The 51,048-nt window shown below is 61.6% G+C and carries 43 protein-coding genes; 20 read left to right on the forward strand and 23 right to left on the reverse strand.

All coding sequences use genetic code 11. The features are described from left to right. Positions 1-92: 92 nt before the first annotated feature. Together HMPREF3104_RS01195 and HMPREF3104_RS01200 are read right to left on the reverse strand one after the other, a co-directional pair. Positions 93-1,523, reverse strand: coding sequence for a hypothetical protein (locus HMPREF3104_RS01195; RefSeq protein ID WP_141738076.1), 1,431 nt, complete (start codon positions 1,521-1,523; stop codon positions 93-95). Positions 1,524-1,650: 127 nt separating this feature from the next. Next, on the reverse strand, positions 1,651-2,202 hold the full coding sequence (locus tag HMPREF3104_RS01200) for a sortase family protein (protein WP_246816294.1): 552 nt from the start codon (positions 2,200-2,202) through the stop codon (positions 1,651-1,653). A 153-nt stretch (positions 2,203-2,355) separates the two neighbouring features. Here HMPREF3104_RS01200 and HMPREF3104_RS01205 point away from each other — a divergent pair, with 153 nt between their 5' ends. From HMPREF3104_RS01205 to HMPREF3104_RS01215, 3 genes are read left to right on the forward strand one after another with little or no spacing between them, the layout of a single operon-like run. Then, positions 2,356-2,649: a rhodanese-like domain-containing protein gene (locus HMPREF3104_RS01205; protein WP_070493502.1), complete on the forward strand. Its 294-nt coding sequence runs from the start codon at positions 2,356-2,358 to the stop codon at positions 2,647-2,649. Between the two features lie 10 nt (positions 2,650-2,659). Next, complete coding sequence (locus HMPREF3104_RS01210; RefSeq protein WP_052206100.1) at positions 2,660-3,100, forward strand: MarR family winged helix-turn-helix transcriptional regulator; 441 nt, start codon at positions 2,660-2,662, stop codon at positions 3,098-3,100. A 55-nt stretch (positions 3,101-3,155) separates the two neighbouring features. Beyond that, positions 3,156-7,040, forward strand: coding sequence for a Pls/PosA family non-ribosomal peptide synthetase (locus HMPREF3104_RS01215; protein WP_070493510.1), 3,885 nt, complete (start codon positions 3,156-3,158; stop codon positions 7,038-7,040). Positions 7,041-7,132: 92 nt separating this feature from the next. Here HMPREF3104_RS01215 and HMPREF3104_RS01220 read toward each other — a convergent pair whose 3' ends face one another. From HMPREF3104_RS01220 to HMPREF3104_RS01240, 7 genes are all read right to left on the reverse strand, one after another. Next, positions 7,133-8,701 (reverse strand): HNH endonuclease signature motif containing protein, encoded by a 1,569-nt coding sequence (locus HMPREF3104_RS01220; protein ID WP_070493513.1) that lies wholly within the window; start codon positions 8,699-8,701, stop codon positions 7,133-7,135. A gap of 263 nt (positions 8,702-8,964) precedes the next feature. Beyond that, positions 8,965-9,864, reverse strand: a complete 900-nt coding sequence (gene ppk2 / locus HMPREF3104_RS01225) for a polyphosphate kinase 2 (protein ID WP_052206094.1) — start codon at positions 9,862-9,864, stop codon at positions 8,965-8,967. Between the two features lie 96 nt (positions 9,865-9,960). After that, positions 9,961-10,101 (reverse strand): hypothetical protein, encoded by a 141-nt coding sequence (locus tag HMPREF3104_RS12395; RefSeq protein ID WP_168156336.1) that lies wholly within the window; start codon positions 10,099-10,101, stop codon positions 9,961-9,963. A gap of 36 nt (positions 10,102-10,137) precedes the next feature. Continuing rightward, complete coding sequence (locus tag HMPREF3104_RS12400; protein ID WP_168156337.1) at positions 10,138-10,314, reverse strand: hypothetical protein; 177 nt, start codon at positions 10,312-10,314, stop codon at positions 10,138-10,140. Between the two features lie 717 nt (positions 10,315-11,031). Next, positions 11,032-12,669, reverse strand: a complete 1,638-nt coding sequence (gene groL, locus HMPREF3104_RS01230; RefSeq protein WP_070493516.1) for a chaperonin GroEL — start codon at positions 12,667-12,669, stop codon at positions 11,032-11,034. Between the two features lie 176 nt (positions 12,670-12,845). After that, a complete protein-coding gene (locus HMPREF3104_RS01235; protein WP_141738077.1) occupies positions 12,846-13,316 on the reverse strand; it encodes a hypothetical protein in 471 nt (156 codons plus the stop codon). Positions 13,317-13,372: 56 nt separating this feature from the next. Continuing rightward, entirely contained in the window at positions 13,373-14,752 is a 1,380-nt protein-coding gene (locus HMPREF3104_RS01240) for an AAA family ATPase (protein WP_083278842.1), read from the reverse strand. 434 nt (positions 14,753-15,186) lie between these two features. Between HMPREF3104_RS01240 and HMPREF3104_RS01245 the strand changes: the two genes are divergently transcribed. From HMPREF3104_RS01245 to HMPREF3104_RS01275, 7 genes are read left to right on the forward strand one after another with little or no spacing between them, the layout of a single operon-like run. Further along, positions 15,187-16,569, forward strand: coding sequence for a dipeptidase (locus tag HMPREF3104_RS01245; RefSeq protein WP_070493524.1), 1,383 nt, complete (start codon positions 15,187-15,189; stop codon positions 16,567-16,569). 25 nt (positions 16,570-16,594) lie between these two features. Beyond that, positions 16,595-19,522 (forward strand): Na+/H+ antiporter subunit A, encoded by a 2,928-nt coding sequence (locus tag HMPREF3104_RS01250; RefSeq protein ID WP_070493527.1) that lies wholly within the window; start codon positions 16,595-16,597, stop codon positions 19,520-19,522. Continuing rightward, positions 19,523-20,014, forward strand: coding sequence for a Na(+)/H(+) antiporter subunit C (locus tag HMPREF3104_RS01255; protein WP_070493530.1), 492 nt, complete (start codon positions 19,523-19,525; stop codon positions 20,012-20,014). A gap of 4 nt (positions 20,015-20,018) precedes the next feature. After that, positions 20,019-21,716, forward strand: coding sequence for a Na+/H+ antiporter subunit D (locus HMPREF3104_RS01260; protein WP_371441029.1), 1,698 nt, complete (start codon positions 20,019-20,021; stop codon positions 21,714-21,716). Further along, a complete protein-coding gene (locus tag HMPREF3104_RS01265) occupies positions 21,716-22,300 on the forward strand; it encodes a Na+/H+ antiporter subunit E (RefSeq protein ID WP_070493536.1) in 585 nt (194 codons plus the stop codon). The genes HMPREF3104_RS01260 and HMPREF3104_RS01265 overlap by 1 nt, the downstream gene beginning before the upstream one ends. A 1-nt stretch (position 22,301) precedes the next feature. Continuing rightward, a complete protein-coding gene (locus HMPREF3104_RS01270) occupies positions 22,302-22,580 on the forward strand; it encodes a monovalent cation/H+ antiporter complex subunit F (protein ID WP_052206081.1) in 279 nt (92 codons plus the stop codon). A 2-nt stretch (positions 22,581-22,582) separates the two neighbouring features. Further along, positions 22,583-23,002: a monovalent cation/H(+) antiporter subunit G gene (locus HMPREF3104_RS01275; protein ID WP_371441031.1), complete on the forward strand. Its 420-nt coding sequence runs from the start codon at positions 22,583-22,585 to the stop codon at positions 23,000-23,002. Here the strand turns inward: HMPREF3104_RS01275 and HMPREF3104_RS01280 are convergent. The 3 genes from HMPREF3104_RS01280 to HMPREF3104_RS01290 form a co-directional block, all read right to left on the reverse strand. Continuing rightward, positions 22,999-24,126, reverse strand: coding sequence for a glutamate--cysteine ligase (locus tag HMPREF3104_RS01280; RefSeq protein ID WP_070493539.1), 1,128 nt, complete (start codon positions 24,124-24,126; stop codon positions 22,999-23,001). The two genes, HMPREF3104_RS01275 and HMPREF3104_RS01280, sit on opposite strands and share 4 nt — an antisense overlap. Positions 24,127-24,807: 681 nt before the next feature. Then, entirely contained in the window at positions 24,808-25,965 is a 1,158-nt protein-coding gene (locus HMPREF3104_RS12225; protein ID WP_141738078.1) for a LytR C-terminal domain-containing protein, read from the reverse strand. A gap of 35 nt (positions 25,966-26,000) precedes the next feature. Continuing rightward, on the reverse strand, positions 26,001-26,231 hold the full coding sequence (locus HMPREF3104_RS01290) for a DUF3263 domain-containing protein (RefSeq protein WP_052206074.1): 231 nt from the start codon (positions 26,229-26,231) through the stop codon (positions 26,001-26,003). Here HMPREF3104_RS01290 and HMPREF3104_RS01295 point away from each other — a divergent pair. From HMPREF3104_RS01295 to HMPREF3104_RS01315, 5 genes are all read left to right on the forward strand, one after another. Continuing rightward, a complete protein-coding gene (locus HMPREF3104_RS01295) occupies positions 26,230-26,802 on the forward strand; it encodes a peptide deformylase (protein ID WP_070493545.1) in 573 nt (190 codons plus the stop codon). The two genes, HMPREF3104_RS01290 and HMPREF3104_RS01295, sit on opposite strands and share 2 nt — an antisense overlap. A 72-nt stretch (positions 26,803-26,874) precedes the next feature. Next, positions 26,875-27,897: an LPXTG cell wall anchor domain-containing protein gene (locus tag HMPREF3104_RS01300; RefSeq protein WP_070493548.1), complete on the forward strand. Its 1,023-nt coding sequence runs from the start codon at positions 26,875-26,877 to the stop codon at positions 27,895-27,897. Positions 27,898-27,915: 18 nt separating this feature from the next. Further along, positions 27,916-28,860 carry an N-acetylglutamate synthase, CG3035 family gene (locus HMPREF3104_RS01305; protein ID WP_070493551.1) on the forward strand — a complete coding sequence of 315 codons (945 nt, stop codon included), beginning with the start codon at positions 27,916-27,918 and terminating at the stop codon, positions 28,858-28,860. Between the two features lie 9 nt (positions 28,861-28,869). After that, on the forward strand, positions 28,870-29,661 hold the full coding sequence (locus HMPREF3104_RS01310; RefSeq protein WP_070493554.1) for an exodeoxyribonuclease III: 792 nt from the start codon (positions 28,870-28,872) through the stop codon (positions 29,659-29,661). Positions 29,662-29,665: 4 nt separating this feature from the next. Beyond that, positions 29,666-31,207: a phospholipase D-like domain-containing protein gene (locus HMPREF3104_RS01315; protein WP_070493557.1), complete on the forward strand. Its 1,542-nt coding sequence runs from the start codon at positions 29,666-29,668 to the stop codon at positions 31,205-31,207. A gap of 287 nt (positions 31,208-31,494) precedes the next feature. Here the strand turns inward: HMPREF3104_RS01315 and HMPREF3104_RS01320 are convergent, their stop codons facing one another. From HMPREF3104_RS01320 to HMPREF3104_RS01330, 3 genes are read right to left on the reverse strand one after another with little or no spacing between them, the layout of a single operon-like run. Beyond that, on the reverse strand, positions 31,495-32,229 hold the full coding sequence (locus HMPREF3104_RS01320; RefSeq protein WP_070493560.1) for a hypothetical protein: 735 nt from the start codon (positions 32,227-32,229) through the stop codon (positions 31,495-31,497). Further along, the gene (locus tag HMPREF3104_RS01325) at positions 32,222-33,154 is read right to left on the reverse strand and encodes an ABC transporter ATP-binding protein (RefSeq protein ID WP_070493563.1); all 933 of its coding nucleotides are present in this window, start codon (positions 33,152-33,154) and stop codon (positions 32,222-32,224) included. Before HMPREF3104_RS01325 ends, HMPREF3104_RS01320 begins: the two co-directional genes overlap by 8 nt. Beyond that, positions 33,147-33,623 carry an NUDIX domain-containing protein gene (locus HMPREF3104_RS01330; RefSeq protein ID WP_070493565.1) on the reverse strand — a complete coding sequence of 159 codons (477 nt, stop codon included), beginning with the start codon at positions 33,621-33,623 and terminating at the stop codon, positions 33,147-33,149. The genes HMPREF3104_RS01325 and HMPREF3104_RS01330 overlap by 8 nt, the downstream gene beginning before the upstream one ends. Here HMPREF3104_RS01330 and HMPREF3104_RS01335 point away from each other — a divergent pair. The 5 genes from HMPREF3104_RS01335 to HMPREF3104_RS12670 all read left to right on the forward strand — a co-directional run bounded on the left by HMPREF3104_RS01335 (position 33,622) and on the right by HMPREF3104_RS12670 (position 39,593). Next, positions 33,622-34,971, forward strand: a complete 1,350-nt coding sequence (locus HMPREF3104_RS01335; RefSeq protein WP_141738079.1) for a hypothetical protein — start codon at positions 33,622-33,624, stop codon at positions 34,969-34,971. The genes HMPREF3104_RS01330 and HMPREF3104_RS01335 overlap by 2 nt on opposite strands. Then, on the forward strand, positions 34,968-35,963 hold the full coding sequence (locus tag HMPREF3104_RS01340) for a glutamate ABC transporter substrate-binding protein (protein ID WP_070493571.1): 996 nt from the start codon (positions 34,968-34,970) through the stop codon (positions 35,961-35,963). Before HMPREF3104_RS01335 ends, HMPREF3104_RS01340 begins: the two co-directional genes overlap by 4 nt. Continuing rightward, the gene (locus tag HMPREF3104_RS01345; protein ID WP_083278845.1) at positions 35,960-38,302 is read left to right on the forward strand and encodes a serine/threonine protein kinase; all 2,343 of its coding nucleotides are present in this window, start codon (positions 35,960-35,962) and stop codon (positions 38,300-38,302) included. Before HMPREF3104_RS01340 ends, HMPREF3104_RS01345 begins: the two co-directional genes overlap by 4 nt. Positions 38,303-38,680: 378 nt before the next feature. Further along, a complete protein-coding gene (locus HMPREF3104_RS12665) occupies positions 38,681-39,061 on the forward strand; it encodes a DUF3800 domain-containing protein (RefSeq protein WP_070493573.1) in 381 nt (126 codons plus the stop codon). A 91-nt stretch (positions 39,062-39,152) separates the two neighbouring features. Next, positions 39,153-39,593 carry a DUF3800 domain-containing protein gene (locus HMPREF3104_RS12670; protein ID WP_246816296.1) on the forward strand — a complete coding sequence of 147 codons (441 nt, stop codon included), beginning with the start codon at positions 39,153-39,155 and terminating at the stop codon, positions 39,591-39,593. A 244-nt stretch (positions 39,594-39,837) separates the two neighbouring features. On the opposite strand, the gene HMPREF3104_RS01360 is transcribed toward HMPREF3104_RS12670, so the two are convergent. From HMPREF3104_RS01360 to HMPREF3104_RS01400, 8 genes are all read right to left on the reverse strand, one after another. Further along, positions 39,838-40,746, reverse strand: coding sequence for a hypothetical protein (locus tag HMPREF3104_RS01360; protein WP_070493579.1), 909 nt, complete (start codon positions 40,744-40,746; stop codon positions 39,838-39,840). A gap of 282 nt (positions 40,747-41,028) precedes the next feature. Continuing rightward, the gene (locus HMPREF3104_RS01365) at positions 41,029-42,234 is read right to left on the reverse strand and encodes an acetate kinase (protein WP_070493582.1); all 1,206 of its coding nucleotides are present in this window, start codon (positions 42,232-42,234) and stop codon (positions 41,029-41,031) included. Further along, positions 42,235-43,584 (reverse strand): phosphate acetyltransferase, encoded by a 1,350-nt coding sequence (gene pta, locus HMPREF3104_RS01370; RefSeq protein WP_070493584.1) that lies wholly within the window; start codon positions 43,582-43,584, stop codon positions 42,235-42,237. A gap of 233 nt (positions 43,585-43,817) precedes the next feature. Then, positions 43,818-44,222, reverse strand: coding sequence for a type II toxin-antitoxin system VapC family toxin (locus HMPREF3104_RS01375; RefSeq protein ID WP_070493587.1), 405 nt, complete (start codon positions 44,220-44,222; stop codon positions 43,818-43,820). A gap of 12 nt (positions 44,223-44,234) precedes the next feature. Then, positions 44,235-44,531, reverse strand: coding sequence for an antitoxin (locus HMPREF3104_RS01380; protein WP_070493589.1), 297 nt, complete (start codon positions 44,529-44,531; stop codon positions 44,235-44,237). A gap of 418 nt (positions 44,532-44,949) precedes the next feature. Then, positions 44,950-46,290, reverse strand: coding sequence for an AAA family ATPase (locus tag HMPREF3104_RS01390; RefSeq protein ID WP_070493595.1), 1,341 nt, complete (start codon positions 46,288-46,290; stop codon positions 44,950-44,952). A 142-nt stretch (positions 46,291-46,432) separates the two neighbouring features. Then, positions 46,433-48,799, reverse strand: a complete 2,367-nt coding sequence (locus tag HMPREF3104_RS01395; protein ID WP_070493598.1) for a hypothetical protein — start codon at positions 48,797-48,799, stop codon at positions 46,433-46,435. Positions 48,800-48,808: 9 nt separating this feature from the next. Further along, positions 48,809-51,048, reverse strand: a 2,240-nt coding sequence (locus HMPREF3104_RS01400; protein ID WP_141738080.1) for a YPDG domain-containing protein, incomplete at its 5' end; no start/stop codon positions are given.

A 51,048-nucleotide genomic window follows, 5' to 3' on the forward strand; every position in this document is an offset into this window, starting at 1 on the left:
ACCCGGCTACCAAGCGAAATTTCCGCTGGTAGCTGCAGGTAGGTAGCTGCAAACGTGTTTGGGCGCCGTCGAGAAGCGAGGCGCTGGGCCGGCTACACCAGCTGGCGGCGGCCGAACGCGAACACGGCCGCACCCAAAACAGAAGCCAGCAGCAGGGCGATCATGCCCTTGCCAAACGCGTTGGAACCAGTTGCGGCGTTGATGCCGCGGGTCTCGGACTGCGCCTCAACGGTGGTCACGGCCTTGCCCTGAGCCTCTGCCTCGGCGGCGGCGCGTGCCTGGGCTTCAACCTCGCCACGGTTGGAGGACAGCATGTGGGCGGAGGCGTCGATCTCCTGTGTGGTCGGGGTCACGCCGATGCGGCCAAGGTCGGTAACAAAGGTCTTGCCGTCCTGGTTCAGGTACCAAGCCACGCCGCCGATGATCAGCATCGCCGGCAGCACGATGGCGGCGGCGGTGCCCAGGTCGGAAGCGGAGGAACCGCTAGCCGCGAGGCCTGCGCCTGGGGTGGAGGAACCGGCTTCCACGGCGAACTTGCCGCGGAGGTCCTGCGGCAGGGAGCGCTGCAGCTTGTTCGCAAACTCGATGACCGACATCCAGGATGCGTTGCCAGCCTCAAACTCGGCGTTGACCAGTTCGGGGTTGTTCACAACGTACTTGAAGTCCTTGGAGTAGAACCACTTCTGGCCGTCCAGCTCGCCGGCAAGGTTGCCTGCAACCCAAGCCGGCAGGGACTCAAGGGCGAAGTTGAAGGCCGGGGAGGTGGAGCTGCCGGTGGAAGCCTGCGCGGAACCCTCAGCACCCTCGCCAACCTCGGACAGCGTCGTGGTGGTCATGGTCAGGGAGCGCTGCACGAGGTTTTCGGGCAGGCGCTTGCCGGTGTCCTGGGCCAGCGACCAGATGGTGCGGAACTCGCCCTGGGTTGGGGTGTTGACCTGGGTTTCGTCGCTGACAACGTTGAAGCCGTCGGCGGCGTAGAACCACTTCTTGCCGTCGAATTCGGCAGCGAAGGTGCCCGGCGCGAAGTCCGGCAGGGCTTCGGCAGACTCGGCGTCCATGACTACTGCCTGGTGCTTGAGGCGTGCGGCGCCGACCTGGCTTTCCGGTACGGTGCGGCCGGTTGCGGCGGCGAAGTCCAGCAGGGACATCTCTACCTTGGCGTTGCCGGTGGGGTTGCCCTTGGCGGCTTCGGCGTCGGTGGTCACGGTCAGGCCGTCGGCCATGTAGTACCAGGTCTTGCCGCTGAACTGGCCAGCCTCGGCGCCTACGGCCCATGCGGGCAGGGAGGTGTTGGTTTCGGTTGCGGTGGAGGACAGGCCGTTGGCAATCGGGTCGAGCACGGGGCTGGTCAGCGTATCGACGAGCGCGTTAACACTCGATCCCGACACCTCAGCACTAACAGATCCGTTGGCAGATCCGTTGGCAGCCCCATCGGAGGACTGCGCGGATGCGGTCGGGGTGATAGCGATGGCCATTGCGCCTGCAACGGCGAGGGCGGTCAGTGAGGTGGCGTGACGCTGCATGGTGTGCTCCAAAGGGGTTCAGGGAAGGCTGAAGTCTCAAGCGAGACTTGAAGGTTTACACCACTCTAGTCACACACATTCACATTTGTCACACCCAACACGCGAAAAATCTCAACACGCCAAAAACTCACCCCACCACATCCTCCTGCCCCACCACGCCCACGAACTGCCACCCCACCACCGCATTCGACACCGCTTCCTTGAAGGGGTTGGCGGGTTGGATGCAGGTGATGGTGAGCAAGCGCCCCGGCACCGCGGCCTCGCCCCAGATTGCGGCGTCGCCGGCGAGGGCGTCCTTGGAGGGCTCGTGAAGGTCGGTGGCCTGGTACTTCAGCCACCACTTGCCGGATGCTTCGGTGCGCAAATACATGGCGTCCCCCACCGCCACGGTGTGCGCCTCGGCGGATGGGTTGTACAGCTTGTCAAACACGGCCGGCACCCCGGCGGCGGCATGGCCTGCGATCACAACGATGTCGCCCGCGTCGCTGCCAGGCAGTTCGTAGGGCTTGGAAGGATCGGTAAATACGCAGGCTTTGGACAGGCTGGCGGGGTCGACGGTGCCGTCGATAAGCCTGCAAGGCCCCTTCTCAAAGCTGGCATTGAGCCCGACCGAGGGGATGGATAAGGCGGTGGGGTCGGACCCCGCGACGTGCGCGGGCGGCAGCTCCGGAGCTACCACCTCGGGCTCCTCCTTAGGCCCGCCGCACGCGCGCACGGGCAGAATCACGATGAGCAGGAGAATCGCCAGCGCCACCGCGCGCCGCACATGAAACACCCACTGCGGCGGACGCGCCTTCCGGTTAGCCATAGAAACACTATAGGGTTGTGGCTTATGAAAACTGTGCAGGTTACTGAGGTTCCGCAGGGCATTCAGCTTATCGACGTCCGCGAGCCCGAAGAATACGCCACCGTCCACGCCTCCGGCGCCGTAAACATCCCGCTCAGCGAGCTTGTCGCACGCACCGAGGAGATCGACCCGGACCGTGACATTTACGTCATCTGCCACGCCGGTGGCCGCTCCCTGCAGGCCGCCGAGTATTTGGAGAACGCACTCGGGTGGGACAACGTGATCAACGTGGCTGGCGGCACTAGCGCTTGGGTCGAAGCGGGACTGCCAACGGTTTAGACTTGCAATTATGGCCCAGTCCCCAGAATTGCCCAGCACGCTGACCAAGTCGCCGTCGTTTCAAATCGAGCGGGTGCGCCGCCACACCAAGGACCTGGTGGAGAAGGCGCTCAACGGGCACGGCACCAGCATGCGCGAATACTGGGTACTTAGCTGCGTGCTGGAGAGGCCGCTTTCGCAGCGCGAGCTGTCCGAGCTGCTGGTCATTGACGCTTCCGACATGGTGCGTCTTATCGACTGCCTGGAGAAACAAGAGTGGGTCAAACGCGACCGGGACCCGAAAGACCGGCGCCGCCAGATTGTCACCGCCACCAAAAAGGGCACGAAGATGCACCACACCTTGGCCAAGGATGTGGCGGCGGCGGAAGATCAGGCGCTTGAGGTGTCCTCCACCAAGCAGCTGAAGAGCATTAAGAAGCTATCGCGCGCGATTTTGGACGAAGAAAGTTAGGGTGTACTTCCGTACTCCCCCACTTTTCTGACCCTGCTTTTGTAAGTAACCCGAGATGTCCTCTGAGCATTTGCTGCGCGCCCACTTGGCGCCCGAACCCCGCACCCTTGTAGATATCGTCCGCGCCACCGCTGCCGCCTACCCGGAGGCCGCCGCGATTGATGACGGCGAGGTGCTCACCTACTCCGAACTCCTCGAAGAAGTAGAGGCCAAGGCTGCAGAGCTGCACGCTTTGGGTATCGGCCGCGGCAGCCGCGTCGGCATCCGCATGACCTCCGGGTCCAAGGACCTCTACGTTGCCATCCTGGCCACCCTCTTCGCCGGTGCGGCGTACGTGCCGGTGGATGCGGACGACCCCGAGGAGCGCGCCGCACTCGTCTTCGGCGAGGCCAAAGTGGACGCGGTGCTTGGGGACGCAGTGTTTGGGGACGCGGGGATCACTGGGGGCGTTGGGGGTGGGGGCGTTGGGGAAAGCGTCGATAAGCAAGAGCCCCTGTTGGACAGTGATGCCTGGATCATTTTCACCTCCGGGTCCACCGGGACTCCGAAGGGTGTGGCAGTGACGCACCGGTCGGCGGCGGCGTTTGTGGACGCGGAGGCGCGGCTGTTTTGCCAGGACGAGCCGCTGGGGCCCGAGGACCGGGTGCTGGCCGGGCTGTCGGTGGCGTTCGACGCCTCGTGCGAGGAAATGTGGCTGGCCTGGCGAAATGGTGCGTGTTTGGTGCCGGCGCCGCGCTCGCTGGTGCGCTCGGGGCAAGACTTGGGGCCGTGGCTGATCCGCCGCGACATCACGGTCGTTTCCACCGTGCCCACCCTGGCCGGGCTGTGGCCCGCGGAGGCGCTGGACCACGTGCGGCTTCTCATTGTGGGCGGTGAGGCGTGCTCCCAGGAGCTGGCCGATCGCCTTTCGAACGGCCGCGAGATGTGGAATACCTACGGCCCGACCGAGGCGACCGTGGTTGCCTCCGCCGCGCGCCTGGAGCCGGGCAAGCCGGTGACCATCGGTTGGGCGCTGGATGGGTGGGACTTGGCCATCTCAAGCGATGGCCAAGGAGACCAAGGGGAGCTGATCATCGGTGGCGTGGGGCTCGCGCGCTACCTGGACCCGGCGAAGGACGCGGAGAAGTACGCTTCGTGGGACTCCGGGGATGTGCATTGGCCTCGGGCGTATCGGACCGGCGACCACGTGCGGGTGACCGACGAGGGCCTGGCGTTCATCGGGCGCGCCGACGACCAGGTCAAGATCGGCGGGCGCCGCATCGAGTTGGGCGAGGTCGAGGCAAACGTTGCGGCCTTGGAGGGCGTGTACAACTCCGCGGTGGCGGTGCAGACGCTCGGCTCCGGCGACAAGGTGCTGGTGGGCTACGTCTCCCCTGAAGATGGGGTCTCGCTGGACGTGGCGTCGATGCGCGCCGCGCTTGCCGAGGTGATGCCGGCGGCGCTCGTGCCGCGGATGCATGTGATGGATGAGCTGCCGATTCGCACCTCCGGCAAGGTGGACAAAAACGCGCTGCCGTGGCCGCTGCCCGCCACTGTGGCTGTTGAAGGGTTGAGCCCGACGGAGCAGTGGATCGCCGGCCTGTGGGTTGAGGTCCTTGGGGTGGACGTGCCCGGCGCGGATGCGGATTTCTTCGCGCTCGGCGGCACCTCGCTGGCGGCCGCGGCGCTGGTCACCAGGCTGCGGGAGCGGGTGCCCACGTTCGCGGTGCGTGACCTGTATGACCACCCGAGGCTAGGCGCCCTTGCTCTGCTTATCGACGACCACGCTCCCCTCACCCACGCCACCCGCGAACGCACCGTGCCCCCGGTTGGTGCTGGGGTGCGTCTGCGGCAGGCGGCGCTGCTCTTGCCGGTGGTAACGCTTCGGGCGGCAACGCCCTTGGTGTGGTTCCTGTTGGCGTTTAGTCTGCTCTCCCCTGTTGCTGCCTTCCCGGTGATGCTGGTGGCGTGGCTGCTGTTTTGCACCCCGGTGGGGCGCGTTCCCTTGGGCGCGTGGGGCGCGCGCCTGATCCGGGGGCGGGTTGCGCCGGGCGTGTACCCGCGCGGCGGCTCGGTGCATTTGCGGATGTGGGCTGCGGAGAAGTGGCTGGCCGCCTCGGGCGCTTTGAACATTTCGGGCACCCCGTTTGTGAAGCTGATGGCGCGGATGATGGGCAACAAGATTGGCCGCGATGTGGACTTCCAGACCATCCCGCCGGTATCTGGCCTTTTGACTGTGGAGTCGGGTGCTTCGGTGGAGCCGGGCGTTGATCTGTCCGGCGCGTGGCTGGACGGGGCGTCGTTTAATGTTGGTTCGGTGTTTGTGGGTTCGGATGCCCGCATCGGGGCCCGCTCCACCCTCATGGGCGGCACCGAGGTCCGCGCAGGCGCCCATGTGGAGGCGGGTTCCACCGTCACGGGTGTGAAACCGGTGAAGAAGGGCGCGCGCTGGGCGGGCTCGCCGGCCCGCAAGGTGGGCAAGTCCGGCAAGACGGCGGCGGTGTTCCCAGATACGCGCCCGCCGCGGCGCCGGCACTGGGTTGTGCTCTACGCGCTGACGGCAATGATGATGGCAGGCCTGCCGTTTGTGGCGGCCGCGGCCGGCGTCTGGGTTGGTGTGTTCCTGTTGTTCGCGGGTGTGAATTTCCCGCTTCCGCCGCTGGTCGGCGGTCTGGTGTACTTCTTCGTCGGGTTGGCGTTGACCTGGCTGTCCGTGCGGTTGGCGCAGCTCGCGGTCCGGCCCGGTACCCACCCGGTGCGCTCCGTCTCGGGCTGGGGCCTGTGGACCGTGGTCCGCCTGCTTGACGACGCCCGCTACCGCTACTTCCCCCTCTACGCCAGCCTCCTCACACCCGTGTGGTTCCGCTCCCTGGGCGCGCGAGTGGGGAAGGGAGCCGAAATCTCCACTGCGGTGATGGTGCCCAAGCTTAGCGACGTCCGCGATTCCTCCTTCCTCGCCGACGACACCCTGCTCGGCGCCTACGAACTTTCCGGCGGCTGGGTCCACTGCGCCCCGGCATCCGTGGGCCGGCGCTCCTTCTTGGGCAACTCGGGCATCGTCGCGCCGGGCAGGAAGCTGGCGAAGAAGTCGCTGGTGGCGGTGTTGTCCTCGGCGCCGAGGAAGTCGAAGGCGGAGTCTAACTGGTGGGGGTCGCCGCCGGAGAGGATGCGTCGAGTAGCAGTGGCTGCCGAGGGCGGCGATGCCGCAACCTTCGAGCCCACCTTCGGTATGAAGGCGCGCCGCGGGTTCGTGGAAACCCTGCGGCTTCTGGCGCCGGCGGTGCACGGCATGCTGTACGCCCTGTTCGCGCTGGGGGTGGCGAGCATGTTGGACCTGCTTGGGTCGTGGGGCCTCGGCGGTGGTGGGTCGCTGGGCGGTAGTGGGGTGCTGGGCGGTGCCGTGCTGGTAGTGGTGGCCCTGCTGCTCGGCGGCGTGTTGTGGATGGCGGTCGGCGCGGTGGCGCTACTGGTCACGGTCCTGTTCAAGTGGATACTGGTGCGGCGCCATAAGGCGGGCGAGCACCCCCTGTACTCCTGGTTCGTCTGGCTCAATGAGCTGCAGGACCAGTTCGTGGAGATGATCGCCGCGCCGTGGTTCTTCAACTGGGCCGGCGGCTCGGGTGCCATGAACGTTGCTTTGCGACTGCTCGGGGTGAACGTGGGCCGCGGCGCCTGGATCGAGTCCTACTGGTTCCCCGAAACCGACCTGTGCACGGTTGGTTCCGGCGCGACCGTGGGGCCCGGCACCGTGGTGCAAACCCACCTGTTCCAGGACCGCGTCATGTCGCTGGATGCCGTCACGATTGGCAGCGGCGCCACGTTGGGGTTGAACTCCGTCATCCTGCCGGGCGCCACCATTGAGGCGGGCGCCACCATCGGGCCGGGTTCTTTGGTGATGCGTGGCGACACCATCCCCACCAACACCCAATGGCAAGGCAACCCAGTGGAACCCGTGCGCTAGCTTTTTGGCCAGGCTTGATTTGCTTGAGCATGGCGAGCCAGGCTGGGTTGCTGGGTTACTGGGTTGCTAGGTTGCTTGAGCTGCCCGCGGTATTAGAACGGCGGGCCGTCCTGGCCTAAGTCTGGGCTTAAGTCCGGGCCCAGGTCCGAGACCAAATCCGGGCCCAGGTCCGGGAACAATACCGGGTCGGGCGGCACCCCAACTGGAGGTCCTCCTGCTGGCACCCTTGGTTTTCGGTGCCGCAGCTTGTACCCCGCCGATTCGGTGTGGCCTGTGGTTTGGTTGACCCGCAGGGGTGATCCGTCGCAGTATTGCACCCCGACGTCCCCGGTTTCGGGGCATCGTTCCACGTGACGACGGCCGTCTCTGCCGTCTCTATGATCATTATTTTGCCGGTGGTGGGTGCGGCACAGGCCGATGAGGTTGCTTAAGTCAGTGTCACCACCCTGGCAGTGCGCCACAATGTGGTGGATTTCAAGCTCACCGACGGGGCGGGTGCAGCCTTCCCAGGCGCACACCCCTTGGATGGCGAGCATGGCGATGCGCTGGTGGACGTCGGCAAGCCGGGTCCTTCCTAACGACACCGGCACGCCCGTCACCCTGTCCAACTGCAGGATGAAGTCATCCGCGCCGCCCACGCCGAGACGCACCAGCTCAAGGCAGTTCAGGTCGATGCCAGAGTTGGTTTGGAACGTGGTGGTGTGGTCAGCGTCCGCGAGGTCATCCATGGTCATGGACAGGATCAACGACGCCGCGCCCTTGCGGTCCTTGTTCTTGAACTTTTCCCAGTTCTGAAGGATGTTCACAAACTCGTCGTGCAGCCGGTGCCACGGCATCCGCGGGTCAGTTACACCTGCGGCGTTGAGCTCCTTCTCATTGGGAAGGTTCCTGTTCGTCGGCAACCCTGCCTGCAGCTGTGCTTTGAATAGTGCGGCGAAGGCGGCCGTGGTGTCGATGGCAATCGTGTGGACTCCGGTCGAACGGTTCTCACTGAACCGCACACCGCGCTGGTCCCACGCCGCGTTCGGATCGGACGTCTTGTGCTTCCGGTTAGCCCGGCTCACCAAATTGTCCACGTACTTGCGCAGGTCCTCCGGCGGGCGGATCGCCGCCTCAGCCATGGCCTTCTCCAGGATGCCGGCACGTTCACATTGGGCGGCCTCGATGAGGTTTTTCAGCGAGCGGTCAATGATCTTCGCCTTCTCATCGCTGACCTGGCGGGCACTGGAGCGCGCCCGGGCTTTCTTGCCAGCATCCCCCTCGGAAGCACCCTCCGAATCGTCATCCCCTGTGCCTGCCGAGAAGTCGAAGCCCTCGGGCTCCTCCCCATCATCATCATCCCCCGGCGGGGGCTCCGGCGGCGCAAACAAATCTTTGCCGCGGCGCAAGCGCGAGAACGCCTCCGCGCCCGACAGCCCCAACACCTGCTTCAGGTACTCCGAGGCATACGGGGAACCAACCATGCGGCCAGCTCCATCACGCTCGCATATATAGGCGAAAAGGGCGTCCAAGAACGCCTTGCCTTCAAACGCTTTCTCAACGCGCTCCAGGGCCGCGTGAACCTCATCAAAGTGGACAAGGTCAGGGTCCTCAAGATACGCCACAAGACCATGTAGACCAGCTTCAATTGAATCAGCATAAGTCTGCAGTAGGTGCGTCATGAGAACCCCCTTTCATCTTCATCAGAATACTACCAATCATAAACCACACCCACCCTCCGGTCAAGCCTTTTCCAAAACTTTTTGCTACCAAAAATAACCCCAAAACAGCCCCAAAAACAACGGCAAAACAACCCCAAACACACCCCCCAAAAACCCCCAAAAACAACCCCCAAAACAGCAAAACAAAACCGCCCTCCCCCAGCACAGAGGCTGGAGGGGAGGGCGGTTGGGGCTACACGTGGACGTCGTGAAGCAAAAGGCCCCTAGTCACCAATCTGGTCGCGGCCGCGCTTCACAATCAGCGGGTCCGGCTGGCCAACGAGCTCATGGTCCTTGTTGGTGTATTCAAACTTGGACAGGATGTAGCGCATCGCGTTGATGCGGGCGCGCTTCTTGTCGTTGGACTTGATGGTGATCCACGGCGACTCATCCGTATCCGTGTAGCGGAAGGTCTCCTCCTTGGCGCGCGTGTAATCGTCCCAACGATCCAGCGACGCCAAATCCATCGGCGACAGCTTCCACTGACGCACCGGGTCCACCTGGCGGATAGCAAAGCGGGTGCGCTGCTCACGCTGCGTCACGGAGAACCAGAACTTGGTCAGGGAAATGCCGGAACCGAGGATCATATTCTCCAGCATCGGCACCTCACGCAGGAACTCCGCGTGCTGCGACTCAGTACAGAAGCCCATGACGCGCTCCACGCCGGAACGGTTGTACCAAGAACGGTCAAAGAACACGATCTCACCTGCCGCAGGGAAGTGCTCAATGTAGCGCTGGAAGTACCAGGAGGTGCTTTCGCGTGGCGACGGCTTCTCCAACGCCACCGTCCTCGCCCCACGCGGATTCAGGTGCTCGTTAAAACGCTTGATCGTGCCACCCTTACCGGCGGCGTCACGGCCCTCGAAAATGATGATGTGGCGCTGACCCGTGTCCTTGGTCCAGTTCTGCCACTTCAGCAGCTCAATCTGGAGGGCACGCTTCAGGTCCTCGTACTCATCGCGGCTCATACGCTCGTCATACGGGTACTGTTCACGCCACGTATCAATCGGGGTTCCGTCCGGTTTCAGCAGCACCGGATCATCTTCATCCGAGTCGTCTACGACCCATCCTTCGGTCGCAGCAAGGTCGATCATCGGCAGTTCGTCGTCTTTATGGTCAGCCATACCTACCATTCTATTCCCCTTTGACACATACCGCTTGAACACGAAAAACGGGCCTCACCGCGAGTGCGGTAAAGCCCGTTAAAGCTTGGCTAGGTCTTAAGCGACCAGACCGATCAGGTTAGCAGCGTCGCCAGCCAGGTTGCCGAGGGACTTCAGCATGTTAACCAGAGCGCCGGTGATGGTAGCGCCGCCGGAGAGTGCAGTCCAGTTAGAGATTGCAAGTGCAAAGTTTTCCATGATATTCGCCTTTTCTATTGAAGGATCGGGGGTTTCTTACTTGGACTTCTTCGGCAGCTGGAACGCGTTCTTGGTGTTCTCAGCACCCTGCTTGCTGAAAGCGCCGAAGTAGCCGAAGAACTTCGGCAGCTCCTGGAAGATGCCAGCGGTGCTCTTGCCGAAGGTAGCGAAATCCTTCAGGGCCTTCTGCAGAGACTTAAGATCGAAAGGCATGGTATTCCCCTTTTCGAGTAGGTAGGTGCCAGTGTTTGTCTGGCAAATCTTGACATGTACTGACACCCAGTGGGCGTCACACGAAGTATCTTGCCACAAGGTTCGCGACCGTCAAGAGGTTTCGTTGAAAAAATCTGAACGGCATACAGCTCACTGCCAGACAGGCCAGTTTTACCCTCTATTAACCGCACCGAAAAAATGTCGCCTGCCTGCACAAACAGGGGCCTTTAAGTGAACTCTAACTTAAGAATTTTAGTAAGCGCGTAACTATTTTCAGATGTCTATCGATGTATAGAAACCCGAATAATTTTCAGCACCTGAATGGTTTACACCAATTAGGGGGTAGTCGCGCGACCGCTGCATCGCCGTTACGCGACCGTTACGTGACCGTTACGTGACTGCGAAGCGCTCGCATCGCCCACCCCGGGCGCACACAAAGGGCACGCCGATCTTCCCCCTCCACAGAGTTTGCAGCTACCCACTTGTAGCTAGTAACCGCTTTTTCGCTTGGTAGCCGGGCCTTACCAGCTGCAAACAGCGCAACAGGCGCGCCACACGCGTGCTGGGCGTGCCGCAGGCGGCCGGCGCCGCGGCGGGCGGTTGGGCCTGTGGAGGGGCGCCGCTGGAGGGGGCGTTGGGGCGTCGGTAAGCAACCGAGCCCCTCGCAAAGCAAAAAGCCCGCACAAGGCGGGCTTCAAGCGTTAAACAGGCGGGCGTTTACATCATGCCCATGGACTCCGGGTCCATGCCTGCACCTGCACCGGCCGGCTCCGGCTTGTCAGCCACAACCGCCTCGGTGGTCAGGAACAGCGCGGCGATGGACGCAGCGTTCTGCAGCGCAGAGCGAGTCACCTTCGCCGGGTCGGCGATGCCGTTGGCGAGCATGTTGACGTACTCGCCAGTCGCAGCGTTCAGGCCTTCGCCTTCCGGCAGGTTTGCAACCTTGTCTGCAACAACGCCCGGCTCCAGACCAGCGTTGAGTGCGATCTGCTTCAGCGGAGCGGACAGCGCCTCGCGGACGATCTTCACGCCGGTGGCCTCGTCGCCCTCCAGGCCGAGGTCACCCTCAAGCTCCTTGGCTGCCTGCAGCAGGGCCACGCCACCGCCGGCAACAATGCCCTCTTCAACGGCGGCCTTGGCGTTGCGCACAGCGTCCTCAATACGCAGCTTCTGCTCCTTGAGCTCAACCTCAGTAGCAGCGCCAACCTTGATCACCGCAACACCGCCGGCCAGCTTGGCCAGGCGCTCCTGCAGCTTCTCACGGTCGTAATCGGAGTCGGAGTTCTCGATCTCGGCGCGGATCTGCTTCACGCGGCCCTCGATCTGGTCCTGGTCGCCAGCGCCCTGGACGATGGTGGTCTCGTCCTTGGTCACCACAACCTTGCGTGCCTGGCCGAGCAGCTCAATACCAGCGGTCTCCAGGGACAGGCCGACCTCCTCGGAGATGACCTGGCCGCCGGTCAGGATTGCCAGGTCCTGCAGCATTGCCTTACGGCGGTCGCCGAAGCCCGGGGCCTTAACAGCAACAGACTTGAAGGTGCCGCGGATCTTGTTCACAACCAGGGTGGACAGGGCTTCGCCCTCAACGTCCTCAGCAATGATCAGCAGCGGTTTGCCGGACTGCATGACCTGCTCCAGCACCGGCACAAGCTCCTTAACGTTGGAGATCTTGCCGGACACCAGCAGGATGTACGGGTCCTCCAGCACGGCCTCGCCACGCTCCATGTCGGTGGCAAAGTATGCGGAGATGTAGCCCTTATCAAAGCGCATACCCTCAGTAACTTCGAGGTCAACGCCAAACGTGTTGGACTCCTCAACGGTAATGACGGACTCCTTGTTCACGGAGCCGTTGCCAACGGCGTACATTGCCTCGGCAATCTTCTTGCCAATCTCCGGATCAGAAGCAGAAATGCCAGCGGTGGAGGCGATCTCCTCCTGGGTCTCTACTTCCTTTGCGGAAGCGAGCAGGGATGCGCAAACCTTCTCGGACGCAGCCTGGATGCCGCGCTTGATGCCCATCGGGTTGGAGCCAGCAGCAACGTTGCGCAGACCCTCACGCACCAGTGCCTGTGCCAGCACGGTTGCGGTGGTGGTGCCGTCACCAGCCACGTCATCGGTCTTCTTGGCTACTTCCTTGACCAGCTCAGCGCCGATCTTCTCGTACGGATCCTCGAGGTCGATCTCGCGTGCGATGGTCACACCGTCATTAGTAATGGTCGGCGCGCCCCAGGACTTCTCCAGGACAACGTTGCGACCCTTCGGGCCAAGGGTGACCTTGACGGCGTCAGCCAGGGTGTTCAGGCCGTTTTCGAGGCTGCGGCGTGCTTCCTCGTCGAATGCAATCATCTTTGCCATGTGGGTTTGATGCCTCAGTTCATCATTCGTCGTTTCAAGCAGGCGCCCGCGACGGCATGGCTGTCTTTCCAGCCCATCTGCTCAAACTTTTTGTTAGCACTTTGTTAGCACTTGCCATGCGCGAGTGCTAGATCCCATTTTTAGCACTCTGACATAGCGAGTGCAAGGTAGCCGGATCAGGGCGACAACCGCGGATACGGAACGATCTCCCCACTTTTCCTATGCCTATATAAAGCAGTATCGAGGGTCTTATTGCGTCTCGACGTCTCCTTGCGCCCACCTTGCTGCACAAAGACAACGTAACGCCAGTCAAAATCCCCAAACCCAATGTCCTCACCATGGAAAGACTCCGCCAGCCCCGCCAAATAGCTGGTCACAGCCCTTGCCCCCTTGAGCTGCTGGACCACATCCTTATGGATGAATTTTCGCGATTTCAGTTCGACGACGGTGATGCGTCGATAGTAAAAGTCCAGCAGAACGTAGTCGGCGCGAGCCCCATAGCGGACTGCGCCTGAAGCCTCCTGCCTGACAAGGCCCTGGTTATCCAACGCGTCTGCTTTGAAGGCAATAACGCCGCCGGGCACGTTGCCCAGCGTCACCTCATAGCCCTCCTCTTCCAGGGTGAGGTGCCCGTTGGAATCTGGCACAGCCACAATCTTGGGCTCAAGTATCTGAAGCACCAACCCCCCAATTCCCCGCATAACTACTCAGTCCATCCAACCATGTCTACAAGACGATTCTGATCATCAATCACGTCATCAAACGAGGTTGCCTCGATACCCTCATCGCTAACGGGAACATCGTGGACGCCGGTAGCGGAGGTGCTGTACACCTTCACCTTCTGCGGATCCAGCGCCATGGAGCGGGTAATCCCCTGTTCACGCAGGACTTCCTCCACATCTTCCGGCGCCGGCACCGCCACAGAGGACAACGACACAAGCGCGCTAAGTTCCCGGACAATGTAATCCGAATGGGTAGTAATCAACACCTTGACGCCCTGGTTATGCACAAGCGCGAGTAGGCGCGCAAGCTTTCGCTGGTTGGCGGGGTGCAGGTTCAGCTCCGGCTCATCGATGATGAGGAAATCCCCCGGTTTAGCCCGGTACAGAATGTAGAAATTGAGATCCACCAACGACCGGATGGCGCTTGAGCTTGCAATCAACGGCAACGACACCTGGCCGGTATCAAAGGTCAGCTGCTGCCCTGTCGCCTTGTATCTACCGCCTGCCATACCTTCGATCAATGTTTGGATCGCTGGGTTCGCCTTCACAATCGGGCTGGGTTCCCGCCGCATCCCGGCTATCCGACGAATGAAATCAATATTTGCATCGACCGCAACCGGGTGTGCGAAGTCTCGGCTACGAACCATCGCTTCCCGCTCCACTGGGTTCTCAGATTGTACAAAAGCGTCCAGAAGGTTGGCCGCGGTGGAATCCAGCTCCCGCTGGAAGATCACCGCGCCTGTCCGTTCCGCACTGGAAATGAACACGCCCGGAACAGCAGCCCGCAACATCGCCTCGGTAGCGGCGACACGCACCCAAAACTGGACCCGCTCCGGCGCGACGTCAGCGTACCCGTCAAGTGCCTCAAAGATTAAGGACTGCGTATCAGCGTCAAAACGGACATCAAGAAACGCATCAGACCTACCAACTCGAGCGGCGCGCGTATATCCCTGCAGCACGCTGTAGTCCAGATTGAACACCTGAGCGTGAATCTCTGCCTGGGAAAACAGCGCCGAGTCAGCCGCGAAGAGTGAACCAATTCTGCCCGAAACGCCCGTAGAAATACGAGACATCAATTCCTGCAGAGCCGGTTCTAACGGCGCCAGTTCCAGTCGAGCCACACCTTCAGAGTCAAGCTGCTGACTGATCTGCTCAGCGTTTTCAACATCAATGCGATCTTGGCCCGGAAACTGCGCCACACGGCGCCGATGGCACGCCCTGTTTAGAACCCCGAAGATGGAGTGAGCGAGGTAAGTCTTGCCCGTGTTGTTCCCGCCGGTGATGACCGTCATTCCAGCGAGACGAATCTCGGCCGACGACACCGGGCCGATCGATTCGAGGCGAAACAATAGGTCTGCCACTTCAACTCCAAACGCGCGTTACACGCGAACCCCACCGCTCGCGCTCTTGTTTTCCTTAAGCCCCTATTAAACCCGAACCCTTAGAAAAGAGGTCGGAAATGGGGCAAGCGCTGACAAATCGTGCAGCGGGCCCTTAGTGATCTGACCGCGACCTGGGGAAACGTAAACCGCGTCGTCAGATTTGTCAGGATCCACGGTTGCCCTCTGACAAATCGTGCAGCGGCCCCTTGCCGGTTCGGCAAACACCCAGGTGGCCGATTTTGCGTCGTCAACTTTGTCAGGCAGGCGGCCGGGCGGCGGCCGGGCGGCACCCAAACCCCAGCCCAAAACCCCACTACCCAAAACCAGCCCAAAACCGCCACCCCAACCGGCTGACGACAACAATATAAGCAACCGATAGGTAAAACAGATTTCAAACAGGTACTTTCGTAACCATGTCAAAAACGCCTATTCCAGCCCCGAACCGTGAGCGGATTTTCGCCGACCTTTCCGCTTTAGTCTCCTTCAACTCCCCGCACTCCACCCCTGAGCTGGCCGATGAGCATGAGGCCGCCTGCGCTTGGACCGTTCAGGCGCTTGAGCAGCTGGGCCTGGAGGTCACCCGCCATCCGACGGTGGATGACGCGGACACGATCATTGGGTATAAGGCGCCGGTGGGTGACGCCCCGACGGTACTGTTGTACTCCCACTATGACGTGGTTCCGGCCAACAACCCGGAAGCGTGGACCAGCGATCCCTTCACGCTGACTGAGCGCAACGGCCGTTGGTATGGCCGCGGCGCGGCCGATTGCAAGGGCAACCTGGCCATGCACCTTGAGGCGCTGCGCATGCTGGAGGCCGCCGGCGGCACGGACCTCGGCCTCAAGGTTGTCGTCGAGGGCTCGGAGGAGCTCGGCGGCTTGGATGGCCTGGTCAAGTTGATTGAGCAGGAGCCTTCGCTTTTCGACGCTGACGTGATCCTCATCGCCGATTCCGGCAATGTGGCTGTTGGGGTGCCGACGGTGACGACGTCGCTACGCGGCGGCGCCCAGGTGCACGTGAGTGTGGAGACGTTAGGCGGCGCGATCCACTCCGGCTCCTTCGGCGGCGCTGCCCCGGACGCGGCGCACGCGCTGGTGCGCATTGTGGACTCCCTGTTTGATGAGCATGGCCGCACGACTATCGACGGCGTAGAGGCAACCGCCAAGTGGGAGGGCGACGAGTACTCGCGCGAGGACTTCCGCTCGGACGCGGGTGTGCTCGACGGCGTGCAGCTGCTTGGCAGCGCGGAGGACCAGCCGGCGGACATGGTGTGGTCGCGCCCGGCGGTGACCATGATCGGCTTTACCTCTACCCCGGTTGCGGAGGCAGTCAACGCGGTCAACCCGCGCGCGGAAGCGCAGCTGAACCTGCGCGTCCCGGCTGGCATGGACGCGGCTGAGGTGGCAGAGAAGCTCAAGCAGCACATCATCAACCACACCCCGTGGGGTGCAAAGGTTGAGGTGACTGTCTCGGGCGTGAGCAAGCCGTTCTCGGCAGACCCGGAGGGCGAGGCGCTCGCACTGCTCGGCCAGTGTCTGAAGGACGCCTACGGCAGCGAAAACCTCGCCGTTGTTGGTGCTGGTGGCTCGATCCCGCTGACCATCACGCTGCAGGAAACCTTCCCCAACGCCGAGGTCATCGTGTACGGCGTGGAAGAGCCGCTGTGCGGCATCCACGGCGTGGACGAATCCGTAGACCCCACCGAAATTGAACACATTGCCATTGCGGAGGCCACGTTCCTCACCCGTTACGGCCGCCCAGAAAGCAGCCCAGAAAGCAGCCCCGAAGGCAACTAAGAACTAGTAAGTAGGTTTACGCCGCGTGCTCACACTGCTCATCGCCCTCTTCGCCGCCACAGCGGCCGCACCACTTCTGCTGCGGGCGCTGGGCAGGTGGGCATTCGCACTGATCGCACTCGTCCCGGCTGCGGGGTTTGTGTGGATGGTGTCCCTCTTCCACGGTGGCGTGTTCGCCTCCGGCGGAGAAATTGTCGCCAGCTACGAGTGGATGCCTTCCACCCACATGAACCTCGAGTTCAGACTGGACGCCCTCGCGGGGTTGTTCAGCCTGATCATCCTGGGCGTTGGCGCATTAGTGCTGTTTTATTGTTGGGGCTATTTCGACTCCAACCCGATTCGGTTGGCGGCGTTTGCGTCGCAACTGACCATGTTCGCCACCGTCATGTACGGTCTGGTTATCGCGGACAACTTCCTGCTCATGTACGTGTTCTGGGAGTTGACGTCGGTCCTTTCATATTTGTTGGTTTCGTATTATGGCGAGAGGGCGTCGTCACGCAGGGCGGCCCTGCAAGCGCTGATGGTGACCACCTTTGGTGGGCTGGCAATGCTGGTGGGCATCAACCTGCTCGGACACCAGACCGGTATTTGGCAGCTTTCCGGGATTTCGCAGATTGCGGATATTGAAAACACCACCGGCATTTCGGCTGCGATTGTCCTGATCATGCTGGGTGCGCTGACCAAATCCGCCCAGGCGCCGTGGCACTTCTGGCTGCCCGGCGCGATGGCCGCCCCCACCCCGGTGTCTGCCTATCTGCACTCCGCGGCGATGGTGAAAGCCGGCATTTACCTGGTGGCACGGTTGGCACCGGACATGTCGGCGGTGACCACGTGGCACCTTGTGGTGATTACCACCGGCTGCTTCACCATGCTGCTGGGCGGCTGGATGGCGCTGAAACAGCGCGACCTGAAGCTGGTGCTGGCGTACGGCACGGTTTCCCAGCTGGGCTTTATCACCGCGGTCATCGGCATTGGTTCCCGCGAGGCAACCATGGCGGGTCTCGCGCTGACCTTTGCGCATTCCCTGTTTAAGGCGGCGCTGTTTATGGTGGTCGGCGCCATTGATCACGCAACCGGCACGAGGGACCTGAAGAAGCTTTCCGGCCTGGGTCGCAGCCACCCGCTGCTGGCGGCAATCGCTATCGTCTCCGGTGCGTCCATGGCAGGCATTCCGCCACTGTTCGGCTTTGTGGCCAAGGAGGCCGCGCTGGAGACCGTGCTGCATGAGCAGCTGCTGGTTGGCATGCCGGGCAGGATCATGCTGGTGGTGCTGGTGGTTGGCTCGGTGCTGACCATGGCCTACACCCTGTACTTCCTGTGGGGCGCATTTGCCACCAAGCGTGAGCACGACCGCACACCGTCTGAGGCCGTGCTGCAGATGCATTCGATTGGCCCCAACATGTGGCTCTCGCCGCTGGTGTTGACCATGTTCACCATCTTCTTCGGCATGGTGCCGCGCCGTTTGTCCAGCTTGATCAACGAGTACCTGGACGTGCGCTTCCCCGGCGTGGAATCTGAGCAGCTTGCGCTGTGGCACGGCATCAACGTGCCGCTGATCCTGACTGCGGTGATCATCGCGGCGGGTTCCATCATGTTCTGGCAGCGTGACTTGCTGAAGAAGGCACAGTCCGAGCGCCCTGCGCTTGGGGATGCGGACGCACTGTGGGACAACATCCTGGCCACGCTTCGCCGCTGGTCGCTGCGCCTGACGGCGTCCACGCAGCGCGGTTCCTTGACCATCAACCTGGCCGTGATCTTCGCCGTGGTGATGGTTGTGCCGCTGGCCGCGATGATCCTTGGCCCAAGCAACAGCATTCAGATGATTGTGTGGGACAACGTGTGGCAGGCCATCGTGGTGGTGCTCATGGTGGGCGCCGCCGTGTTTGCCACCGTCCAGCGCAACCGCCTGTCCGCCGTGATCATGGTCAGCCTCACCGGCTACTGCCTGGCGCTGATCTTCGCGCTGCACGGCGCGCCGGATCTGGCGCTGACGCAGACGCTGGTGGAAACCATTGTCATGGTGCTGTTCATGCTGGTGCTTCGCAAGATGCCCACGGATGTGGAGCAGCGCCACGACGACAACCGTCTGCGCGCCTGGCTATCCATCGGCACGGGTGTTTCCGTTGTTGTGGTTGCCATGACGGCGATCTCGGCGCGCGTGGCGGAGCCTATCTCCGCACACATGCCGGATCTGGCCTACGAGATCGGGCACGGCCGCAACGTAGTCAACGTGCTGCTGGTGGACCTGCGTGCCGCCGATACCTTCGGCGAAATCATCGTGCTGGTGATCGCCGCAACCGGCATCGCCAGCCTGATCTTTGGCACCGGCAAGTTCGGCCGCCCGTCGCACCGCCCAACGCTGTCCACCACCCGCCCGCGGTGGCTGTCCTCCGGCGTGCCAAGTGAGACTGAGCTCAACCGCCAAATCATGGTGGACGTGGTCACGCGGCTGCTGTTCCCGTCCATGATGCTTTTGTCGCTGTACTTCTTCTTCTCCGGCCACAACGCCCCCGGCGGCGGTTTCGCCGGCGGCCTAGTCGCGGCCCTTGCGTTTACGCTGCGCTACCTCGCCGGCGGCTACAAGGAGATCGAAGATGCTTTGCCTATCGACGCTGCACGCATCCTCGGCACCGGCATCCTCGTCTCTGCAATCGCGTTCGCGGTGCCAATGTTCTTCGGCTACCCGCCGCTGATGAGCTCCTTTGCGGAGATCGAGTTGCCGCTGATCGGCCTGGTCGCCGTGCCGTCGGCGCTGGTGTTCGACGCCGGCGTGTACCTCATCGTGATCGGCCTGATCATGCACGTGCTGCCGTCCATGGGCGCGCACCTTGACCGTGAGGACGAGGCCCGCAAGGACCGCGCCCGCGACCGCGCCCGCGAGCTGCAGGAGAAAAACAAACGGCGTCGCAGAAGGCTGTCAAGACTCACCAGCACCGGAAAGGAGAACAAGTAGATGGAAGCCAACCTGTTCCTACTCATCGGCTCCGGTGTGCTCATCGCCTGCGGCGTGTACATGATGCTGGATCGCGCGTTGACCCGCATGATCCTGGGCGTGCTGCTGCTTGGCAACGGCGCAAACCTGCTCATCCTGCAAGCCGGCGGCGAAGCCGGCTCCCCGCCAATTTTGGGGCGCACCTCTGAAACTGCCGACGGTATGGCGGACCCCCTAGCGCAGGCGATGATCCTGACCGCGATTGTGATCTCCATGGCGCTGGCCGGGTTCATGCTCTCGCTGATGTATCGCCAGTACCGCTACCGCACGGATGACGTGATTGAGCGTGACGAGGAAGACCACGCAATTGCCACCCGCCCAACCACGCCTTCGGCAGCCCCGGACCATGACTTGTCCGAGGACCCGGAGACCGGGCGCTTGTCCGCCAGCGGCGACACCTTTGGGCCACGCAACTTTGAAAGCCCCGTGAAGGAGATGGACGGTGACAGGTAGTTTGATGGCGTTCGCGGAGGCGTCGTTAAGCATGATGCCCTATCTCACGGCCATGCCGATCCTGCTGCCAGCCGTGGCTGCGGCGCTGATTTTCGTGGTGCGGCCACTGCAGCTGCAGCGCACCATTGCCCTTGGCACCCTGTTTGCGCTGGCAGTTATCGCCGCAACCATGATCATTACTGTGGACGTCCACGGCATCCACACCGTACAAATGGGCGGCTGGGACGCACCGATTGGCATCACGCTGGTTGCGGATCGCTTGAGCACCGTGATGCTGTTCGTCTCCTCCATCGTGCTGTTTGCGGTGATGTGGTACGGCATTTCGCAGGGTCTTCGCGACGGCGACGAGGACGACCCAGTCGCCGTCTTCCTGCCGGTGTACATGCTGTTGTCCATGGGCGTGAACCTGTCATTTCTGGCGGGCGACCTGTTCAACCTGTACGTGGGCTTTGAGGTGTTCCTGGTTGCCTCGTACGTGCTGTTGACGCTGGGCGCGTCGCCAGGGCGCGTGCGTGCCGGCATTGGTTACGTGATGGTGTCCGTGGCCTCTTCGATGGTGTTTCTGTTCGCGCTGGCGCTGATTTATGCGTCTGTGGGCACGGTGAACATGGCGCAGGTGGGCATCCGGATGGAGGAAATCCCCACCGGCACCCGCGCCGCGATTTTTGCCACACTGCTGGTGGCGTTTGGCATTAAGGCGGCGGTGTTCCCGCTGGACGCGTGGCTGCCGGACTCCTACCCCACGGCGGCATCCCTGGTAACCGCGGTGTTCGCGGGCCTGCTGACCAAAGTGGGCGTGTACGCGATTATTCGTATGCGCTCGGTGGTGTTTACAGACGGCTCCTTGGACACCCTGCTGATGTGGGTGGCGCTTTTGACCATGATCGTGGGCATCATGGGTGCGTTGGCGCAAAACGACATCAAACGTTTGCTGTCATTTACCCTGGTCAGCCACATCGGCTACATGATCTTCGGCATTGCCTTGACGTCTGTGCAGGGCCTGTCCGGCGCGATCTTCTACGCCATCCACCACATTCTGGTGCAGACGTCTTTGTTCCTGGTGGTTGGCCTGATTGAGCGCCAGGCGGGTTCCGCGCAGCTGCGCCGCCTCGGCTCTTTGATCTACACCTCGCCCTTGGTGGCTATCTTGTACTTCATCCCGGCGCTGAACCTGGGCGGCATCCCGCCACTGTCCGGTTACCTGGGCAAAGTCATGCTCATCCAGGCAGGCGCCCAACAAGGCACCTGGCTTGCGTGGGTACTCATCGCTGGCGCTGTGGTCACCTCCCTGCTCACCTTGTACGCCATGATCCTGGTGTGGTCCAAGGCGTTCCTGCGCGACCGCACCGACGCCCCCGAAGGCGAAGTGGCCCTTGCGCGCCCGTCCAACCTGGCGGATCGCTACAGCACCACCACCATGGCAGAGCGCGAGGACCCGGGTCGTGTGCCCGTGGGCATGATGGCGTCAACCGCGTTGTTGGTGGCAGCTTCTTTGTCCATCACGGTGCTGGCCGGCCCAATCTCTGAGGTGACGGACCGCGCCGCCCAGTCCGCACAGGACCAGTCCATCTACCGCGACGCTGTCCTCCACCCGGACCCGGACAACCCAACGCGGCGCCCCGAACTATTCCTGGTTCCTACGCTTGATGATTCAACGTCGGACTCCCAAACCAACCGCCCCACCACCGGAGGTGAGCGCTAATGGCTTCCCCGCTGCAACGTTTACACAACCGGCTGCGCTGGCCGTTTGTTATCTGGCTGACGTTCATGTGGATCCTCCTCATGGGCGACTTAACATGGGGCAACCTCATCGCCGGCGTGTTGTTAGGCCTAGCCGTTGTGCTGGTGCTGCCGCTGCCGCCAGTGCCGCGCCAACACACCACTATCCGTTGGGATCGCCTCATCATGTTCGTGTTGAGGTGGCTGTGGGACTTGATCGTGGCGTCTGCACGCGTGGCCTGGCTCGCGCTGCGCCCTGAACCCACCCCGAAGGGCGCAATCGTGCAGGTCCCCATGCGCGTGTCCTCTGAACTGGTGCTGTACTTAGCCACGTGCGCGTACAACCTCCAGCCCGGCGGCACCGTCACCGACATCAACGTGGCCAAACGCCTCTGGACCGTGCACCTTCTGGACGCCAGCACGCCCCAGGCCCTCGAACGCGAAATCCAAAACGTAGCCACCCTGGAACGGCAGATGATCGACATCTTCGAAAACCCACCACGCAGCCTCAAACGCTCCAGCGCTGGGGCACGCGCGGCACGCGCAGCACGAAAGGCGGAGCGCTGACATGGACCCCACGCTGTACAACATCTTCCTAGCGATTGCGGCCGTGCTGCTAGCCACGGGATTTTTCATCGTGTTCTGGCGCATCGTCGTCGGACCGAACTCCATGGACCGCATGCTGGCCAATGACGGCATCACCGCGTCCCTGCAATGCGTGCTGGCGCTCTACATCTGCTGGACGCTCGACACCACCGTGGTCAACGTCATGATCGTGATCGCGCTGCTCGGATTCATCGCGTCCCTATCCGTGGCGCGTTTCCGCAAGAGGGACGGTGCGCACTAATGATCAACTGGTCTTTGATTGCAGACATCGTCTCTTTGGTGTTCATCCTGCCCGGTGCGTTCATGGTGTTCTCCGCCGCAGTCGGTGTGGTGCGCTTCCGCTCCACACTTGCGCGCGTGCACGCCATTACGAAACCGCAGACCACCGGCCTGCTGCTCATGATGGTGGGCACAATCATCCGCCTGGTCGGCTCGGAGGACTTCGGGATCCACGAGCGTGGCGACGTCGGCATGATGATCCTGCTTGTCCTCTTCGCCCTCATGACCAACCCGGTTACCGGCCAGCGCCTCGGCCGCATCTCCAGGCTTGAAGGCCTCTATGGCACAGAGAAAGACCTGACGGTGAACAACGCGCCGGCGGCCTACCACCCGGGACGCGTGGAGACGCACACGCCGAAGAAGGCGGACAAGCCTCAGGGTTAGCTCCAGCGGATGAGCTCTTCGCACGTGGCGTCTACAACCTGACGCCAATCGCCCGTGGCCTGGTAAAGCTTGCGCTGACGCTCGTAGCCCGCCCCGCGGTCAATGATCTCGTGGACCAGCTCAAGCTCCTCGACGCACCCAAGCTCCTTGGCAATCGGGGTGAGCTCCTCCATCAGCGCAGCCAGGTCATCTTTCACCCACGCTTCATCGGTGGCGCGGCTGGTAATGATCTCCGCGTCCAACCCATACCTGGCACCGCGCCATTTGTTCTCGGCCACATGCCACGGCTGCAGCGTCGGCAAGGCCTCGCCAGCCTCCAGCATCCGGTCGTAGTGCACCACCAGGCAGTGCGTTAGCGCCACGACGGCTGCGAGTTCACGCAGGTTACTCGTGGCGTCCGAAATACGAACCTCGATGGTGCCCCACTTGGCGGCGGGTCGGACGTCGAAATGCATCGAGCCCGTGTGACTAATCACGCCGGAAATCTTCTGATCCTGCATGAACCCAACCCAGTCCGCCCACGTGCGGAACTGGTACGGCATGCCAGCCGTGGGCAGCTGCTGGTAGAGCATCGTGCGGTTCGAGGCATAGCCCGTATCCAACCCCTCCCACGCCGGACTCGATGCGCTGATGGCCAGCAGGTGCGGGTACTTCGTCATCACCGCGTTAATGATCGGCCACACCTTGTCCTCATGGCTAATGCCCACGTGGCAGTGCACGCCCCACAGCAGCATCTGCTTGCCCCAATACTGGGTGCGATTAATGATCTCCGCGTAGGTTTCCTTCGCGCTGAGCTGCTGCTCACGGAAGTCTGTAAACGGATGGCCGCCGCCGGCCCACAGCTTCAGGCCTTGACGTTCGGCTTCGTCCCGCACCACTTTCAAGTCTTTGCGCAGTGCTTGTATTGCCTCACCCGTATTCGCACACACCGGGGTGACCAGCTCAACGGTGTTCTGCAGAAACTCACGCTCCAGGTGCGTCTCCGGGTGCGCCGCGTGCACCGCGTCAATCACATCGGCCGCCCTTGGCACCAGGTCGCGGGTCTGCGGGTCAATGACGCAGATCTCCCACTCCACGCCGAGAGTGTTGGCCTCCGAGCGGGCAAAATCGCGGTAAGGATCCATGTGCAGCAAGTCTATGCGCTAGGTGCCGAAATCCCGCCATTACATTCGGCGCTTGGTGGCTGTGGCTTGGTGGCTGTGGCTTGGTGTTGATAGTGCTTCTGGCCATCGTCAGACTTTTTGTGAATAGGTGCTTGGTCAGAGCGTCGAGTTTTAGAATCTTGATGCCCTGACCGAGCATCTAGTCACTAAAACGGTTTCGGTTTATGGGCTTCGGTGATGTTGGTGGACTCATCCCGGCCGGCGCCGACATTCTCCGGCCGCTGCCGCTGCAGCAATCTCCGGATTACTACATTCCGGCCTCTAAACGCCCAGGTGGAGGCACGTACTTCCGGAATTGCTTCATCCCCGCGGTGGGCGTGTCTGACAAATCGTGCAGCGGGCCCTGCTCTCGATCTGCAAACACCCAGGTGGCGGATTTTGCGTCGTCAACTTTGTCAGCGTGGCAGCCAGGTGGCAGCCAGGTGGCGGCCAGGCCGGCCCTTGATGGCGCCCCAAATCCTGAATTTGTTTCCCAAAATCGGGGAAATAATTCAGTAATCCCAGGTGGCCAAGAGCACCAACCCAAACTAATTCAGAGCGGTGCCCCCGGCCCGCTCGCCACCCCTTCGGCAAGAAGCAGCCTAAAGAGAAAACGCCCCGACCCCGCAAGGGGCCGAGGCAAATACGCAGAAGCGTTAGCGTTTATTGATTCTCTGCGAGCACCACAACGATTGCGTCGCGAGCATTCGTGTTCGGCGGCAACTGTACATTATCGGTCTTTGCTACGGCGACGCCGCCAAGCCGGCGGGCAATCTCCTCAGCAACCTGGCGTGCGCCCTCGGTGCTCTCCGGGTAGAAGACCTGTACACCTTCGAAGGTGCCGTATTGGCCTTCCGGCATGTTTGCGTTCTTCGTCGGATCGTTGAGTTCGGCCGTGTTCGCCACCTGGAAGTTGCCGTCCAGTTTGGCCATCGTATCGGCTGCCCAACCGTTGACGTTGGAGTTGTTGTACACGAAGACCTGGGCGTTCTGGGCTGTGATGGCGGGGCCGCCATCGTTGGGAGCCGGTGCCGATGCCGGAGCGTTCGGGTCCTCCGGGTTCGCCGGGTCAGCCGGTGCATTCGGGTCTGCTGGAGCGTTCGGGTCGGCAGGGTTTGCCGGGTCGTTTGGCTGGCCCTCAGCGTGCGGATCGGCAGGGTTCGCGTTCGTCGGGACGGTCTCCGGGGTCGGCGGCAGTGCCGAGTTGGTGCCGTCCTGCGGAGCGGTTGCCGAGGTCTCGGTGGAAGCGGCGCCTGTGCCGGTATCGCCGCTCTTCTGCGTAAGCGCGTAAATACCCCAGAGCAGCAACAACGCGGCAACAGCGATCAAGATCATGGCTAGGCCGCGCTTCGGGATACCCGCGCCACCAGCACCCGCGGCAGCGCGACGGCGGCCACCAGCTGCGCGACGAGCACCAGCCGCACGACCAGCACCAACGGCGCCCGCGCCAGCTGCTGCACCGGCGGCACCGGCGGCGCCGGCGGCGAGGTTGTCGTCATCCTCGATGTAATCGTCGTCGTAGGCGTCGATGTAATCGTCGTCGTAATCCTCGCGGCGGTGTGCACCGGCATACTCCTCGGCACCAGCCGAAGCAGCGCCAGCCGAAGCAGCACCAGCACCAGCACCAGCCGAAGCAGCGCCGGCTGCTTCTACCGGCTCGTCGCCGGGGTAGTCGGTGTACTCCGTGTCGGCAACGTACTCCGTGTCGGCGACATACTCGGTGTTGTCACCAAAATCGGCACCAAAGTCATCAACAAAGTCGTCAACAAATTCGTCGCGGTTGTCGTCGCTAGGGCGGTTTCCCGGGTTGTTCGTAGTCACGCGCGCCACACTACCCTCGAGTGGAGGTTGAGGGTTTAAGGCGCGCCGTCGCGAAGCCTCTGCAATCTGCGCACCAACTGGGGCCGGGCGGCGAGCGCATCGGGTGAGTCCAGCAAACCGTTGAGACGCTGGAAGTATCGCACCGGGCTGATGCCAAGTTCGCGGCGGATGGCTTCCTCTTTTGCGCCGAGTGAGCGTGGGGCGCGCGCTTCGAAGTCCAGCAGGGCAAGGTCATCGTCGGCGAGCATGCCTAATATATACCGCATGACTATTCGACCAATCGTGATCTACGGCGACCCCGTCCTGCACACCCCCACGAAGGAAGTGACGCAGCCGGTGGAGGAGCTGCAGGAGCTCATTGCTGACATGCACGAGACTATGGACGCCGCGAATGGCGTCGGCCTGGCCGCCAACCAGATCGGTGTGCCGCTGCGTTTGTTTGTGTACCACTGCCCGGATGGGGATGTGATGCGTCGTGGCACGGTGATCAACCCGGTGCTGGAGACTAGCGAGATCCCGAAGACCATGCCGAGCGATACCGGCGAGGACGACGAAGGCTGCCTCTCCGTGCCTGGCGAGGGCTGGCCAACCGGCCGCGCCGACTGGGCCAAGGTCACCGGCCTGGATGAGAACGGCAATGAGGTAGAGGTGGAGGGCACCGGCTTTTTCGCCCGCTGCCTGCAGCACGAGGTTGGCCACCTGGACGGCTACGTGTACACGGACGTGCTGACCGGCCGTTACAAGAAGGAAGCGAAGCGCGCGATTCGTGATAACGGCTGGACCGAGGCCGGCAACACCTGGCTGCCGGGCACGGATCAGGACCCGTTTGGCCACTAGCACTTCTTGCTTGTGGGTGTAAGGGGTTATGCTTAGGCGTTGACTGTCCGTTTTCAATTGAAGGACCCGCTTATGCGCACCGCTTCCGCCTTGATTGCTGCTGCCGCTGCCCTTGCGCTTTCGGCACCCGCCGCGAGCGCTACCTTGACGTCCGCGCCTGCCCCCGTCGTGGTTACTGAGGGCCCGGAGGCGCCCGAGCTGACTCGCGAGGAGCTGATCGAGGCCGCCATCAAGGCCAGCGAGGCGTACGCGAAGAAGCAGACCCCGAAGACCGAGGCCGCGCTGCGCGAGGCGCTTGAGGCGTGGCTGGCCGATGTCACGGAGCGCATGGATGAGCTCGACGCCGAGCGCGACGAGGCCGGCGAGCTCCCCGAGGAGCTGGCCGATGCCGAGGCTGAGCTGCTGGAAGAGCGCGTGTTGTTGCGGAAGCTGTACAAGGAGCTCTCGCTTGACGACGCTTCAACGCACCCCCTCCCCACCATCCTCACCGAAGCAAACGTGGCGGATGAAGAGGCGGAGGTAACTACCGCGGAGGCCACGGCGGCGGTGCTCGGCGAGGGCGCTGAGGACGCTGACGCTGATGCTGGCGCTGAGGATGCGGGCGCTGAGGCTGCTGAGGTCGCGGCGGAAGAAGCGGCGGAGCCTGTGGCAACTGAGCGTGCAACCGCGAAGACTGCAACCGCGAAGACTGCGCGCGCGACCGCGGAGCCGACGCTGCGCCAGCGCGTGGTGACCTTGGCGGACGACACCACTACGTCCACCACCACCAGCGAGACCACGACGGACACTACGACGACGAATACGTCGACGACCAGCACCACGACCACGGGCACGTCCACCACCTCTTCCGCAACCACGTCCGGTACGGCAACCGTGTTGGAGAACAGGACGACTGAGGCGACCACGACGCGCTCCAGCACGAGCACCAGCTCCAGCACGAGCTCGACCACCCGCACCTCCACGCCGACGAGTACCACGAGCACGACTCGCAACGACGATCTGGCTGAGACCGGCACCCCGATGCTGGGCCTGATCGCGCTGGGTGCGCTGCTGGTTGTGGGTGGCGTGTTCCTGACGCGTCGCGGCAACGAGTAAGTACAGAGCACGAAACTAGTGTCGCGCGTTTTTCGTTCGGACCCGGTGGCGGTTGGGGACCGAGTTGTGGTGCGCCAGCGTCGCGGCGACCTGGATAGTGACGTCATCGGATTCGTCCACAGCACCGACCCTTTGGTGATTCGCCGGGGTGAGGAGCTGGTGGGGATTACGCACCTGCACATCATCAAGAAGCTCTCCCCACGCACGGTGCGCAATTCGGACATCCGCGCGGTGGAAACCGCTACCGCCAAGGCGTTTCCGGGCCAAGAGCAGGAGCTCATCCAAGGCTGGCTGGCGCGCGCCGGTGCCGAGATCGCGGAACGCTCCAACTCCGCCACCCCCATCGGCCACGCCGCGGGATTCCAGGCGGTGCCGTTAGAGGAGATCGCCAAGTTCTACCAGGAGCGCGACATGCCGGTGCAGCTGCTGATCCCGGAGCGCATTGGCAAACCCGCGCTGCGGCTGATTGAGCAACACCCGGACGCATGGCAGTTGGGTGAAGAGATCGTGGTCATGACCCGCGAGCTCGACGACATTGCATACGACATGGACCCGCGCGTACACATAACCACGCAGCCGGATGAAGACTGGCTGGCGCTCTACCACTACCGCGGCCAGGAGCTTCCCGCCGAGGCAGTGCTTGACCTCGCCCAAAACATTGACGGTGAGATCGGCTTTGCCAGCCTCGTAGAAAACGGCGAAACCATCGCAGTCACGCGCGCCACGATTACTGCCTCGGAAGACGAGCGGCGTTGGCTGGGGTTTTCGGCGGTTGAGGTGGGTGAACGGTGGCGTCGACAAGCAAAAGGCACTGTGCTGGGCCAAAGTGTGCTCGCGTGGGCTAAAAGCCGGGCTGACGCCGCATACCTGCAGGTTAGGGCGTCGAACGTGGCGGGGATCGCATTGTACACCAAACTGGGGTTTGTGGAACACCACCGCCACCGCTACGCACGGCTGGGCTAGTCTTACTGCATGCGAATTGCCACGTGGAACGTCAACTCAGTGCGAACCCGCGCTGAGCGCATCGGCGCATTCCTCACACGCGGTGACATCGACGTGTTGTGCATGCAGGAAACCAAATGCGCGGACGACAAATTCCCCTACTCAGTTTTCAACGTCTTGGGCTACGACGTCGCCCATGTTGGTTACAACCAGTGGAATGGGGTGGCGATTGCGTCGCGAGTCGGCCTGGAAGACGTACGCCACGAATTCGAGCGGCAGCCGGCGTTTGCCAAAACCGGGGAGCCGGTGCGCGAAGCCCGCGCCGTTGGTGCCGTGTGCGGCGGCGTGGATGTGTGGAGCCTGTACGTGCCCAACGGCCGCGAGATCGGGGACCCGCATTACGACTACAAGCTGGAGTTCCTCTGGCGCCTGGCAGACGCGGTGCAACCTTCCGCGCACCAGGTGCTGTGCGGCGATTTCAACATTGCGCCGCGTGATGAAAACGTGTGGGACGTGTCGTTTTTTGAGGGCCGCACGCACGTGACGGAGCCGGAGCGCGCCGCGTTCCAAATGCTGCTTGAGGCCGGGTTGACGCAGGTCAAGCACGAGGAGCCGTACAGCTTCTGGGACTACAAATCTGCCCGCTTCCAGCGCAACCAAGGCATGTTGATCGACTTCCTGCTGGCAACCGCGCCGTTGGCGGACGGGTTCGAGCGCGCCTGGGTTGACGTTGAGGAACGCTCCGGCAAGGGCGCGTCCGACCACGCGCCGGTGATCGCCCAGTTTGATACGCACACGCTGGATATAGACGCGGTTCGCTGATCTTATGGACGTTTCGTGGTGGCAGGCGGCGCTGTTCGTCCTAGATTTTGCGATCAAGCTGGTCATGATCGGTATCGTGCCGGGCGGGCGCAAACCGTCCAGCGCCAACGCGTGGCTGCTGCTCATCCTGTTTGTGCCGGTGGTCGGCCTGCCATTGTTCCTGCTCATGGGCTCGCGGATTGCGTCCCGGCGCCGCCACCGCATCCAGGTGGAAGCCAAAGAGGCCGTGAACAACATCCACACGGACATTCCGGATGAGCCCGGGTCTTTAAGCGGCGAGGCCTCCTCCATCGTGCGCCTCAACCGCACACTCACCGGCTACCCGGCGCTGGAAGCGTCCATCCCCGCGCTCTGGACGGACTACGACATGACCATGCAGCGCATGGCCGAACTCATCGACAGCGCACAACACGACGTAAACATCGAAATCTACGCCGTGGCCTGGGACGACACCACCGGCATAGTCTTCGAAGCCATCGAGCGCGCCGTCGCCCGCGGCGTCCACGTCCGCCTGCTATTCGACCACATCGGCTCCCAAAAACACCCCGGCTTCCGCAAGTTGAAGAAGCGCCTGACCGAAATCGGCGTGGACTGGCACATGATGCTCCCCCTCGCCCCACTGCGCGGCCGCTGGCGCCGCCCGGATCTTCGCAACCACAGGAAGCTTTTGCTTATCGACGCCAACGTCGCCCTCCTCGGCTCCTTCAACCTCATCGACCGCACCTATTTGTTACGTAGACATAGGCGCGCGGGCAGGCAGTGGATCGACGCATTCATTGAGCTGCGCGGACCCATCGTTGCGTCCCTGGAGTCCATGTTCGCCGTGGACTGGTTCACCGAATCCGGCGAAGTCCTCGAACTGCGCTCCCCGCGCGAGATTGGTTCGGGTGGTTCGGGCGCTGGTGTTGCTGGTGGCGCTGGTGGCGCTTCGGGCGCTGGCGCTGGTTCGGGCGTTGGCGTTGCTGACGCTTCGGGCGCTGGCGCGAACGTCGTCCAGCTGGTGCCCTCCGGCCCCGGCTACCTGACCGAGCCGAACCTGCGCATGTTCAACACGATGATCCACCACGCGCGCGAACACCTGATCCTGTGTTCCCCCTATTTCGTGCCCGAAGACTCCATGCTGGAAGCCATCACCTCCGCCTGCTACCGAGGTGTGCGCGTGGACCTCCTCGTCGGCGCCAAGGCCGACCAGTTCATGGTCCAACACGCCCAATCTTCCTACTACGAGCAGCTTTTAAACGCCGGCGTCCACATCTGGGAATTCCCCGCCCCGTATATCCTGCACTCCAAGTTCGTGCTGGCAGATCCCGGTACCGAAAACGCCGTCGGCGTCATCGGCTCGTCCAACATGGACATCCGCTCGTTCTCTTTGAATTACGAATCTTCCCTGTTCATCGCCTCCGGCCCCCTCCTGCTGGCGCTTCATCACTTAGCGTTGAACTACATCGCTGTCTCCCACGAACTCCTGCCCCAGGTTTGGGAGCAGCGCCCCTGGTACCGACGCTACATCGACAACGTGATGAAGCTGACCTCCGCGCTGCAGTAGGTGCGGCTTCAGCGCTTCGGCCCCGCCGCTTCGGCCGGCCCGCCGCCGGTACTGCGCTGCCGACTGAGTCTCTGACAAATCTGACATTTCGACACTCCTTGAAATTTTAACCGCCCAGGTCAGGGCGTTATCGCCAAAATCGCGTCGTCACATTTGTCAGTGGGCAGTGTGGGGTCCTGACAAATCTGACATTTCGGCACTCCTTGAAATTTTAACCGCCCAGGTCAGGGCGTTTTCACCAAAATCGCGTCGTCACATTTGTCAGAACCAACGGCCAAAACCAACCCCTAGGCGTCGCGCGCCGCGGTCAGCGCCACGCCAACGCCCCACACAGCAACCGCCCACACGGCGAACACGCCGAAGCCGTGCCAGACGGAGTCCCAGTAGGGGGTGGGCTGGTTGGTCATGAACGCGATGATGTTGCCAAACGGCATGAATTTGACCAGGTCCGCGCCAATGTTAGGGATCATGCCAACGATGGACTCCAGCACCAACAGCAGCGCCATGCCAATGACTACGGCGCCGGCGGTGTTGCGCACGATCCAGCCGATGCCCTGCACAAACAGGCTGACCAGCGCCATCCCCAGCGGCACGGCCCACATGGCGCGTTGCGTGGCGGGGTTGGTGGGCCAGTTGGCGGAGACGGGTGCGGTGAGGTCCGCAAGCGTCAGGGCCGCCGCCAAAGCCACGGCGCACACCACGGCCGCCAGCACAGCACCCAGCAGCGCTTTCGCCGCGGCGACTTGCCAGCGCTTGGGCGCGATGCGGAAGTTGGTGGCGGGGATGCCAAAGCGGTATTCGGTGGTCACCACCATGGATTGCTGCACGATCATGACGATGATGCTGGTCAGCGCTACCGTCGCAATGACGGTGACGGGAATGTACGGGATGGTGCCCAGGCGCGCGGTCCACGCGAACAGCGCGCCGTAGCCGGCGGCGATCAGCACGGTCAGTCCGGAGGTCCACCAGAAGGCGGCGGTGGTGCGTAGTTTGGTCCATTCGGCAGGCAGAAGATTAAGCATGAGGACCTTCCAGAGCAGAAGCAGCGTATTGGGTGTGGCCTTCGGTGGATTGCATGTAGGCGTCTTCAAGCGAGGCGCGTCGCTCGCTCAGCTCGGCCAGTTGCACGCCGGCCGCAAATGCCGCCGCACCGACCTCGTCGCTGGTCATGTTGGGTATTTCGATGGTTGGGCGCCCGTCGGCGTCGATAGTCTCGGTGTACTCATTGAGTACCCCAAGGAGCTTTTGCTTATCGACGCCCACGCCAACCCGAACCACCGTCACCACCGCAGAGTTACCGCGAATGAATTCGGCGACGGACGTGTCGGCGACCAGCTTGCCCTTGCCGATGACGATGAGGTGGTCCGCGGTCTGCGCCATCTCTGCAAGCAGGTGCGAGGACACGAGCACGGTGCGGCCCTCGGCGGCAAAGGACTTCAGCAGGCCGCGGACCCAGCGGATGCCTTCGGGGTCCAGGCCGTTGACGGGTTCGTCGAGGATGAGAATTTCGGGATCCCCAAGCAACGCCGCCGCGATGCCGAGGCGCTGGCTCATGCCTAGCGAGAACCCACCGACGCGCTTGCCGGCAGCCTCCGAAAGGCCAACCAGCGAGAGCACCTCATCAACGCGTGAGGCAGGCAATCCCGCTGCCTGCGCCTGCCACAACAGCGTCGCACGCGCGGAGCGGTTCGGGTGCACACCCTTGGCGTCCAACAGCGCGCCCACTTTGCGGGTGGGGTTTGCAAGGGCGGAATACGGCGCGCCGTCGATCAGCGCCGTGCCCGCAGTCGGCTTGTCCAGGCCGAGAATCATGCGCATCGTGGTGGATTTACCTGCACCGTTCGGGCCCAAAAAGCCGGTGACGTGACCGGGTTGGACGCTGAAGGTGAGGTCATCCACGGCGGTGACTGCGCCGTAGCGCTTTGTCAGGCCTTGTACTTCAATCATGCGGATTAGTATGCCCGACGCGTGCCAGAACCGTTGGCAGCGAGGCAGCGAAACCGGGGTGCAGCGGCAGTGCCATTACACCCCGGGAAGCGAGATCTTCCAGCGGGACCCAGCGCAGCTCCACGCTCTCCTCGTTCGCGGCAAACGGCAACCGCGACTCCGCCGACGCGATTACGGTGGTGTAGCTCCACCCCGGCACCTCGAAAGTGACCACGCTGTCCACCACCGTCACCAGGGAAGGGTCGATGCCGCACTCCTCCACCGTTTCGCGAAGAGCGGCTTCGGCAGCGGTTTCGTGGGAGTCGCGTGCGCCGCCGGGGATGCCCCAGGTGTCGCCGTCGGCGGTCCAGGGGGCGCGGTGTTGGAGGAGCACGTGGGCGTCGGCAAGCAAGAAGAGCCCTGCGGCGCCATGAAGGCCCCAGTATTTGTGGTTGTGGTGGTGGACCCAGCCGTTTCCGTCGCCAAGCATGAGCCCCACTGTATATTCTTGGGGAATGTTCGACGATGCCTGGCTTGATAGCGCCGAGACCGCAACGCGGCGGCGCTTTCAACTTGTGCGCATTCCGGCGGGGCTGGCGTCTACGCCGGGGCGGCTGGTGGCGATGATGCTGGTGCTCACGTTGGCGCTGCTTGCGGCCGGTTTTTCCATGAGCCAGTCCATTGCGGCCAGGCAGCGGGCGCTGGACACGCTGATTACCTCCACGGAGCCGATGGCGCATTCGGCGCACCTGTTGTACAACAGCCTGAGTCAGGCGGACACGATTTCCACCAACGCGTTTGTGCAGCCTGGCCTTCTGACGAAGGAGCAGATGGAGACGTACGCGGCCAGTATTGACCGCGCGGCCGCCACGGCTGCCGATATTCATGAGGGCGCGGTGACCACGGTCGGCGGCGGCGCGGCGGCGGAGGCCACGCGCGAAATCATTACCAAACAGGTGACGGATATCCAGCGTGACCTGCCCGTTTACACGGGGTTGATGGAGCGCGCGAAGGTGAATCAGCGCATTGGTAACCCGGTGGGTGTGGCATATATGACGCAGGCGAGTTCCGTGATGCGCGACGGGATGTTGCTGAAGGCGGATCAGCTCTCGCGGCTCACCCAGGAGGAGGTGGCGCGTGAGATGCGTCGCCTGTCCGCGCCGCAGTGGGTGCCGCTCAGTGGCCTGTTTGCGGCGCTTGGGTTTTTGCTGGCGGCGCAGTGGGCGCTGTGGCGTGTGTTCCGCCGCCGCCTGAACAAGGGGTTTGTGGCGGCCACGGCGGCGATTGTGATTGCGGTTGGCTGGGTCAGCGCGTCCAACTACCAGGCGTGGGAGTCCGGGGCGGTGGGATTCCAGCGCGCGGCGGACCCGTGGCAGCAGTTGGCGCGGGCGCGTATTGAGGCCCAGGAGACCCGCACGGATGAGACGTTGGCGTTGTTGTCGCGGCGTTCGGTAACTAGGGCGTCGCAAAGCTTCGCGCTGACGGGCGCGCATATTCGCAGCGCGTTGGATGCGGCGGAGTCGCTGGGTGCAGAGGTGGATCCGGCGCGCGGCTACCTGTCCGCATGGTCGCAGGAGCACGCTGAGCTGGAGCGTTTGCTTGCCGACGGCCGATTTACCACCGCCATCGACCTAGTCAACGGCAGCACCGCCTACGCGGATTTGGATGCGCAGCTGCAGAAGCTGATTGACTTCTCGCGGGAGAACACGCGCGAGTTCATCAACGCCTCTTTGGATGCCACACGCCTGGTGTCTACCGCGGTGGCGGGGTTGACGTTGTTTGCGGTGGCGTGCATTTGGGCGGGTATTCGCCCCCGGCTTGGGGAGTACTACCGATGAAGCGCCGTCTTGTGATTTCGGCTTGTGCAGCGGTTGCGCTCGTTGCAACCGCGTGCACAAGCCCCCCGCCGCCGCCTGCGGGCGACCCGCCGCTGTCCACGCGTGAGCCGCTGCGCCCACCCGGCGCGATCCTGGACCCGCCGGGTGTTGCGCCGGAGGGCGAGTACGCCTCCACGCCTGAGGAGTGGGGCTGGCCGGGTTCGCTTCCGCCCGGGACGGAGGAGCAGCGCGACGGGCCGAATATGCAGCGCATTCGTGAGCGCGGCCGCGTGCTGGTTGGTGTGGATCAGTCGCAGTATTTGTTGAGTTACCGTGATCCATCTGCAGGCGAGATGCGCGGTTTTGAGGTGGATCTGGCGCGTGAGATTGCGCGTGACATTTTCGGCAGCGCTGACCATGTGGAGTTCCGGTTTGTGGAGTCCGCCTCGCGTGCAGAAGCGTTGCGTTCGGGGGATGTGGACATTGTGATTCGTACGATGTCGGTCACACCTGATCGTGCGGAGATAGTGTCGTTTTCCACGCCGTATCTGACGTCGTACGTACGGATGCTCGCGCCGCGCGACAGTGACGTGGCAAGTTTGGATGATCTGCCGGGCAAGACGGTGTGCGCGGTGGACGGCACGAACCTGCTGAACCTGGTGCGTGAGAAGGTGCCGGAGTCTGAGGTGCTGCGCACGCGTTCCTGGTCGGATTGCCTGATGGCGTTGCAGCAGTACCAGGCGGACGCGGTGATTGGGGATGACACGCTGCTTGCCGGCATGGTCGCCCAGGACCCCTTGATGCAGATTTTCCCGGAGCGGCTTGCGGAGCAGCGCTACGCCGTGGGCGTGGGCCTGGGCAATGATGATGTGGTGCGCCAGGTGAATTTCACGATTGAGCGCTTGCGTAGCGACGGCACCTGGACCCGCATGTACAACCAATGGCTGCGCACCTCACTTGCAGAGTCGTGGCTGCCGCGGCAGATGTACGCGAAGGAGGATGAAGCGCAGTGAATAACCAGCACGACGAGCCCACGCAGGCGGTGCACTTCGACCCGTTCGCCGACGACCACGACGATCCCGACGAGCAGGCCGAGTACCCCGGCACGGAGGCCGTCGCCTTCGACCCGTTCGCGGATGATGAGGATGACTTCCACGACGAGCCGCTTGGAGACATGGCTGGTCTGCTCAAGGAGATGGAAAGCCAGCGCTCAAGGCTCAAAGCGTTGGATACGTTCCGTGAGCGTCGTGGTGCCCGGCGCGCCAGCCGTGTGGTGGCGGACGGCATGGTGGAGTTGCCGTGGGTCACACCGACGGTGCCGTCGGAATCGCTGATCAACCCGCAAGATTCGAAGGCCGCTCCCCCGGCGCTGAAACCGGGTGACATGGTGGCGAACCAGTACGAGATCATGGGCGTGATCGCCCACGGTGGCATGGGCTGGATTTACTTGGCGCAGGACCATTTCGTGGCGGGGCGTGTGGTGGTGCTTAAGGGTTTGCATTCCACGACGAATGCGGACGAGGCGGCGGCCGCTGCCGCGGAGCGCGAATTCTTGGCGGATATTACGCACCCGGGGATTGTGAAGATCTTCAACTTCATTGATGATCCGCGCGTTCCGGGTGGGTTTATTGTGATGGAGTATGTGGGTGGGCCGTCGTTACGCAGCCGGCGCACGCAGCCTCTGGAGCCGGATGTGGCGATTGCCTACATGCTGGAGGTGCTGCCTGCGCTGGGGTATCTGCACAGCCGCGGGGTGGTGTACAACGATTTGAAGCCGGACAACGTGATTGTCACCGAGGACCAAGTGAAGTTGATTGACCTGGGTGCGGTCTCCGGTATCGGTGCGTATGGCTATATCTACGGCACGCGCGGCTTCCAGGCGCCGGAGGTGGCTAGCGATGGTCCGTCGATTGAGTCGGACATTTACACCGTTGGCCGCACCCTTGCGGCGCTGGTGATTGATCTGCCCTCTCAAGATGGCGTGTTTGAGCACGGCATTCCCTCGCCAACCGATGAGCCGCTGTTTCGCCGCTACACCTCGCTCTACCGCGTGCTTGCGCGTGCGTGTGATCCGGACCCGGAGCGCCGCTTCCACTCCGCGCACGCCATGGAGCTGCAGCTGCTTGGCGTGTTGCGTGAGGTGCTGGCGATCCGCGACCAGGTGACGTTCCCCGCCCAGCATTCGCTGTTCTCCCCGCAGAGAACCACCTTCGGCACCAAGCACTTGGTGTTTCACACCGACCAGCTTATCGACGGCATCACGCGCACCGTCGAAATCACCCCACCCGAAGTAGTCGCAGCACTTCCCTCCCCGCTGATTGACCGCCACGATATCGGCGCTGCCATGCTGCAAGGTTCCTCCTACGCGGAGCCGCAGGAAACGCTTGAGATGCTGCGCCAGGCGATGCGGACCCCGCAGTACGAAGAGTCCATGGAAATCCCATTCGGTGTGGTTCGCACCATGTTGGACCTGGGGCTAACGGCGCAGGCGCGCAACTGGTTGTCCTCGTTGGACGAGCGCTACGGGCGTAATTGGCGCTACCACTGGTACTCCGGCGTGGTGGATTTGCTGCAGGAGGATTTCGTGGCAGCGCAGCAGGACTTCTCCGTTGTGTTGGAGATCCTGCCTGGTGAGGCCGCGCCGAAGCTCGCCCTTGCCGCCACCGATGAGCTGCTGCTGCAGCGCTCCGGAGCGAACACGAATGAGATGTTGGACAACTCGTTGGCGCGTGCGAGTGCCGGTTTGAGCAGTTCGCTTGCGGACGTCCCGACGTCTTTCTTCCACAACCTCACCCAAGAGGGATTGCTGGATCCCACCTGGACGATGGTGGCGGATAGCCCCGCGATGCTTCGCTTCCACGCCATGCGTTTGTATGCGTTGGTGTGGGCGGCGAACCCGACGACGGTGTCGTCCGCCTTTGGGTTGGCGCGACAGCTGATGCACGAGGGCGAGGTAGAACTTGCGGTTGCTGCGTTGGATAGGGTGCCACAGTCTTCGCGGCACAACCGGATGGCATCCCTGACGGCAATTCTGTGCCTGGTAAATCGTGAGCTGACGGAGTCTCGGATCCGGACAGCGGCACGCCGGCTTGAAGAGATCCCGAATACGGAGCCGCGTTTCTTGCAGGTGAAGATCTTCGTGCTGCGCGCAGCGTTGACGTTTTTGCGTGATAACGGTGTGTCTGCCGCGGCGTCTGCAAAGCCGTTGTTTGAGTATGACTTCACGTTGCGGGGGCTTCGCCGCGGGCTTGCCATGACGCTGCGGGAGCAGGCGCGTGTGGCGCCGTACGCGAAGCACCGCTACGCGCTGGTGGACATGGCGAACAAAGTTCGGCCCTCGACCTGGTTCTAAGTTTTGGCCTTGCCTGGCTCTGGGGTGGGGATACCCCTTTCCGCGAGAGTCACACTTTTTGTGAGTAGATGCTCGGTCAGAGCGTCGAAAATCCGAAACCCACCCCTCTGACCGAGCATCTATTCACTATTTTTGAGGACAGACGTGTTGAAGGTCAGGTTGGCTAGATTTATTCACTCTAAACAGCATCGCTCTTTGACACACTGCAACTACAAACAATTCAAACCTTCCGAACTATTGACATTGCAGCATGCTTTTCCGAGTGGTAGATTCACCGTCGTAGGCCAGGGTTGAGCGCAAGCAAGAATACCCCGGGCAGCAACTCCGTAAGGTCTCCTTGGCAACAAGGAGACCTTACGCGTTCCTATACTCAAACTCATGCTGCTCGCCTACATCGACGAAATAGGACAGTCCGGAGCATTTGTGTCTCCTGACCACAAACGCTTCAACGACAGCCCTGCGTTCGGGTACGGCGGATTCGTGATCCCAGAAGAAGCAGCTCGAGAATTAGGCGCAAAATTTGCCAAAATAAAGCAAGAGGCCTTTGCCAAAGAAATTAAAGAGGCTGCAAATCCCGGGCGATGGGAAAAGAAGGGAGCAGACCTACTTTTCGCTGGCGTAAACGAAGCTCGCCCACTAAATGTACGGATACTCGCAAGTCTCTTCGGAGAAATCGCACGTCTCGGAGGCCAACTCTTCTACTACGCCGAAGAAAAACCGTTAGGCACTCCCAAACAAACAAGTCAATACTGGCCCTGAGGAATTCCGGCAACGCGAAGAAACAGCCATGCGGGAAACCCTGAACAGACTTGCACGGCACGCAGACTACAACAGCTCCAACATCCTCGTCATGATGGATCAGATTAACGAGAAATCAAGGAAGCAGCGCTTGCCTGCAATGTACGCACACATATACCGACGAAGCCAAGACTTCAAAGAGATGCGCAGGATCGTAGAGCCACCCATGCACATAGACAGCGAGAACTCAACTAACATTCAACTCGCCGATTGGGTTTGCGCATTCGTAAAGCGGGCGATCGATAACCAACTTGTGAAAGACTCGCGATACCAGTGGATCCCACTATCCGTAGCGGCCGATGCTGCGAATGGGCATTTTACTTACGAGTCAAAGCTTCGCCTATATGAGCGGTCAATAAGCGACTTTAACCATTCCCAACTCATCTATCCGGGGGCCAGACCCATGTTTGTCAACCAGGGCGGATACAGTTTGCGTGATGACCACATCGTTCAACTCGAGAGAATTCGTGCAGCAGCCCGAACACAAAAATGAGCATCCAGTTGACTCCTCAAATTAGGAGACTGCGGTAGCCTGTCACAAGGCAATACCAAGTTGAAATGTCGAAAGAGGCTTCTCCATAGCAGCACCGTGAATGCCTGGTAGCAGACACCGAATCGGACGAGTGAAGCGGGGAGGATCCCCCCCTCCTCCGCAAATGCATCTGGCCCCACAGGGGTACGCACACCATCGAGAGCGCGCAGAGCGCCACGGAGCTCGGACATGCTTACGGGTTGGATTAGGGGATGCGGCCGAGGGCGAAGTTGACCACGCGGCTGGGGTCTCTCCTGTAGGTGTCGAGACCCACGGTGACGTCCCGATAGCCCATGAACTGGCTGGGAGAGGTCACACTGATTCGGTGTGGACCGTTCTCAAGAATGCGCAGCGACGTCCGTCTGTTCACCACCAAGGGAACGGTGTTGTACGCCTGGTCAATGACGTTGACGGCAACGTCTGCTCGTTGCTCTATCAAGAGCGCGCGAACTTCGCTCATTTCTTTGAGGCCGGTTTGGCCTGGGCGGGAATGTCGCCAAACGGGCTCGATGCGTTTGGTCCACGGGCCGGTGAGTCGGCTGTAGCGTTCCGGGATCTCGGTTTCGGCGGCGGTTTCGGCGCCGGTTTCGGCGGGGGTTGCTGTGGAGGTTTCTGTGGGGTTTTGGGTTGTCGGGAGGTTGCGGAGGGCGTCGGCAGTAATGAGGCCCTCAGCGAAGCTGCCGCGCTTGATCACGCCTGCCAGGGCCATAACGGCGTTGACGGTGCGGACCCCGTGGATATCCAGGACGTCTTCGGCTTCGATCTGGTCGCGCACGTACACCGTCCGATGCGGCCAGGCGTCTTTGCGCAGCACGTTGTTGGAGAGCAGACCCAGCTCCACCGTGGTGGGGTTCTTCACCGCCAGGCCTAAGACCAGGGCCGCTGACTTGCCCACGAGTACCGCTTTTCGCGTGTTCAGGACCGTGGCCATGGCGATGGCGAGGTAGTGGCCTTCCATGGTGAGGGTTTCTGCAAATGAGCGTTGCATGTAGATGCTGCCGGAGACGCGAATCAGGTCGCGGGTTTGGGCGGCGGCGCGGACGTCGGCGGTGCCATCTGCACGCCAGCGGGTGTCAATGAGCTGGCAGCGGATCTCCTGGAAAAGCGGGTGCATATTCGAACTATGGCGGAGGTTGGGGTACCCCGCAAGCGGATCCTTGTACTTTTTGTGAGTAGATGCTCGGTCAGGGGCTTGAGTTTCTGCTTTTCGACGCTCTGACCGAGCATCTATTCACTAAAAGTGTGAGCCTCGCGCAAAGCTATACCCCCGACCGGGAGGGGCCGGGGCAGCGGTTGGGCCAGCCGGGCAGGGCTAGGCGGGCTGAGCCGGCCGGGGGCTAGGCGTGCCGAGCCGGGCGGGGGCTAGGCGGGCCCAGCCGGGTTGGGCTGGGAGGGGCTAGGCGTAGCGGGCGGCGACGGCGGCGGCCTTCTGGGCGATCGCCAACTCCTCGTTCGTGGGCACCACGAGCACCTTGACGCGGGAGGAATCGGTGGAGATGATGCGCGGGCCGTCGTTAGGCAGGGCGTTGCGCTCCGGGTCGATTTCAACGCCGAAGTTCTCCATCGTGTCCAACGCGTCGCTGCGGACGAACTTGTCATTTTCGCCGACGCCGGCGGTGAACGTGATGGCGTCCACACGCCCAAGGGCCACCATGTAGGAGCCGATGTAGCGGCGCAGCTGGTTGATGTACACGTTGTAGGCCAGCCAGGCGTTTTCGTCCTCGTTCTCAATCATCTGGCGCAGCTCGCGGAAGTCGTTGACACCCGAGAGGCCCTTTACGCCGGATTGGCGGTTGAGGAGGTTATCGATTTCGTCGATAGTCATGCCGCCCTGGCGCACCAAATGGAAGATGACGCCCGGGTCAATGTCGCCGGAGCGGGTGCCCATGACCAGGCCGGCGAGCGGGGTCAGGCCCATCGAAGTGTCAATAGGGTGGCCGTTTTCCACCGCGGAGGCCGAGGCACCGTTGCCAAGGTGCAGCACGATCTGGCGGGTATGGTGCGGATCGCGCCCAATCAGTGCCGGGACCTGGGAAGACACGAACTCGTGCGAGGTGCCGTGGAAGCCGTAGCGGCGGATCAGGTTGCTTTCTGCAACCTCCGCGTTGATGGCGTAGAGGGCCGCGGCTGGTGGGAGGTTGCGGAAGAAGCCGGTGTCAAACACCGCCACGTGCGGGATGTTCGGCAGGAGTTCGCGGGCGACCTCAATGCCGTCAATGTTCGCCGGGTTGTGCAGCGGTGCGAGTGGGATGAGGGAGCGAATCATGTCCACCACCGGATCCAGGATCAGCTCCGGCTCCGAAAACACCATGCCGCCGTGGACCACGCGGTGCCCGCACGCAACCAGGTCGAGCTGGGTGGGGCCGATGCCTTTGGAATCCAGGAGACGGAACGACTCCTGCAAACCAACCGTGTGCGTTGGAATTGCGCGCTGGACAACCCACTTGTCATCGCCGTGCTTGATGGTGACGCGGCCCTGGGGCTCACCAATCTGCTCCACCAAGCCGGAGACAAACGGGGCGTCCGACGCCGAAGCAGTTGGGTCAACAATCTGGAACTTGACCGAGGAGGAACCCGAGTTAATAACCAGTACGTATGCCATTTACTGTGCTCCTGCCTGGATTGCCGTGATGGCAACCGTGTTTACAATGTCTGCCACCGTCGCGCCACGCGAGAGGTCATTGACCGGCTTGTTCAGACCCTGCAACACCGGGCCAACGGCTAGGGCGCCGCCGGTACGCTGCGCGATCTTGTAGCCCGCGTTGCCGGCCTCCAAGTCTGGGAAGATGAACACGTTCGCGTGTCCTGCCACAGGCGAATCGGGAGCCTTCTTGGCGCCTACTCCTGGGTCGCAGGCGGCGTCGAACTGCAACGGGCCGTCGATAAGCAGGGTGCTATCAGCGGATCTTGCAACCTCAACGGCGGCTGCGGCGCGCTCCACATCCGGGCCTGCGCCGGAGGTGCCGGTGGAGTAGGACAGGATGGCAACCTTCGGGTCAATACCGAACTGAGCTGCAGTTTTGGCGGAGACAACCGCGATTTCGCCGATCTGCTCGGCGGTGGGGTTGGGGTTAACCGCGCAGTCACCAAACGCCCAGAGGCGGCCCTGCATGACCATCAGGAAGATCGAGGAGACGACTGAGGCACCCGGGGCGGTCTTGATGATCTGGAACGACGGCTTAATCGTGTGCGCCGTGGTGTGCGCGGCGCCGGAGACCATGCCGTCTGCCAGGCCCTTGTGCACCATCATCGTGCCGAAGTAGGAGACGTCCTTGACCGTCTCGCGCGCCTGCTCCAGGGTGACACCCTTGGACTTGCGCAGTTCCGCGAAGTCCGCCGCAAACTCTTCGATGAGGTCAGACTCCACGTGGTTGAGCAGGTGAGCCTGCGACAGGTCGAGGCCTAGGGAGGTGGCGCGGGACTGCATCTCGCCGACATCCCCAAGAATCGTGATCTCCGCAACCCCATGCTTGAGCAGCTGGTGTGCGGCCTGCAAAATGCGATCATCCTCACCCTCCGGCAGGACGATGTGCTTACGGTTGGCCTTTGCCTGCTGGAGCAGCTGGTGCTCGAACAGCGCGGGGCTCATGACCGGCTTGGTTTCCACCTGGGTGGGAGTGAAGGTGGCGAACGCGTCGCCGGTGATCTGGGCGGCGATGGCAGCACCCCGCTCCCCCACGCGATCCGCGGCAAGCGTTGCGGCGCAGTCATCGGCGGTGACCAGGATGACCGGTACGCCGAGCGCGGCGGCAACCTCAGCGTCAAAGTTGTAGTCACCGCTACCCTGATACAGGCGCAGCTCATCGGGGTTGTGGGAGGCAATAACGGCAGCCACCGACTCACCCTGCACCTGGGTGAGGGTAAGGCCCAGGCGTTCAGCCAGGGTATCAAGGTCAAGGCCTTCGAATGTGCGGTTGGCAACAGTAACAAGCAAGGACTGTCGTTGAGTCATGCGGCCCAGTCTACCGGCCAACACCACATGCTTCGCAGGGAAACGTGTGGGGGATTTTGGTGAGAAAGGTTACGCGGGATCCGTAATAGCGCGCGATGTGCGCGGTACGTGTGTTTCAACGCTGCCACTGTGATTACACAGCTTGGGAAGCTCCATCGCTTCCGTATGCCACGGCGACACCCTGCCTCACTCATCAACCCCCAAGGGAGGATTCGCCACCCCAGCAGCTTCCATTAGCCTGCGCGCCAATTCTCCAACTCTAATCCCGGAACCCTACAGAACTCTGCTGTGTTCGCTGTTACGAGAACTAGGCCGTTGCTGATCGCCTGAGCTGCAATCCACAGATCATTCGCTCCGATAGGCGTACCTTTGTTCAAAAGCTGAGCTCTTATACGTCCATATACTGCAGCGCACCCTTCATCGACTCCTATCGTCGCCCGGCCGTGAAAAAGGATGTCGTATGTTCGACGGGCTAGTTCGGGATTCCGCGATCGTTCGATTCCTGCCACAATCTCCCCAAGCACAACGGTTGAGAGCAGCAAGTCCTCATTCGACGCGGACGCAGCCTTGCCGATAAGGCGGTCTTCTTTTCCGCGTTCTATGTCGATCCACACGTTGGTATCGAGCAAATATCCCATTACCCGTTCCTTCTAACGTTGGTCAGTGGCATCAAGGCCGCTAACCACCGGAATGGGATCAAGCGGCAAATCGCCAACCTCCTCGATGAGGCCGCCGCTTATTCCGTGCGCTTCCTGATACTCCCGCAACCGTGATACCACGGCGCCAAAGTCTTCACCTAAAGGTCGGAGAAGAAGCCCTTCAGGCACTTTCTCAATCGTTGCGTTGTCTGTTTCGATCCGCAGTGCTGCCGGGATTTTTACAGCCTGGCTTGCGCCTAACTCAAAAACCGTTGTGTGCAGTCGTTCGGCGTATGTACTGCCTGTCATGGCAAGCTCACCTCCATTCACAATGTTGGATAGTCACGAGAATATATCTCCTGTACTGCACAAACAAGGACCTTGCCCAAATGATCTGTTCGTAGTTGGCCACAATGACTGACCACTCGCGGTACCAACTACCCCAAATCGGCACGCCGACACATACATCATGGCTCTTCCTTTGGCGGTTCGCCGGAACACGTGCCTTTTTCGTAGCTGCTTTCAAGAGCTCAACGTAGCCCTTTCGACGACTCTCATGAAGACCTATGCTGCGTTCACAATACGCACACCTATTTCCCTGCTTCTGCAGCAAATACTTCCGCAACTCTTTCCGTGTATCTTTTGGCAAGTCATCAAATCGCACCCCTTGGTGGGCCAGATGGTCCAGCTCTGCGGGATAAGACTTCACATCAGCGTGGCAAAACATTTATTCTGCGCTTTCAAACGCAAGGATCGCATCAGCTTCTTGTAGCAACTCTTCCCACTCCGCTCCCCCGAGCTTTGCATCCAGATCTGCTCGCAGTTCTTGCGCGGCGTCGGTGAGACCATCTCCGGCATACACCATGCTGATGTATGTATCGAGTTCGCGCCGCACTGGCACCGGTGGTGACGCATCAGTTCCCTGAATACGTTCCAGCACAACTTCTGGGCGCAAGCCTTCGGCGTAACTGGGTACTGCGACGTCTCCGTCCACGCTGATAGCCCGGATCTTTTCGGCCTCTACCGTTGCGATGACCTGCGGACTGCGAGAACTCAGCACCCACTGCACCGCTGGAAACAGCGCGCGTAATTGAGGAACGATGAGGCGCTTCCAACTCGGGTGCAAATGAAGGTCAATCTCATCTACAAGCACTATGCCTGGGGTTTTCCGCAACACCTCCTCCTCCGCGGATAAGTGCGGGTTCGCACGGGTCATCCTGCTGGCGATATCCAGCGCTAGGCCTACGACAATTTTTGCGCCTGATGGCAGCTCATTAAGTGGTCGGAAGCCCTGCTTGGGATGTTTCATTGCCATCTGCTTGGAAACTGGGTCCCACCGCAGCTTCTTCCACTCCAACGGCTCAAGCATGCTCTCAGCAGCTATTTCCATGGCTTTGTACTGGCGCATCGCCCCTGCTGGGACCTCATCGCCCATACTGGCAGCTCTGATGATTTCACCGTCCAATTGCCGGAAATAGCTTGACACATAGTTCAGTCCCGCACGAGGATCGAGTGCCCAGTCATATGCGCTCCTACGGGAGAAGCGCACGTTTGACGTCAGGCGAACCTCTCCGGTCATTCGCTCCACCCCGTAAAAGGCAATTACGGGCAGTACAGTTTCTTTCGAATCCACCTTCCCGGCAGCAATTTGTCCCAACTCGTGAAAGTGGGTTTTCACCGGTTTTGCTGCAGAAGTTGTCTTACCTGAGCGACTGCCCCTAGAGCGTTGCCAGCTCATCTGCTGGCCATCAAAAATACCGTCTACACGTAACGACACTGGAAACATCAGGTCGGAAGATGGTCTGCCTGTTGTCTGTTCCGCTTTGCTGTAGCGTTGGCGTACGTCTTCAATACGGATATTTCTTGCGCCTTTGGTGTCTCCAGCAAGTTCCCGCACTGGTTCCCACAGCGCCACAGCCAGTGCTTCCAAGATCGCGGTCTTACCAGAACCGTTTTTACCAATAAGCAGTGTGAGCTGGTCATCCAACTCTAGGCTCAAGTGCTCAAACACCCGGAAGTTCTCCATCTCCAGGGTACGAAGGCACCACGAAGCGTCAGCTGTGGGCATTGCTATCCCTTCCGCTCAAAACTGCTCAATTTGAAAAACAGAGTAGCTAACGCACCTCCTCCAAAACGGCAAAGCCGCCGCCCCACACAAAGGGGTAGCGGCTCTACAACATGAGCGGCAGCGTCAGCTTCAGCTTCGACAGCTAGAACATCCCGCTAGTGTTGGCCCACCAGCCAAACGCTGCGGCAAGCGCACCACCGATCGCCAGCACAATGCCAACGATGATGCCGGTGGAAGCGCTGGAGCCGTTGCTCGGCTGCGGCTCAGGCGTAGGCACCGGGGTCTGCGTTGCGCGTGTGGGGATTGGCGTTGGGGTGATTGGCGTGGGCGTGGATACGCTTGTCGGCGCGGTAGTTGGTGCCGGGTTCGGTGCAGGACGCGTGGTGGTTGGTGCCGGCGGGGTGGTCGGCTGCACCAGCGGCTCAAGGTTGGCCTTGAGGTCCTTCTTGATCTGTTCCGACGCGTGATTTTCCACCGCAGCCAGCGCCTTCTTCGCCTCTTCCTTGGTTGCGCGGATCACCGGGATATCAACGGTGAAGTGCTCCTGCACCACCTGCTTGCTGTTGCGCAGCGTGAAGGTGATCGGCATGTTGTTCTTGCCGTAGCCCTCAAGGGCGCCAAGGTTGATGTCGACCGGACGCTGGTACTTCTCGCGCAGGATTCCTTCCGTAGCCACGCGCTTGGTCACAGAGCCCTTCGGCCAGGACACCTCAAGGGTGAACACCTCTGGGTCAAGACCCTTGTTGTCCACAATCATGCGGATGGAGTTATCCGGGTTACCAACGGTGACGGTGTTGCTCTCGCTATCCGTGTCATTGCTCAAACCACCCTTGCCGTTGTTGGATTCGGCGGCGATGATTTCCAACTCGCGCACAGAGCGGTCCTCATCAGCATGCTCGTCGTGTTCTTCCGGCAAACCGATCACGCCAGCGCTCTTGCCCAGAGCCGGGTTGCGCAGCACAAGGTTGGGCCAGTCTTCCGGAATATTGAACTCGCCAGTGAAGCACTGCTGAGTCTTGCAGGCTGGGAACTTGTTCTTCAGTTCAGCGTCCGAACGCGGTCCGCTCTGAACAGCCTCCGTGGAGTACACAAACCCGTAGTTCTTATCAAACTGGTACAGGTAGTTCATGGTGGACTTGTACTCAGGGATGTAGTTACGGCCCGGATTTGCACGGCTTTCTGCGGTTTCCGCACCGTCATGGTGCAGGCCCAGGGTGTGGCCGAACTCGTGAAGGATGGTGTTACGCACATCATCCTCAGTCATCTGCGGCAGCTTGGCCACGTAGAACGTAGAACCGCTTACTACACCGCGACCACTGCTTGCATTCCTCACATCGCCGGCTTCCATCTGGCCACCGATAACGCCACGGCGGAAGATGTTTTCACGGGCTCCAAGCTCATCCTTGTAATCCTGAAGCGGGTTACCGGAGTCAAACGGGAATTGCGTGTACGGCAGCGTCTTGCCGCCCTTCGTCTCATCCAGGTTGAAGTCGGGGCTGTAGACAGGACCAGCATCAATGTGCAGGGCAATGCCGTGCTCAGCAAACAGCTTCTCAAGCTGGATCAGCGTTGAGCGCTGCGGTCGGAACGACGTGGTATCCATACGCCCACATTCAGCAAGCTTGATCGGGTCGACTGCGTCAATGCACTTGTTGGTCTCCCACTCGGACTCCATCCAGTTCAGCTGCAGGAACAGGTCCTTCTGGTCAGACCGAGCACCCCAGCGCGGCAAGTCAAACGTCTGGCCATCAATGGTTACGCCTTCGTCCTCCCACTGATCCGGAAGACCATCGCCGTCTTGGTCAGCGGCACCTAGCTGGGTGGAAACCTCAATGGTGGCCGTTGCCGTTACGGAACCCTGCCCACTCCAGCGGCCCTGCTGGAAGCGGAACTGACCAGGATGCTCATCCGAGGCCTGGAGGTGCTCATCGGCATAACCGGACTGATAAGCGCCTTCATAAGACAGCTTTAGCTCATAGCCAGCGCTATCCGGAACAAGGTGGTAGCTCGTGCCATCCTTGGTCACCGTGTACTTCGGCGTGGCACTGATAAAGCTGTTCGTCAGATCAACAATCACCTGCCCGCCGTCGGCACGCGAGGCTTCAACCGTCACCGTGGCCTTCGAGCCGTCGAACTCGTAAGTACGCACCACGCGACGCCCATCGCCGTGCTCGGTGGTCATGACCACCGTGTTCGTATCTTTGCGCTCCATCGTGGTGTTTTCATCGTTGAACCTCTCCCACGAACCCAGGTGAACACTCGTCTGAAACCCAAGTTCCAACAAACCCGGTGCAGAAAGCGGATTGGAGTACCGGAAGTAGTTCTTCTTCGACGTATTCAGGTCAAACCCGGTGAACGCACCACCATTGGTGTCTGCCTGTTCAACGCTTGCCAGGCCACTGTTGACGCGGATCTCCGCGTGCGCCACCGGCACCGCCGGCACAACAATCGTTCCAGTGATCAATGCCGCGGTTGCAGCAAGTGCAGTGAATGGTTTGAAAATTCGCATTGCTGTTCCTTAGATGTTGATGCCGTTCTGGCGGAGGATGTCACGGACAGTGTCTTGGTTGATAAACAGTGCTGCTGCACCACCACCAACCAGGGCGAGCACGCCGAGGATGATGCTGATGATGCCGAAGACGGAGGTGGAAGATCCCTCAACGCAGGCGTCGGAACTCAAACCCACAGAGCTTGTTGCATCACACGTGTTTTGTTCGGCTGCTGCCACTGCCTTGACTAGCACCATGCGTTGCGACGCATCCGGCAACGTCATCACCACCGGAATCTCTACCGTTTCACCAACGTTGACGGTCTTGTCTGCCGCCACCGTCAGCTTGCCGGTAGTCGGGTTGACCTCTACCGCCCAGCCTGGCTTTGCAAAGTCCTTCGCAATGGCAAACTTGGTGTTCTGCGGCGCCGGGTTCTTGTTCGCCTCATCAGCAATGCCCTTTACCGGCACCCTCATGGTTTCCCAGGTGGTGGTGTTGTTGCGGGCTTGCGAATCGACGGTAAACGCCACCGTCACCAACTCACTCGTGCCATCCGGGTACTGCACGCGAACAGTTACCTGGTGGGTTGCATCCGGAGTTGATTCCGGTCGTGCCTTCACATCCAGCTTGCCGGTGCGCTTATTGACATCGACGTCCAAACCGCCATCATTAGCCACGCTAAACGTCGTGCCCTCCGGCAGTCCCTTCAGCTGCGTAGCCTCGTGCGCGGTTTGCTTGTTTACAACCGCATCTTCGTACTTCGGCTGGTACTGGGACGTCGCAGGGTCCGGCTTCTTGCGCACGCCTACTTCAACGTTATCTTCCGAACCGTCGGCGTAGGTCACCTTCACCTTGATCTTCAAGGTGTCTGCGCCACCATTTTCCGGTGCGGTTGCGCTGACAACACCCGTTTCCTCATCAACGGTGATAAACCAGCCCTTGAAGTCCTGGTTCGGAGCAAGCGTGAACTCCGCACCTTCCGGCATCTCACCCTGGGCGAGGTTGTTCACGTCAATCGTCTCACCCGGTGCGGCCATGGCACCCTGCTGGTACTCCACATCGACGGTTTCAGACTGCGGACGCTGACGGAACTTGAACTCCGCATAAGCAGTGTCCGTCGTCTGATCTGCGTAGGTCACTACCACCGGGATCGGATCGATCTTCGCCTTGTCATCCGGTAGCAGTACGGTGACGCGGCCATCGCTGCCAATCGAGGCGCTAGCTGGAGCGTCTTCCCCAAGCGCAAACATCACGCCTTCTGGCGCGGGTTGGCGCTCGAAGTTGTGGCCAGAAAGAGTACGGGTGAACAGCGGCCTTACAGACGTAGCGTTTTGACCTGCACGACCCCAAGTAACCGCGTAGGTGGGTTCGTACTCGTCTTGCTGTGAAAGCTGCTCCCCAGGAACCGTTACTTCATCATCTTGTTGCTTATCCAGCCGGAAATACGCTGTACCTGTTGCCGTGGTGCCGTCTCTATAGGTGACTTGGACCGGCACCTCGATGTCAGTGTTCGTGGGTGCATCGAGTGGGAAGGCCACAGAGACCTCACCGGTAGCCTGATCGACACTGATGCTGTAGCCCTCCGGAGCCTCAAAGGTCTCCGTCAGCGCGAACTTCTTCGGCTCCCTGATTGGGTCATGTGCGCGCAACTCTTCAGCAGTTAGTTTTTCCACGCTCTCTGTATCCGCATTATCAAACGTCGGCGCCTTCGATTTCACAGTGACACCAGCTTGATCAGCAGTGGTGGCCTCATAGAGCGGCTGCCAAGCAATCAACACCGTGAAGGCGTCAGCCGCAATCGCCTGACCACGCTCGCCAGTGTCTTTGTTTACCGCGTACAGGTATGCCGAAATGGTCGTGGTGGACTGAATACCTTCCGGGAACAGGCTTTGGTCACCGGTATCAACTTGGCACGACGGAATGGTGCCGTTTGGCTGCGGATCCACCGGATCACAGGTCTTGACTACCTTGCCGGTCTCCTGGTCAACCCACTCGATCTGGTACTGCAAACCATCAACCCACCTCGTAGGCAGGCCGCTTGTCTTGGTCTCCACTACATCGCCGGGTCTGGCTGGGTTGTCACGGGTGTCGTATCCGAGCACATCAAAGACGATGTAATCCGAGTACAAAACGTGGCGATTCTCCAGCAGGTAAGCGTCGCCAGGACCGTAGACCATGCCACCAGCCCACTTGCCCTCACCGTTGAACGCATACTGGCTACGCGGCAAGAAGGAGTTGTTGTAGAACGGCGTGAACTGACCAAGACCCT

Origin of the sequence: Corynebacterium sp. HMSC30G07, assembly GCF_001806945.1 — a bacterium.
Lineage (GTDB): Bacteria > Actinomycetota > Actinomycetes > Mycobacteriales > Mycobacteriaceae > Corynebacterium > Corynebacterium riegelii.

What these genes read in the sequence shown, in the direction of transcription:
- HMPREF3104_RS01195 (WP_141738076.1), bottom strand. Translation starts at nt 1,523, where the DNA reads ATGCAGCGTCACGCCACCTCACTGACCGCCCTCGCCGTTGCAGGCGCA.
- HMPREF3104_RS01205 (WP_070493502.1), top strand. Translation starts at nt 2,356, where the DNA reads ATGAAAACTGTGCAGGTTACTGAGGTTCCGCAGGGCATTCAGCTTATC.
- HMPREF3104_RS01210 (WP_052206100.1), top strand. Translation starts at nt 2,660, where the DNA reads ATGGCCCAGTCCCCAGAATTGCCCAGCACGCTGACCAAGTCGCCGTCG.
- HMPREF3104_RS01215 (WP_070493510.1), top strand. Translation starts at nt 3,156, where the DNA reads ATGTCCTCTGAGCATTTGCTGCGCGCCCACTTGGCGCCCGAACCCCGC.
- HMPREF3104_RS01220 (WP_070493513.1), bottom strand. Translation starts at nt 8,701, where the DNA reads ATGACGCACCTACTGCAGACTTATGCTGATTCAATTGAAGCTGGTCTA.
- ppk2 (WP_052206094.1), bottom strand. Translation starts at nt 9,864, where the DNA reads ATGGCTGACCATAAAGACGACGAACTGCCGATGATCGACCTTGCTGCG.
- HMPREF3104_RS12395 (WP_168156336.1), bottom strand. Translation starts at nt 10,101, where the DNA reads ATGGAAAACTTTGCACTTGCAATCTCTAACTGGACTGCACTCTCCGGC.
- HMPREF3104_RS12400 (WP_168156337.1), bottom strand. Translation starts at nt 10,314, where the DNA reads ATGCCTTTCGATCTTAAGTCTCTGCAGAAGGCCCTGAAGGATTTCGCT.
- groL (WP_070493516.1), bottom strand. Translation starts at nt 12,669, where the DNA reads ATGGCAAAGATGATTGCATTCGACGAGGAAGCACGCCGCAGCCTCGAA.
- HMPREF3104_RS01245 (WP_070493524.1), top strand. Translation starts at nt 15,187, where the DNA reads ATGTCAAAAACGCCTATTCCAGCCCCGAACCGTGAGCGGATTTTCGCC.
- HMPREF3104_RS01255 (WP_070493530.1), top strand. Translation starts at nt 19,523, where the DNA reads ATGGAAGCCAACCTGTTCCTACTCATCGGCTCCGGTGTGCTCATCGCC.
- HMPREF3104_RS01260 (WP_371441029.1), top strand. Translation starts at nt 20,019, where the DNA reads ATGGCGTTCGCGGAGGCGTCGTTAAGCATGATGCCCTATCTCACGGCC.
- HMPREF3104_RS01265 (WP_070493536.1), top strand. Translation starts at nt 21,716, where the DNA reads ATGGCTTCCCCGCTGCAACGTTTACACAACCGGCTGCGCTGGCCGTTT.
- HMPREF3104_RS01270 (WP_052206081.1), top strand. Translation starts at nt 22,302, where the DNA reads ATGGACCCCACGCTGTACAACATCTTCCTAGCGATTGCGGCCGTGCTG.
- HMPREF3104_RS01280 (WP_070493539.1), bottom strand. Translation starts at nt 24,126, where the DNA reads ATGGATCCTTACCGCGATTTTGCCCGCTCGGAGGCCAACACTCTCGGC.
- HMPREF3104_RS01295 (WP_070493545.1), top strand. Translation starts at nt 26,230, where the DNA reads ATGACTATTCGACCAATCGTGATCTACGGCGACCCCGTCCTGCACACC.
- HMPREF3104_RS01290 (WP_052206074.1), bottom strand. Translation starts at nt 26,231, where the DNA reads ATGCGGTATATATTAGGCATGCTCGCCGACGATGACCTTGCCCTGCTG.
- HMPREF3104_RS01300 (WP_070493548.1), top strand. Translation starts at nt 26,875, where the DNA reads ATGCGCACCGCTTCCGCCTTGATTGCTGCTGCCGCTGCCCTTGCGCTT.
- HMPREF3104_RS01310 (WP_070493554.1), top strand. Translation starts at nt 28,870, where the DNA reads ATGCGAATTGCCACGTGGAACGTCAACTCAGTGCGAACCCGCGCTGAG.
- HMPREF3104_RS01315 (WP_070493557.1), top strand. Translation starts at nt 29,666, where the DNA reads ATGGACGTTTCGTGGTGGCAGGCGGCGCTGTTCGTCCTAGATTTTGCG.
- HMPREF3104_RS01320 (WP_070493560.1), bottom strand. Translation starts at nt 32,229, where the DNA reads ATGCTTAATCTTCTGCCTGCCGAATGGACCAAACTACGCACCACCGCC.
- HMPREF3104_RS01325 (WP_070493563.1), bottom strand. Translation starts at nt 33,154, where the DNA reads ATGATTGAAGTACAAGGCCTGACAAAGCGCTACGGCGCAGTCACCGCC.
- HMPREF3104_RS01335 (WP_141738079.1), top strand. Translation starts at nt 33,622, where the DNA reads ATGAGCCCCACTGTATATTCTTGGGGAATGTTCGACGATGCCTGGCTT.
- HMPREF3104_RS01330 (WP_070493565.1), bottom strand. Translation starts at nt 33,623, where the DNA reads ATGCTTGGCGACGGAAACGGCTGGGTCCACCACCACAACCACAAATAC.
- HMPREF3104_RS01340 (WP_070493571.1), top strand. Translation starts at nt 34,968, where the DNA reads ATGAAGCGCCGTCTTGTGATTTCGGCTTGTGCAGCGGTTGCGCTCGTT.
- HMPREF3104_RS12665 (WP_070493573.1), top strand. Translation starts at nt 38,681, where the DNA reads ATGCTGCTCGCCTACATCGACGAAATAGGACAGTCCGGAGCATTTGTG.
- HMPREF3104_RS12670 (WP_246816296.1), top strand. Translation starts at nt 39,153, where the DNA reads ATGATGGATCAGATTAACGAGAAATCAAGGAAGCAGCGCTTGCCTGCA.
- HMPREF3104_RS01360 (WP_070493579.1), bottom strand. Translation starts at nt 40,746, where the DNA reads ATGCACCCGCTTTTCCAGGAGATCCGCTGCCAGCTCATTGACACCCGC.
- HMPREF3104_RS01365 (WP_070493582.1), bottom strand. Translation starts at nt 42,234, where the DNA reads ATGGCATACGTACTGGTTATTAACTCGGGTTCCTCCTCGGTCAAGTTC.
- pta (WP_070493584.1), bottom strand. Translation starts at nt 43,584, where the DNA reads ATGACTCAACGACAGTCCTTGCTTGTTACTGTTGCCAACCGCACATTC.
- HMPREF3104_RS01375 (WP_070493587.1), bottom strand. Translation starts at nt 44,222, where the DNA reads ATGGGATATTTGCTCGATACCAACGTGTGGATCGACATAGAACGCGGA.
- HMPREF3104_RS01380 (WP_070493589.1), bottom strand. Translation starts at nt 44,531, where the DNA reads ATGACAGGCAGTACATACGCCGAACGACTGCACACAACGGTTTTTGAG.
- HMPREF3104_RS01390 (WP_070493595.1), bottom strand. Translation starts at nt 46,290, where the DNA reads ATGCCCACAGCTGACGCTTCGTGGTGCCTTCGTACCCTGGAGATGGAG.
- HMPREF3104_RS01395 (WP_070493598.1), bottom strand. Translation starts at nt 48,799, where the DNA reads ATGCGAATTTTCAAACCATTCACTGCACTTGCTGCAACCGCGGCATTG.